Genomic DNA, 56,554 nt, shown 5'->3' on the forward strand with positions numbered 1-56,554 from the left:
CCAATGGGCAAGGTTTGTCCGGGGCGTATCGTCGCCCAGCAACAAAACATGGCGGACGCCGCCCGCGCGCAGTTCATCCGCAAAGGCGTCATCGGCGAAAAGCTCATGCGCGCGGGATGCGATGACGACCTTGGGCGCGATCTGGGCGGCGTATGAGGTCATCTCCAACCGGCGATGGCTGAACAGCGCGTTGACCGGCGCGACCCCGATGCGCAGCAGCGCGAAGAAGCTGATGAAGAACTCGGCCACGTTCGGCAACTGCACCAGCGCGGTATCGCCATGGCCCAGCCCCTGCGCGGCCAGACGCGCAGCCAGATGGCGCGACAGGCGGTCCAGATCGGCATAGCTGAAGCGACGGTCTGCGCAGACGATGGCCGTGGCGTCGGGCTGCACCGCCAATTGCGCATCCAGAAGATGCGTCATGGGCTGGTCGATCCAATAGCCAGCCTCGCGATAGCGGCGGGCCTGATCCTGTGGCCACGGGGTGAATTCGATCATCTGCCTGTCCTTCGCTGGTGGCGGGGTTCAGCCCACACCACGACGCCCGCTTGACGGGGCATAATAGTCGAGTATTTTTATCCAGCTTTCTCTCTCGAAGCAAGCGGGGTGGCGACAAATGCCGCCACCCCAGCCAGCTTTCCCTTGCACAAACGGATGACCCCCATCGTTGGGCGGCAGGATTTCATGACGAAATATCAACGCGCTGAATATAAGCTGACCCTTGCGCAACTGGATTTCTGGGAAGAATTCCGCCTGCATCCCGGCGAGGCCGTCTCGACCGTGGCCCATGCGGTCGAGCTGCGCGGCGCGGTCGATGCCGATGCGCTGGCCCGTGCGATCACGCAGGTCGTGGCGGAAACCGATGTGCTGTCACTGCGTTTTACCGAAGGTGACGAAGGGCCGCGTCAGCAGCTTGACCCGACGCGGCGGCCCGAATTGCGGCATCTGGATTTCAGCGTCAGGCCCGATCCGATGGCCGATGCAATGGCCATGATGCAGGCCGATGTGGAAGCGCCGCTGGATCTGGTGAACCAGCCCCTGTCGCAGCAATGGCTGATCCGTTTGGGGGCCGACCGCTTTGTCTGGTATAACCGCGGCCATCATATCGTTCTGGACGGCTACGCGATGGGCCTGATGGAGACGCGCTGCGCCCAGCTTTACGCCGCCCATCGCGACGGGCTGCCCACGGGCGAGCCGCTGACCAGCTTTTTCGCCTATCTGACCGAGGAAGGCGACTACCGCGCCAGTCCGCGCCACGCCAAGGATGGCCAGCACTGGACCGATATTCTGTCCGCCCCGCCCGCGCCCAAGGTGCTGCAAAAGGGTTCAGAGGATTATCCGGCCAGTCCGATGTGCCACGAAGAATCGCTGGTCGATTTGCGCCCATCGCTGCTGGCGCGGGCATCCGAACTGGGCATCGGCTGGCCCGATCTGCTGACTGCCTTGTGTTCGGCATGGGCCGCGCTGGAACTGCGCGACCATTCCGCCGCAAGGGTGCAGGACAGCGCAGGCCGTGTCACCATGCCGATCTGGTTGCCTTACATGAGCCGGATGGGCAGCGTCGCCATCCGCATCCCGGCGCTGGTCGTCAACATCCTGCCATTCGACGCAAGCGTGGCCGCGACCGAAAGCGTCGCGCAGACCGTGACGCAACTTGCGGGCCGCCTGCGCAAGCTGCGCCGTCATGGCCGCTACCGCATCGAACAGATCGGCTTCGACTATGGGCTGGGCGCGTCGCAGCGGTTCTTTTTCTCGCCGCTGATCAACGTCCTGCCGTTCGAGCCTGCGCGTTTCGACGGCACCGAAACCCAGCGGCATGTGCTGTCAAATGGTCCGGGCGACGGCTTCAACATCACCATCCGCGGCGACGGCGAGGCGAATGGGCTGGACCTGTGCCTTGAGGCGGACCCGGTGCTGACACCCCCCGCCGATTTCACGCGCCACGCGGTCACCCTGCCCGCATTCCTGCGCGCCGCTTTGGCCCTGGATGCGGGCGAACGCCCCATCGGCGCGCTGCTGACCCAGCCCGAAACCGTCTAGCCGCGGGGCAGGAATTCGCGGGTGATGCAGCCCTCGGCATCGCGGCCCCACCGGTCGATCGGTCGCTGCGGCGGCAATTCGAAATCCGCGCAGATGCGATAGCTGCGCGGCGAGATCGCCTGATAGCGATATGGCGCCTGCGTATAGGGGCCGGCGGCACGCTGGTCCCACGCGCATTGATCGGTCGGCTCAGGCGTCTGGGGCAAGGCGTTTCGCGACTGCGCGATGCAGTCGATCCATGACGACATGCTTATCAGATCCTGTTCGCGCTGCATGTCGCGCTTTTGCTTGCGGGCATGACCCGGTCCGCCGGTCAGGACCAGCCCCAGCACCACCGCCAAGGCAGCGACGATCCCGATGGCGATGGTCGTCCAGCCCTTAGCCATCCATCTCGTCCCGGTAATAGCCCAGCACCAGCGCGGCGATCACCGCAACCAGCGCCGCCTTGCAGATGAACCGCAGCGTCAGATCGCCGTTCAGCAGTGCATAGATCACCCAGATCGCGTCGCCCAGAAAGACCAGCGCCGCCACCATCAGCGTCAGCGAAGCGAACCACTTGCGCACCAAGGACCGCCTGCGCCCCGCGTCGTCCCGGCTTAGCCGCGCCACCTGCCGACTTAGCAGCACAAAGACCGGCGTGAAGGCGATCAGCGCCGCGATGGACCAGCGTTCGGAACTGCCGGGCGCGACCGGATATTCGCCGGGATCGGGGATCAGGTAATCAATCAGCCCCATGCCCAACTGGCACAGATGCCACGCAACGACGCCCAGCGACACGAATAGCAGCCCGTATAGCAGCGCCTCTTGCGCCGAGGCATAGGGGCGCGGGCGCGGCACGGGCGGCTGGCCCGGCAGCCAGCCCGACATGGCATCCTCGATCTCGGGCGCAGACCAGCCCGCCTGCCCCAAGGCCGCGCGGATCGTCTGAGCATCGCCGCCCTGCGCCAAGGACAGGCGCACGAATTCGGAAAGCCGGTCGGCTGGTTTCATCGGCATCGCCCCCTTTGTCCGATGGTTTCTTGCTTTGCCGGTCCGGGTCAAGGCCGGGGTCCGACCCTGCCGCAGCGGCACCCGAAGATTTTTTTGCAGGATCGCTATTTTCCTCTTGCACCCACCCGCACCGTTCCGTAAATCACCGCTCACCGAAGGCGACGCGCCATCGGGACGGAGTGCGGGCGTAGCTCAGGGGTAGAGCATAACCTTGCCAAGGTTAGGGTCGGGCGTTCGAATCGCCTCGCCCGCTCCAAAATCTTCTCTCGGGAAGAAAACGACAAGGCGGCCTTAGGGCCGCCTTCGTTTTTTCTGCCATTCGAATATGATAATCCCGACCCCTCGGGGGTTGACCCGCGCGGCTTTCGGGCGAATATCTCTCGTATGGTAGCGGCCCGACCGTTCCCGGCCGCTGAGGCGAAGGGGGTCTGTCAATGACATCCATCGAACATGCGATCCAGAACCGACTTGACCATCTGGCCGTGCCTTTGCGCATCCGCCTGCCCTCGGGTGGCGTGATCGGACCACCCAGCGCCGAGGTCGAGGTGGCCTTTCACGACATGGCCGCGCTTGCCCCCATGGCATCGGGCAATCTGGGTGCTCTGGGGGCCAAGATCGTCACCGGAGAGGTCAGCATCGACGGCAGTATGCGCGCGCTGATGCATGTGGTGGCGGCGCTGGTTCCCGATGACGGGCAAGCGCATAAGCCCAAACCATGGCAGCGCGTCTGGTGGAGCCTTGCGTCCATCCTGCGCCACAACCGCGAACGCGATGCGGCCCAGATCCGCTTTCACTATGACGTTTCGGACGAATTCTACCAGATATGGCTGGACCCGCAGCGCGTCTATTCCTGCGCCTATTTCCGCAAGGCCGATATGGATCTGGCACAGGCGCAGACCGCCAAGCTGGACCATATCTGCCGCAAGCTGGACCTGCGCAGGGGCGAGCGTTTTCTGGACATCGGCGCGGGCTGGGGCGGGCTTTTGTTCCATGCCGCCGAAAATTACGGCGTCGATGCGACCGGCATCACCCTGTCGCAGAACCAGTTCGATCACGTCTCGCAGCTGATCACGCAAAAGGGGCTGGGCGACCGGGTCCGCATCCACCTGTGCGACTATCGCGACCTCAAGCCAGAGCGGCCTTTTGACAAGCTTGCCTCGGTCGGGATGTTCGAACACGTGGGCCGCGCGAATATGCAGCTGTATTTCCGCAATGTGCATGACCTGCTGCGCCCCGGCGGGATGGCCATGAACCATGGCATCACTGTCTCTGGGCTGGACGATGCCATGATCGGCGGCGGGCTTGGCGATTTCATCGAGAAGTTCATCTTTCCGGGCGGAGAGCTTCTGCATGTCAGCCTGGCAATCCGCCAGCTGTCGCAAGCCGGGCTTGAGATGGTGGATACCGAAAACCTGCGCCCGCATTACGCCCGCACGCTGTGGTGCTGGTCCGACAATCTGGAGGCCCGTCTGCCCGAGGCCGAGGCCGTGCTGCGCAAGACCATGACCCCCGACCGCGCCGCCGAGGTGCTGCGCGCCTTTCGCCTGTATCTGGCGGGCTGCGCGCTGGCATTCGAGGAGGGCTGGACTTCGCTTTACCAGATCCTGATGACGCGCCCGGACGGGCAGGCCACGCGTCACGACCTTCCGGGCGCTGGGTCGGATTACCCTTTCCGCCGCGACTATATCTATTCGCCGCGCCGGGACTAAGCAGGCCGGGCGCAGCATTCCCCGTCTTGCACCCCGCCGCCGAAGCAGCTAAACCCCCGGTCAGTCCTACGACAACGGCGGGTTGGCGGAGAGGTTACGCAGCGGATTGCAAATCCGTGAAGACCGGTTCGATTCCGGTACCCGCCTCCATCGCTTTCAGTGGATGCTGCGAATTCTGCGGGTTGCATTCGACGCGTGCGGCCAAGTTCGCGTTTGGACCTCTGCCAATATCGTATCCGTGTTTTCCAGACCTCAAGCCGTTCGGGCATATCGCGTCGGATATATTCGCGGCGTGTTCCGCTTTGTCATGCCACACCTGCACCAGTTACGCAGCGCGCCCGTCAAAGGCGCCGACAACGCAGCTTGCCAAAGCGATACAGGCAAATGCTGAGGGGACGACTGGTCAATCAGACACTTGTAAAACAGCGCCTTAGCTGGATCACGTCCTGTCCCCGAAAAACCAGAATGGCGCGAAGCTTTCGCCCGCGCCAATCCCGCCACAATCATGCATGCTGCCTTAGTAGCAGCCGACCCGCGCGACACGATCATCGGTGCCGATTTCGACGTTCAACCGCGCGGGACGGAAATCCATCGTCACCGCGTCATTGGGGCCGATAATACGCGCATCTTCGGGCAGGTTCGCCTTGGCCACCGCATCCTTGGACTGGCCGACCAGCCCTTGAAAACGCGATGCGCCGCAGGCATCCTCGGTTGGGGGCTGCGACGGTGAAACCGGCGCGGGTGCCTGCTCCTCGCACGCGGCAAGGACAAGCAGGGCCAATGGCGCGGCCAGCGCTCGCATCCGCATCAGCCGCAATCGATATTGTAGATGTTGCCAGCCGCATCCAGACGGAACACGATGCGCAGCGGATCATATTCCTGCGGCTCGATCCCGCGATATTCGACCACACGATAGTCGCGGGTCAGGCCCAGACCGGAAATCACGCTGCCGGGCTGACCCAGTGCCGAGACGTAATCCTTGGCGTGGCAGGCATCGGGTTCGCGCGACTGCAGGCCACTGATCCCCGCGACCGGCGTGACCGGAACGGGATCGACCGCAAGAACCGGCTCCGGCGCGGGTGCCGGAGCGGGCGCGCAGGCGACCAGCGGAGCAAGGGCGGCAAGGACGAGTAGAGGTCGGATCATCGCAAAGTCATCCAGCGTCAGAGAGCAAATATGCCGACACCATATGGCCCGGCGAAAGAAAATAGAAGCAGCGCAGGTTTTTCACGACGGATTCGTGACCTGCCTGCCTCAGATGCCGCATGCGGCAAGGTCGTCGGCTATTCCGCTGCAGTCGCGAATGCAGTTTCACCACCGCCGTAATAGGCCAGAAACATGCGCACGGCACCGTTGTTGACCCGGCGCAGCGTTTCCTTGTCGATCGCCTTGGTTCCCAGAAAAAGGGCGCGGTCGTGGACGGTGGCGCTGGACAGCTCGATCAGCTGATCGGCGGCAAGTTCAAAATCGGGGATGCGCAACTCGCCCCGCGCCACGCAATGCTGCAGATATTTGATCAGCTGCTGGCGCAAAAGCGTGGGGCCGGCTTCGTAATATTCCTGTGCAAGCGAAGGGAAACGTTCGGATTCGCCCACGCTGACACGAAATATCCGCAATCCGAAATCGGACACGATATGCGCCGAGATGATCTGCACGATAAAGGGCAGGATCTGATCGACCGGCAGATCGACCTCGATCAGCGCGCTGGCATCGGCGGCTTGCCGCGCCAATTCGCTGCGGAACACCTCCATGAACATGATCCGCTTGTCGGGAAAGTAGCTGTAAAGCGTGGCTTTGGACACGCCTGCTTCGCGCGCGATGTCGTCGACACTCGCGCCTTCGAACCCGTCTCTCAGGAAGATCGTCCGCGCACCCTCAAGCACCTGCTGGAACTTGCGGCCCCGCGTAACGGGAAGGGCTTTCGCCATTCGTTCGATTCTCCTCATTAACATTCAAACGGTTCAGGCGCTTGACCCAGACTGGGCACTCTGAAACAGGCCGATCCGCGACCGGGCCGGATCCGTATTATTCGGATTGCGGCATGTTGCATAGCCTTTGCCAGCCGGTGTATCTCTACCGTCCCAAAGCTGCGCTTTGCCAGTCGCACCTGCCAATCCCTATCCATTCGAACTTCCATGCCGTCGGATCGTGCCCCGCCTGCTCCGCCTCCGGGGTATGAGGACCCGGAATAGTTGTTGTTTACAATAATCAGAATCATTTTGTCTCGTATCGGGTCAAGCGATGATTGCCAAAACATTCCTTCGCCTTCTGATCTGCACCTGGCCCGTGCTGTGCTGTCCCAGCATAAACGGTGAAAAATTGGCGTAAGTGACGGGTGCAGTAAGTCTGAGCGGCAAGGCCATTGTCTTTCATCAGCCCTGAAACAGTCCGGGTCAGCCTGATCTGCCAGACCAAGGCCGGGTCGCTTTACGGCAATTTGTTCACGTTTTTTTGACAGTTACGGGAAAGCGTTGTTTTACGACGGTCCTTTCCCTGACCCCTGACCGTCCCCGGCCAGCACCCGCGCGCTAAGTCGGATTTCCTCCAATACGCGGACACGACCGTATTCGCGGATGGCTGCGGCGCGGGCGCTCTCAAAGCCTGGCATCATGCGCGCCAGATCGGCTTCCGCCCGGACAAGCTGGCGGGCATGATCGCCAGCAAGCGCATTGGCCAGACGTGCCTCGGACACCGAAAACGGCGCGCTGCTTGCGTAAAGCTGCTGCATCTTGGCCTCGATGACCGCGATTCGCGACTGGGCCGCCGTGACATGCGCCCGGTAGACCGAAAGTTTGCGCATTTCGATATCCGACCTTAACTGCGCCAGACGCTGAAGACGCGCCAGTTCATCAGCCTTTTTCCTCATTTTTGGTTCTTTCGGGTCGTCGGCAAACCGGACCAGCCACCACGCGCCTTTTTACGCATGGCTTCGGCAAATCGGATGGCCGCTGCCACCGGGGCAAAATGTTCGGCGCGAATTTCGGCCCCAACCTCGACGGTGGCATGGAGCGCGCGCGCGCAGGGCGGATCCGACCAGATCGGCACGCGATGTTCGCCAGCCCTTTCGCGGATACGACGGGCGACATCATCGACCCCTTTCGCCAGACAGACGGGTGCGCGGCCGCTGCCACGTTTCCATTCCAGCGCGACGGCATAATGGGTCGGGTTGACGATCACGACATCGGCCTTTTCGACATCGGCCAGCATCGAGTTCATCACGATGTCCAGCCCCTTTTGCCGCCGGGCGGATTTCAGGTGCGGATCGCCTTCGCTTTCCTTGTGTTCGTCCAGCATTTCCTTGCGCGACATGCGCTGGCGGCGCAAATATTCCAGCCGCTTCCATAGTATGTCGATGGCTGCAAAGGCAAAGCCGATCCCCAGCGCCAGCCAGACGACGCGCTGCATCATCAGCCCAAGCCCCGCGACCCATTGCAGGTCGGCCATCGCCCCCGATGTCATCATCCAACCCAGCAATGAGGCATAAAGCAGCCAGCCCCCCGCCCCCACCAGACAAACCTTGAGCAGCGAGATCGCATAGGTCGCCAGCCCCGCGCCGCCAAATTTCTGCGCGGCGTTCTTCAACGGATTGATCCGGTTCAGATCCGGCATGAGTTTCTTGGGGGTAAAGACAATGCCGCGCTGCACGATCAATCCAGCAAAGATCGGCACGGTCATGATCGCGACAAAGACCAGCGTCGCAAGGCTGGCAAATCCTGACAGCCCCCACGCAATGTCCATGACCGATCGGCCCCGCCCATCCGGCCAGGGCTCTGCACCCATCGCGCGCGCGGCCATCGCAACCCAGTCCGGCAGCGCCCAAGCCGCTGCCAAGGGCAGTGCCATCCACAGGCCCAGATACATCATGGCCGATGACAGCTCGACCGAGCGTGGAATATCGCCCTGTTCACGGGCGCGGCGCAGCTTTTGCTCGCTGGCCTCGAACTGCTTGTCTTCTTCCTGCTCGCTCATGGCAGGTCCGCCGCCATGACGTTCAGCACGGCATCTGCCCAGACGGACAGTATCGAAGGTGTCAGCAAGACCAGCGCCAGCAATGCCAGCAGGATCGCGCCGGGGGCCGCGATGAACATCACGGGCAGCGCGGGCATGACCTTGCTGATCATCCCCGATAGGGCCTGAAACAGAAAACCGCCCAGAATAAACGGGGCGGCCAGCAGCATCGCCAGCACGAAACTGCGCCGGATCAGCCCCAGCACGGTGGGCATCAATTCTGCAATGACCGGCCAGCCGCCGACCGGACGCAGTGCAAGGCTTTCGCGCAGCAGGTCACAGACCAGCAGCGGATAACCCATGGCCATCAGCAGCGCGAGCCCCGCCAGATGCAACAGGTTGCCAATGGGATGTGGCGAAAACTCGTTCGCGACCCCCATGATTTGCGACAATGATGCCGTCGCCGCAATGGCCGAGGCCGCGATTTCCAGCGCAAAGGCGAACAGACGCACCAGCCCCCCCAGCGCCAGCCCCGTGACGATTTCGGCTGCGCATAGCATCGACAGGTCGGGCAGGCTTTCCGCCCCAGCGGGCGGTGCGGCGAATTCGGCCAGAAGCGGTGTCAGCGACATCGCCAGCGCCACCCGCAATCTGACCGGCAAGCCGCGCATCGAGAATGCGGGCAAAGCCAGCAGACAGGCCTGAACCCGGCAGTAGGTCAACAGCAAGACAGTCAGCAGCGACGCCATATCGGGATCGGTCAGTGCCGTCATGCCGAGACGGTGGCACAGACCCGCACCTTGGCCATCGGATCGATTTCATCCAGCCCAAGAACAGGCACTGACACACTTGCCGAGGCCAGCATCATGCGGATCAGGCGGCGGCGATGGTCTGGCACGGCCAGCACCGGCTCGGTCAGGGGTGGCAGGCTGGCCAGGGCGCGGCGCACTTCCTCGGCTAGCTTTTGCTGTAGTTGCGGCACGGGCGCTGTGCCGGTTCGGCCTGCCTCGGCTTCGGCGCGGGCAATCTCGGCCTCCCATTGCGGGTGCAGTTGCAGGATGTCCAGATGACCGTCCGCGGTCGAGAATTGTTCGGTGATCTGGCCCCGCAATCTGCGCCGGACCTGTTCATAGACCGCCTCGGGGGTGGCTGCGCTGCGCGCGTCGTGCACGGCGTCAGTGATCAGCACCAGATTGCGGATCGACAGCCGCTCCTCCAGCATTCCGCGCAGGACAGCCAGCAGCATTTCGGGCGCAACCTTGTCGGGCACCATGCCATCGAAGAAACGTTGGTTCAGTTGCGCGCGATGTTCGTCCGAGACGTTGCCAAGCTCGCGGATCATGCGCTGCATCGACGACAGGCTCAGCAGCGCGGGCAGATTCGACTTCACCACCTCCATCAGATGGGTCGAGAGAACCTCCATCGGAATGACGACAGTGGCCCCGGCGATCGCGGCATCGTCCTGACGTTCGGGGGCGATCCACTTGGCAGGACTGTCATAGACCGGTTCGCGCACCGGATCGCCGGGCAGGTCTTGCAGCACCTCCTCGGGACCAAGTGCCAGAACGGCAGTGCGTATCAGTCTGCCGCGTCCACGCACCACGCCTTGCAGGCGGATCATGTATTCGCCGTCCGCGAAACAGGAACCATCGGTAATCCGCACATCGGGCAGGATCAGGCCATAGGTCCGCGCGACATGCAGCCGCAGGTTGGTGATGCGTTGGCCAAGGCCGCGTCCCTGATCCAATGCACTTGCAATCAGGTCCGCACCGATTTCGACGCTGATTTCTTCGGTATCCAGCACATCACCGATCCGGGCCTGAGCGGGGGCGGCAGGCGGCGCTGTGGGTTTCTGCTCGGGCAGGGTGCGGGAGGTTTCGCGGCGGCGAATGATCCACGCAGCAGCGCCCAGCCCGGCGGCCAGCGTCAGAAAGACCGGCAGCGGCATTCCGGGGATCATCGCGACCAGCAGCATCCCCCCGGCCACCACGGCAGGCACCTGCCAGTTGGTCATCAGCTGCTTCGACAACAGATCGGCGGTGGTGTCGGTAGCCCCGCCCCGCGAGAGCAACAGCGCCGCCGCCATCGAGGTGATCAGCGCAGGGATCTGCGTGACCAACCCGTCACCGATGGTCAGTTTGGAATAAGTCGAAAGAGCTTCGCTGATCGGCATCCCATGGACCAGCACCCCGCTGGCAAGACCGACGAAAAGGTTGATCAGCGTAATGACCAGACCCGCAATCGCATCGCCTTTGACGAATTTCGAGGCGCCGTCCAGCGATCCGTAAAAACTGATCTCGCGCTGTTCCTGCACGCGGCGGCGCTTCGCCTCATCATGGTCGATCGCGCCGGAGTTCAGGTCGCCGTCAATGGCAAGCTGTTTGCCGGGCAGCGAATCCAGCGCAAAACGCGCCGAAACCTCGGCCATCCGGCCCGAGCCTTTGGTGATGACCATGAAGTTCACGATGGTGATGACGGCAAACACCGTCAGTCCCACCAAAAGCGAACCGCCCGCGACGAATTCCGCAAACCCGTTGATGACATGGCCCGCCGCATCGGGGCCGTTCTGTCCATGCGTCAGGATCAGCCGCGTTGACGACACGTTCAGCGACAGCCGGATCAGCAGCGACACCAGCAGCAGGACCGGGAATGCCTGAAAGTCGGTGGGCTTGTCCACCAGCGCCGCCATGACCAGGATCAGCGTCGCGGTCGCGATGGAAAACGCGATGCCGACGTCCAGCACCGATGCGGGCAAGGGCAGCACCATCGACAGGACGATGATGACCAGCCCCGTCGTGATGACCATCGGACGGATCGGCAAGCCTTTGGTGGGGAGGGTTTCGGCGACGCTCATTCCAGGCTCTCCGTCGCCGGAGCCAGCAGGTCATCGACCGCCCAGCCGGCCCCGGACAGCATTCCCGACCGACGCAGGAACACGATGACGCGCATCCGCTCGGACGGCGCAAGCAGGCGCAATCGCGCATCCAGATCAGCGGGCAATGGCTGGCCCTCCAGCAACCATTCGGTCGCCTCCGCAATCATCGGCGCGGCACCTTGCGACGCCGCCTCAGGCGTTACCACGTCAGGCGAAGTGCCCGTCAGCAGCGCCATGATCGTCAGCGCCGGGGTCACGCCGCCCTCTTGAGATCACGCAGCGCGTTTTCCAGATCGCCAAAGCTGGGGCGGACATGCTCGGGGGCAGATTGACGCCCCACCTCGACGCACAGGTTCGTGGCATGCTGGTGCAGGCCAGCGACCAGAACCGATTTGATGACATCGTAAAAGGATTGGTCCTGTTTTGTGACCGCCTGCAAACGCTGGGCAAAGGGCGCGACGATGGCATAGGCCAGAAAGACGCCCAGAAAGGTGCCGACCAATGCGCCGCCGATCATCTTGCCCAAAACCTCGGGCGGTTGGTCGATCGAGCTCATGGTCTTGATGACCCCAAGGACTGCCGCGACGATCCCCAGTGCAGGCAATGCGTCAGCCATGTTTTGCAGCGCGTGCGAGCCGTGCATCGCCTCTTCGTTCATCAGGCCGATGCGCTGGGACAGCATTTCTTCGACCTGATAAGGGTCGTCATAGTTCAGGCTGGCCGAACGCAATGTGTCGCAGATCAGCTCGACCGCCTGCGCATCTGCCAAAATTCGGGGATAGGCCTGAAAGATCGGCGAATTGGCCGGATCTTCGATATGCCCTTCAAGCTCGACGGGGTTGGCGCGGGCGATACGCAACAATTGAAACAGCAGGCACAATACGTCCTGCAGATCGGATTCGTGCCATTTCGGCCCCTTGATCGACCGTCCGATGCCGCCCAAAGCCTGCTTTACGACGCCCATTTCGTTCGACAGCAGAAAGGCTCCGACAGCCGCGCCGCCGATCATCATCATCTCATAGGGCAACGAATGCAGGATGACCCCCAGCTTGCCCCCGGCCAGCAGATAGCCGCCAAAGACCATGGCAAAGGTCACGACAATTCCGACGATACCGATCATGGCTTTCCCTTAATTCTTCGCCCGAATGGCGCCCATGTATGATGTCAGAAGCGCCGCCTGCCCCGGCTCGACCGAGGCCATGATCCGCGCTCCGGTTTCGGGCTGCACCCGTGCCAGAATCTGTGCGGCGAAATCCGGTGGCAGGTTTGTCAGCACCATGGCCGCCTGTTCCGGCTTCATCTGATCATAGACCGCAATGATGCGGGCGATGTCGTCGGTCTGCGCACGACTGCTGCCGTTCTGCTGATCCTTGATCTGCTGACGGACCTTTCGCAACTCGACCAGTTTTTCGGTAAGCTGCTGCTCGGCCACGGCAATCTCGGCCTTGCGACGGTCGATGTCCTGCATGTAACGTTCGATCCGCAGCCCGCGCTGATGCAGCGTATCGGCGAGCGTTACGGCTTCGGGAACATCGGTGCAGCCAGACAGCAATGCCGAAGGTTCGGCATTGGCGCGCAGTCTTTCGCGGCCATCAATCAGCATGACGCCCTGCGCAGCCGCAGCCAGAACCAGCACCCCGCCCAGCACGGAAAGCACATGCTTACGCATCGGCCATCTCCTGTGGGGCGCGGCGGCGGCGGCGCTGCAGCTTGGCGGGACGGGCGGCGGTGCTTTGGGCGAATTTCTGTTGCAGCAACCAAAAGGCGCGTTCTTCCTTGGCGCGTTCGATTTCGCCCGCAAGCCCGGTGGTGGCCTGCGTCGCCTCGGCCTTGGCCGATTGGATCGAGCGTTCCAGACGGTTGATTTCACTGGTCATCACCGCGATCGCACCGCCAAGCCCGGTTTCCAGGTCATTGAGCTTGCGCAACCGCCGCGCCAGCACAAAGCAGAACAGCGCAAGCCCGACCGAGAACGTCAGAAGCCCGGCCTGAAGGATCTGGGAAAGCGTCATTGGATGCGGAACTCCGTGATAAGGATGTCGCTGAATGCGTCCTTGCCCAGCACATAGACGGCCCGCGTCGCCAATTCGTCGCGCAGGATGTCAAGGATGCCGCGCTTTTCGAATGCACTAGGCTCGATCCCGGCAAGGAAGCTGTTGAAGGCATCGGAAAGGCGCGGCAGCAGATGTTCGATCGCAGGCCGGTTTGCAGCATCGGTTTCAATCTTCAGCGTCATCACCAACGTGCGCGGCGCATGGCCCGACAGGCTTAGCACGATCTGCGGCACGGCCACGAATTGCGTCTGCGGCAGCGGGGCCGCCTCGGGCGCATGGTCGCCTGCCTTAAGCAGCGCCATGGGCGACCAGAACCCCAGATAGGTCGAGGCAAATCCGCCCCCCAGCATCAGAACGGCAAGGATGATCGGCAGAAGCTTTTTCCTGCCCTTGGCGGGCTGCGCGTCGGCCGGGACGGCGGCGTCGGTCATGGTGATTCTCCATCGGTCTGCCGATTGGGTATCACCTTGGAGCTAACCAATTCTTAATCGCCGCCATGCCATGACACACGTGAAAGTTGATCACGGCCGATTCGAAGGGGGCGGTTTTGCTAAAGTTGCAGGAATACTGGCGCGAACGCAGCGCAAAGCAACGCGCGGTCCTGGTTGCGGCATTCGCCATCGCCTTTGGCAGCGTCATCGGCCTGTCATGGCTGGCCAGCAGGCCGAACATGGCGATGCTGTATTCCGGTCTGGACCCGCAACAATCCGGCGCGATCATGGCTGCGGTCGAAAAATCCGGCGTTCCTTATGAAATTCGCGGCGATGCGATCTGGGTCGAAGACGCCCGCCGCGACGCCTTGCGGATGACGCTGGCGGGCGAGGGGCTGCCTTCGGCCAGCGGCACGGGATATGAGATTTTGGACGGCATGTCCGGGTTCGGGACCACATCTCAGATGTTCGATGCCGCCTATTGGCGCGCCAAGGAAGGCGAGCTTGCCCGCACGATCCTTGCCCTGCCGAATGTGACGACGGCCCGCGTCCATCTGGCTGTGCCCAATGCCCGCGGCTACCGGCGGGAAGCGCAATCCAGCGCCTCGGTCACGTTGACGACGGACGGCACACCCATCAGCCGCAGTCAGGCCAAAGCGTTGAAGTTTCTGGTGTCGTCAGGCGTTCCGGGCATGTCGCCCGATCATGTCAGCGTGATCGACAGCGAACGCGGCGTCGTCGCCTCGAACGACGATCTGGCCGGCGAGGATCGCGAGGCCGAGATGAAGCGGAATGTCGAGCGCATCCTTGAGGCGCATGTCGGCACCGGCAATGCGATCGTCGAGCTGAACCTTGATCTGGTCACCGAATCCGAATTGCTGACCGAGCAGCGTTTTGACCCTGAACAACGCGCCCTGATCTCGCAGGAAAGCGAGGAGTCGTCGGACCAAAGCAACAACAGCCAACCGGGTGCCGTCACTGCCGCCTCGAACCTGCCCGAAGGGCAGCAGGATCAGGGCGACCAAAGCAGTTCGACCCGCGCCGAGACGCGGCAGCGATCGAATTTCGAGGTCAGCCGCCTGACGCGCGAGGTGAACCGCCAGCCCGGCGCAACCCGGCGCATGACCGTGGCCGTTCTGGTGAACGGCGTGCAGCGCGCGGACGCCAATGGCGGGCAGACGCTGGTGCCGCGCGACGAGGCCGAGCTGCAATCCATCCGCGAGCTGGTTTCATCGGCGGTCGGCTTCGATGAAACGCGGGGCGATGCGATCACGGTCAAATCGCTGCCCTTCGCCTCGCTAAGCGAGGCCGGGACCAGTGCAAGCGCAGGCGGCTTGCTGGAACGGCTTGACCTGAACGGTCTGATCAAGCTGGCGCTGATCTGCCTGTTCATTCTGGCGCTGGTGTTTTTCCTGCTGCGCCCGGTGCTGAAAGCCCGCAATGCCGAAAGCCGCGCCGCGCTGGATGACAGCCGCCCGTTGCCGCCACCACCCGAGGCCGAGGCGATGCCGCCCCTGTCGCCCGCCGTCGCCGAGATCGACTTTTCGCCCTCGGCAGGCAGCAACGAAGACCCTGTGGCCCGGCTTAAGGAGCTGATGAAATCACGCAAGGATGAAAGCCTGAAGCTTCTGTCCGGTTGATCGAAAAGCGTGAGGACGCGGCATGAAATCGGCTGTCTTGCGGCTGGAATCCTTTGCATCCGTGACGGTCGCGCCCATGCCCGCCCCGACCGTCGAGGACGTCGATGCGGCGTATCAGGCAGGATATGCCGACGGTCTTGCGGCCGGAAGACAGGCCGCTCTGGACGACTTGACGCAGCAACTTGCCCAGATTGGCGGGGCGCTCCGTGACAACGACATCGAAAACAGCCGCATCCGCAACGAGACTTTGGCGACGGTCCAGCCGGTTCTGGCAGCCATCGTCCAGACACTCGGTCAATCCAGCATCCGCGAACGCCTGCTTGCGGCACTGGGGCAGGAACTGGAAATGCTGGCGCGTCATGGCGATACGGCCGTGCTGAAAATCCGCTGCCCGCCCGATCTGGATCAGGATGTGGCGCAATGCATCGCGCGGGCGGGTTTTGCGAACATTGCGCTGGAACCCTGCGACATGACCGGGGCCGAGATCGTGACACAAGGCGGTCGCATTCACTTCAGCCCGGAAAAGCCCGCGCAGGACATGATCGAACTGCTTTCAGAAATCAGCATGAGGGAATGACATGGACGATCTAGCCAGCCTGATCGCGACCGACCAGATCCTGGTCGAAGTGACTATCCGCCTTGGTGCCACCCAGCTTTCGGTGGCCGAACTGTCAAGGCTGCGCCCGGACGACATCCTGACTCTGGATCAGGAAATATCGGACGGCGTGGACATTTGCGTCGGCGACAAGGTGATTGCACGCGGTGAGCTGACCGCCGCAACCGAGGGAGAAAGTCGGCTTGGGGTGCGCATCCTTGGTCCGGCAGAACAGCCGTGATGCGCATATTCCTGACCTTGGCGCTGTTTGTGCTGCCCCATGTCGCATTTGCGCAGGACGCATTGGGCACGACCATGGATAGCCTGTCGAATGGTGTCGGGCGCAATGCCATCACCTTGCTGGCAGTGATGACCCTGCTGTCGCTGGCACCGGGCATTGCGATCATGGTGACCTGCTTTCCCTTTATCGTGACGGTGCTCTCTATCCTGCGTCAGTCGATCGGCCTGCAGCAATCGCCTCCGAATATGCTGATCGTCAGCCTGGCGATGTTTCTGACCTGGTTCGTCATGGAGCCCGTCCTGACCGAGGCGTGGAACATCGCGGGCGCCCCATTGCAGAGCGGGGCGATCACCGTCGATCAGGCATTTGCCCGCGGGATCCAGCCGTTTCGCGGCTTCATGGAAACGCGCACCGATCCCGAAATGCTGGCGAGGCTGGCCGAAATCGCACCTGAACCGGATGCCGTGCCGGATCGTCTATCGGTGCTGATACCGGCTTTCATGCTTAGCGAAGTCCAGCGCGCATTCGAGATCGGCTTTCTTGTCGCCCTGCCCTTTCTGATCATCGATCTGGTGGTTTCGGCGGTGCTGATGTCGATGGGCATGATGATGGTGCCGCCCGCCGTGGTGGCCTTGCCATTCAAGCTGGCGTTTTTCGTGGTCGTTGACGGCTGGGGGCTGATAGCATCCGCGCTTGTTCGCAGCTATCAATGACTTGCGGAACATTGGCTGCTGACACCGGGCTTTGGTCAGATGACCCCGGCAATCGCCGTCAAAGCCGCGCAAAAGGCGAAGTCTCGTAGCGTAAGTTTCGACAATTCTGCCCACGTTGTTAAGAAACCGGGCATAATGCCGGTTAGATCATGGGGCTCGCAAATGCTGCGCCTGCTGCTGACACCTGTTTTGCTGCTTTGCCTGGTCAACCCCGGACGGGCAGAGAGCGATCTTGTCGTCGAGTTTGTCACCGTCGAACAGGGGCCCTTGGTGTTTGACGCGGCCCTGACCGGGACAGTGGCCGCCACCGATACGGTCGATATAGGATTTCGTCAGGGCGGTCGCATCGATCAGGTCTTCGTGGACGAAGGTGACTCGGTCACGGCCGGTCAGGCTTTGGCGCGGATCGACGCCTTGCAGCAGGAACAGGCGTTGCACGTGGCAGAAGCGGCCGTCGCGGCGGCCCAGGCGACCGAGGCGCAGACACGGCAGGCCCGCAACCGTGCTAGCGCCATGCTGGATCGTGGCGTGGGCACCCGTGCGGAACTGGACGCGACGAATCAGGCCCTGTCATCGGCGCAACGCGGACTTGCTCAGGCCAGGACAGGGCAGGATCAGGCCGCCCGCGCGCTGGAGGACACCGTCATCCGCGCACCCACCGATGCTATCGTCACGACCAGACGGGTCGAGCCCGGTCAGATCGTGGGTGCCGCGCAGGCGGTGATCTCGCTTGCTTCCTCGACGGGTCGCGAGGTCGTGTTTCAGACCCCCGACACGACATTGCTACGCCGCGCGATCGGTGCGCCCGTCAGCTTGCAGGGCATAGACTTTCCAGACCTGCGCATGACAGCCCATGTGACCGAAATCGCGCCGCTGGTCGATCCTGCCACCGGCTCGGTGCTGGCCCGCGCGCGGATTGACGATCCGCCTGAGAATTTCGATCTTCTGGGTATGGCCGTGCGCGGATCGGTGCATTTTCCGGCGGGACAGGGCATATCGGTGCCATGGACCGCGCTGACAGCCGTTGGACATGAACATGCCGTCTGGATCGTGGACAACGACCGGCGCGCGCGCCTGACCCCCGTGCATATTGAGCGATTTGCCGATGGCTCGGTCATCGTCGGGTCCGGGCTGGATGCCGGGCAGATCGTCGTCGGCGCGGGGTCACAGTTGCTGTATCCCGGACGCAAGGTCGTCGATCAGCATTCGGATGCGGGGGCGCAATGATCCTGCGAACGCTTCTTGCCGTGTTATTTGCCGCCGCTGCGTTCCCCGCTGCGGCATGGCCCTGGTCGCCCGCACCAGAGAAGGCTGCGGACCGCCCCCGCCCCATCGCCAGCATCATCGTCAGCGACACCATGCCCAACGACCACTCGATCCCCGGCGTGATCCGCGCCAGGACCGAGGTTTCGCTGGCGTTTCAGACGCTGGGTCGGTTAAGTCAGCGTCTGGTCGATATAGGGGCGGTCGTGCGAAAGGATCAGCTGCTGGCTGCACTTGATCCCAAGGATCTGCAGGATGACGTCCGCGCCGCGCAGGCGACCGCCGATGCCGCCAGCGTTGAGCTGCGCACCGCGCAGGCGACTGCGGAACGCACACGCGCATTGGCGCGGCGCAATGTCGCCACGACCGCGCAGCTTGAACAAGCCGAACAGACGCTGGTCGCCGCGACCGCCGCCGCGCAGCAATCGCAATCCGAACTGGTGCGCGCCCGCGATGCCGAGCTTTTTGCAGAAATGCGCGCGCCCTTCGATGGCGTCATCAGCGACGTGACGACCAATCCCGGCGCCGTCGTCAATGCCGGGGACACGATCATGCAGCTTGCAGCCCAGAATGATCTTGAGGCGGTGATCGATCTGCACCCCGCCATGCTGGCACGGATGAAGGACGGCGATCAGTTTGAAATCTGGTCCGAAAGCGATCCCGGCAACCTCTCGGCCGCCCGCATCTCGCTGATCGAGCCTGTGGCTGATGCCGCGACCCGGACGCGCCGTGTCCATCTGGCGCTGGATAGGCCCGAAGGTTTCCGGCTGGGTGCATTGGTGCGCGCCCGCCCGTCGATGCAGGGAATGAAGCGCGTGACCGTGCCCGCAAGCGCCATTCTGACGCAAGATGGCGCGCCGTATGTCTGGGTGGTCAGCACCGCGGGCAATGGCCGCACGGTCGCGCTGCGCCCGGTCCAGATGGCGGGTGCCGAGATCGGCGGCACCATCGGCATCCTGTCCGGCATAGATCCGGGGGATGAGGTGGTGGTGCGCGGTGTCAACTCGCTCAGCGACGGGCAAGCCGTCGGGGCAAGCGTCAGACCATGAAGCAGGGCCGTTTCAATCTGTCCGACTGGGCGCTGCATCACCGTTCGCTGGTGTGGTTCCTGCTGATCCTGTCGATGCTGGCCGGCACCTACAGCTATTTGCGACTGGGGCGCGAGGAAGACCCGAACTTTACCATCAAGGTCATGGTGATCACCGCATCACTGCCCGGTGCGGATATTGACGACACGCTGGATCAGGTCACCACGCGGATCGAAACCAAGCTTGAAGAGCTGGATGAGCTGAAATTTACCCGCTCGGTCACGATGCCCGGCCATTCCATCGTCTATGTCGAACTTGATCCGACCATTCGCGGTCCCGAGGTGCCTGCGGTCTGGCAGCGGGTGCGCAACATGATGTCGGACATCCGCCCCAATTTCCCGCAGGAATTCGAGGGGTTCCAGTTCAACGACGATTTCGGGGACGTGTTCGGCAATATCTATGCCTTTACCGCTGACGGATTTACCCAACGCGAATTGCGTGACCGGGTCGAGGACATCCGCAAACAGGTGCAGGCGATCCCATTGGCCGGAAAGACCACGCTTTTGGGGGTGCGGACCGAGGAGATATATCTGGAATTTTCCTCGGCGCGGCTGGCGGCGCTGGGTCTGAACCATAATGAGGTGGTGCAGACGCTGGCCACGCAGAACGCCATTTCTCCTTCGGGGATCGTGCAGGCGGGGCCGGAACAGGTGCTGGTGCGCGTGGGTGGCCAGTTCGAAGATGCCGCCAGCATCGCCGCCGTGAACCTGCGCGTGGGGGATCGGTTCTTCAATATCGGTGACGTTGCGACCGTCCGGCGCGGCTATCAGGATCCACCAAGCGAGTTGTTCCGCCATAACGGCAGGGATGCCATCGGCCTGCAGATCGGCATGCGCGACGGCGGCAATATTCTGGAATTCGGCAAGCAGGTCGATGCGCTGATGACCCAGATCGCGCGCGATATTCCGGTGGGCATCGAGATGGCGAAATTCGCCGATCAACCGCATGTCGTGGACGAAGCCGTCGGCCATTTCGTCAAGGCGCTGGCCGAGGCGGTGGGGATCGTGCTGCTGGTCAGTTTTGTCAGCCTTGGGCTGCGCGCCGGGTTCGTCGTGACGCTGACCATTCCGCTGGTGCTGGCAATCACATTCGTCATTCTGGACCTTTACGGCATCACCTTGCAGCGCATCTCTCTGGGGGCGCTGATCATCGCGCTGGGGCTTTTGGTCGATGACGCGATGATCGCGATCGAAACCATGATCTCGCGGCTGGAAGTCGGCGAAACGCTGGAAAACGCCGCCAGTTATGCGTGGACCTCGATCGCGTTTCCGATGCTGACCGGCACGCTGGTCACGGTGGCAGGCTTCATTCCCATCGGGCTGAACAATTCGGCGGCGGGGGAATTCACCTTTTCGCTTTTCGTGGTCATCGCGGTGTCGCTGATCGTCAGCTGGATCGTCGCGGTGCTGTTTGCGCCGCTGTTGGGGGCCACGCTGCTGCCGCGCCGCATGGCACATCATGCGCAACGGGACGGTTTCCTGCGGCGGGTGTTTCACCGGCTGTTGCTGATCGCCATGCGGTTCAAATGGGCGACCATCGTGCTGACCGTGGCGATCTTCGGCCTGTCGGTTTTCGGGATGCGGTTCGTGGAACAGCAGTTTTTCCCCAGTTCGGACCGGACCGAGATCATCGTGGACGTGACCGAACGCGCCAATGCCTCGATCGCCAAGACCGATGCCGATATTGCCCGGCTTGAGGCGTTTCTGGACCAGCAGGACGAGGCGCTGTTTCACACCGCCTATGTCGGGCGCGGTGCGCCGCGTTTCGTCCTGTCGATGGATGTCCCGACGCCCGGCCCCTATATGGGGCAGGTTCTGATCCAGACCCCGGATCTTGCGGCGCGCGACCGGCTCAAGGCCAAGATCGACGCATTCGCAAATCGTCAGATGGTCGGCACGGACATCTATATCAAGAACCTTGAGATCGGCCCCCCGGTCGGAAAACCCGTGCAATACCGCGTCAGTTCGCCTGACATTGCCGAGGCGCGCGACAAGGCGCGCGATCTTGCCTCGCTGCTGTCGACCGAGCCGCGCCTGCGCAATATCTCGTTGGACTGGGGCGAACCTGCGCGCGTGGTGCGGCTGCGGGTCAATCAGGACATGGCCCGGCAGGTGGGCATCAGCAGCGAAGACATTGCGGGCGCGCTGTCAGGGACATTTTCTGGGCGGATGATCACGCAGCTTCGCGATGGGATCTTCCTGATCAACGTGCTGGCGCGCGGGTCGGACGCGGATCGGCAATCGCTGGAATCGATCCAGAACCTGCAATTGGCGACGGCGACGGGCACGCCCATTCCGCTCGCCTCGTTGGCGCAGCTGGAATATGGGACCGAACAGCCGCTGATCGTGCAGCGCGACGGTCTGCCCACGGTCACGGTCAAGGCCGACATCGCCACCGCCGACCAGCCCGCCACGCTGATTGCCGCCCTTGCCGAAAAGGTCGCAGCATTCGAGGAAGACTTGCCCGCGCAGGTCCGCGTGGTCGTTGGCGGCACGGTCGAAACTTCGGGCGAAAGTCAGCAGCCGATTGCCGCCGTCGTGCCGATCATGCTGCTGATCATGGCGCTGCTGGTGATGATCCAGATGCAAAGTTTCCGCCTGTCGCTGATCGTCTTTGCCGCAGCGCCGCTGGGCCTGATCGGCGTGGTCGCGGCGCTTTTGCCATTCGGCGTGCCCATGGGGTTCGTCGCGATCCTGGGGGTTCTGGCGTTGATCGGCATCCTGATCCGCAACTCGATCATTCTGGTGCATGAAATTCAGGTGCTGATCGGCATGGGTCACAGCAAATGGGACGCCGTGTTCGAGGCGTCGGACAGCCGCGCCCGCCCGATCCTGCTGACGGCGGCGGCGGCAAGTCTGGCGCTGATCCCTATTTCGCATCAGGTGTTCTGGGGTCCGATGGCCTTCGCGATGATGGGCGGGATCATCGCGGGAACGCTGGTCACGCTGATCTTTGTCCCCGCGCTTTACTGCGCCGTCTTTGCAGTCAGGGCCCCCGAGGGCGACGGAATGCCGTCACCCGATGATCGGGCGCGGGCAGCGGCGCATCAATAGCGCCAGGCGGATCAATCCGCAGCGATTTCCGCCAGAAACGCCGCGCCGAAGCGGTCCAGACGCGGCGCATCCAGATAGCGCGACAGATCGCGCGGGCGGTCCTGCGCAATCCGCTTCAGGACCGAGGTGGTGACGGAAAGCGGCTTTTCGGTGCCGTCCTGCCCCCGGCTCAGGCGGGTCTGCGCATCGGTCAGCCGGTCGAACAGATCGCCCGCCGCACGTCCGGCCAGCGCCTTGCGCGCCGGGTGCATGGGCGCAACCTCTCCGGCAATGACGCGTAGGAATTCCTCGCCATAGCTTTCCAGCTTCTTCGCGCCGACGCCGTTCACGCGGGCCATGTCGTCCAGCGTTTGCGGGCGCGATTGCGCCATCTCGATCAGGGTGCGGTCGGGAAAGATAACATAGGCGGGCACGCGCGCCGCCTCGGCCAGAGCGCGGCGCTTGGCTTTCAGGGCGGAGAGCAGCGGCGCGTCCTCCTCATCGACCTGGGTGCGCACGACCACGGCGGGACGCGCTTTCGAGATCAGATCGCGGCGCAGTGTCACGCGCTCCTCTCCGCGCAGGACGGCATGGGCGGCGGCGGTGATGGCCAGCCCGCCATGGCGCTCGGGATCGGGGCGCAGCAGATCGCGGCCCAGCATCTGGCGGATGATCGCCTGCCACTGCCCCTTGGGAATGTCGCGTCCCACGCCAAAGGTCGGCAATTGGTCATGGCCGCGCTGGCGGATGCGGTCGGTCGAATTGCCGGTCAGCACGTCGATGATATGGCCCGCGCCATAGCTTTGCCCGGTCCGCAAAACGGCGGACAGCACCTTTTGCGCGGCCTCGGTCCCGTCGAACGTCTCAGGCGGGTTGTCGCAAATATCGCAATTGCCGCAAGGCGCGGCGGTTTCCCCGAAATAGCCCAGCAGCGCGACCCGGCGACAGGTCGCCGCCTCGGCCAGCCCCAGCAGGGCGTTCAGCCGCGCGTGATCGGCGGATTTGCGTTCGGGCGGGGCCAACCCTTCGTCGATCTGGCCGCGGCGCAGGCGCACGTCGTCCGAGCCGTAAAGCGTCAGCGTTTCCGCCGGTGCGCCGTCGCGACCGCCACGGCCGATTTCCTGATAATAGGCCTCGATCGACTTGGGCAGGTCGGCATGGGCGACCCAGCGGATGTCGGGCTTGTCGATGCCCATGCCAAAGGCAACAGTCGCCGTCACGATCAGCCCATCTTCGCGCTGAAAGCGGGTTTCGACGGCGCGGCGGGCCTCGGCCTCCATCCCGCCGTGATACGCGACCGAGGGCAGGCCGGAATCGTTCAGCGCCCCGGCCAGCGTTTCGGTTTTTGCCCGCGTGCCGCAATAGACGATGCCCGATTGTCCGCGCCGCGCCTGCGCAAAGTTCAGGATCTGCGCACGCGGCCCGTCCTTGGGCTGAAAGGCCAGATGGATGTTCGGACGGTCAAAGCCGCGCAGGAACACCCGCGGCTGGTCGCCACCGAACAGCCGTGCCACGATTTCGTCGCGCGTTTCGGCATCGGCGGTGGCGGTAAAGGCGGCCAGCGGCACCCCAAGCGCGGCGCGCAATTCGCCCACGCGCAGGTAGTCGGGGCGGAAGTCGTGTCCCCATTGGCTGACGCAATGCGCCTCATCCACGGCAATCGCCTGCACACCGGCGCGGCGAAGCATCGGGATGGTCGCGCCCGAGGCCAGCCGTTCGGGCGCCATATACAGCAGCCGCAATTCGCGGGCGGACAGGGCGCGCCAGACTTCGGCGTTCTCATCCTCGGTATTGCCGCTGGTCAGGGCGGCTGCGGCCACGCCCGCCTCGGTCAGCGCACGCACCTGATCGCGCATCAGGGCGATCAGCGGCGAGATGACCACCGTCAGCCCGTCACGCATCAGCGCAGGCAGCTGATAGCACAGCGACTTGCCGCCGCCGGTCGGCATGATCGCCAGCACGTTCTGGCCCTCGGCCACGGCGGTGACGATTTCCTCCTGACCGGGGCGAAACCCGTCGAAGCCAAAGACCTGCCGCAGCAGGGGCGCGGCAGACATAGCCTAGAACCCGTAGAAGAAGCCCGCGTTATTGGCCAACGCGCGCTGCGCGATGATGATGATGATAAAGACCACCAAGGGGGCCAGATCCAGCGCGCCGGTATTGGGCAGGATGGCGCGGACCTGGGCATAGATCGGCTCAAGCAGGCGGCTCAGGCCGTTCCAGATTTGCCAGACCAGCGGCTGGCGCAGGTTCAGAACCTGAAAGTTGATCAGCCAGGACATGATGATATGGGCGATCATCACGAACCACACCACATTCAAGATCAACATCAGTGCTTCAAAAAGCGTGCCCATCACATCCCTCATCCAGCGTTGCGAAAGACAGGTAAGCGAGGGCGTGCCTTTGCGCAACCCGCCGCAGCGTCCCGATTGACGGGCTGTGACCCGTTGGCTAGCCCCAAGCCCGAAAAGGAGGCGCGCCATGTATCCCATCCTGCGCTTTGCCAAGGAAATGCTGATCTGGCGCCGCGCGCCGCCCTTGGGTCCGCTTGACCCGCATGTCTCGACCCATCGGTGCTGGCCGTGGGATCTTGATCCGTGGATCGAGCTGAACAATGGTCGCACCCTGACGCTTTACGATCTGGGCCGCATTCCGATGGCGGCGCGGACGGGAGTGATCGGGATTTTGCGCAAGAATGGCTGGGGCATTACCGTCGCGGGGAATTCGGTGCGCTATCGCCGCCGCATCCGGGGCTTTGACCGCTTTACCATGGTATCGCGCACCATCGGCTGGGATGCGCGGTTCCTGTATATGGAACAAAGCATGTGGCGGCGCGGCGAATGCTGCAATCATATGCTGCTGCGGGCGGCAATCACTTCGGAACAGGGGATCGTCGCGCCCGCGCAGGTGATGCAGGCGGCGGGCCTGTCGCCGGAAAGCCCGGACCTGCCCGACTGGGTGCAGGCGTGGATCGCGGCGGACGGACTGCGGCCATGGCCCCCGGCCTTGCCCGCTTTGGCCTCGACCGATCCGAAAGACGACTTGCCAGCCTGACCGCGCTTTGGCCTTATGCGCGCGAAGGTTGCGCAAAGGGAAACCGGCATGGAACGCAAACGTATCTGGGGCTGGTGGTTCTTTGACTGGGCCAGTCAGCCCTATGCGACGCTGCTGACCACCTTCATCTTTCCGGTCTATTTCGCCGAGGTCGCGGGACGCCATTTCGCGGCCCAGGGCTTGGACCCGCAGGCCGCCAGCGCCGCCACGCAAAGCCTGTGGGGCTACGGGCTGTCGATCACCGGTTTCATCATCGCGATCATGGCCCCGGTCCTTGGCGCGATTGCCGATACCAGCGGGCGGCGCATGGTGTGGATCTGGCTGTTTTCGTGTTTTTACATGCTGGGTGCCTGGGGGCTTTGGTATCTGGTCCCTGACCAGCCCAACCTGCATCTGGCCGTCATCTGCTTCGGCATCGGCCTGATCGGGATGGAGTTCACCACGATCTTTACCAATGCCCTGCTGCCCGGCCTTGCCCCGCGCGAGGAAGTCGGCCGCGTCTCGGGTTCGGGGTTTGCCTTTGGCTATGTCGGCGGCGTGCTGTCGCTGTTCGTCATGCTGCTTTTGCTGGCCGAAAGTGCGCAGACAGGGCTGACGCTGCTGGGCATCCCGCCGATCCTCGGGCTGGACGCCGCAGCACGAGAGGGGACGCGCGCCGTAGGCCCCTTCACCGCGATCTGGTATCTGGTCTTCATGATCCCGTTCTTTCTGTGGGTGCGCGAAACACCGGGGCCGCGCCGCCCGGTTCGCCTTGGCGCGGCGCTGCGCGACCTGTGGCACCTGATCCGCAGCCTGAAAAACCGCCATTCGCTGGCCGCTTTCCTGCTGTCGTCGATGTTTTCCCGCGATGCGCTGAACGGGCTTTACGCCTTTGGCGGGCTTTACGCGGCGGCAGTGCTGCAATGGCCGGTGATCCTGACGGGCATCTTTGGCATCGTGGCGGCGATTTCCTCGGCGGTGATCTGCTGGATCGGGGGGCGCGCGGACAAGCGTTGGGGACCAAAGCCCGTCACGATCGTCGCGACCTTCGCGCTGATCCTTGTCTGCGTGCTGGTGATCGGCATGACGCGCGAGAATTTCATGGGAATGCCCCTGGCCCCCGGTTCGCGCCTGCCCGACATCGTGTTCTTCATCTGCGGCGCGATCATCGGCGGCGCGGGCGGCGTCGTGCAATCGTCGGGCCGCACGCTGGTCGTGCTGCACACCACCGCCGACCGCGCGACCGAGGTATTCGGCCTTTACGCCTTGTCAGGCAAGGCTACGACCTTTTTGGCGCCATTTCTGATCGCGGTTGCGACCGATATCAGCGGAAGCCTGCGCCTTGGCATCTCTCCGTTGATCGTGATGTTCCTTATCTCGCTGGTTTTGCTAATGTGGGTCAAAAGAACAGGAGAACCCGAGCAGTGATCCGCAAAATCCTGACCGCAGCCGTGCTGGCGGTGGCGACGGCGTTACCCGTTGCCGCCGATCCATTGGCGAAAGACGTGTTCGGTTCCGTGCCCGGCCCAACGGGTGGCGCGCCCGCCGCCATCGGATTTTATTCCAAGGGCTGCATTTCGGGCGCGGTGCAATTGCCGGAATCCGGGCCTTCGTGGCAGGCGATGCGCCTGTCGCGCAACCGCAACTGGGGCCACCCGGAACTGGTGGGCTTCCTGATCGGTCTGTCGCGCGTCGCCCAGCAGGTCGGCTGGCCGGGGCTTTACATCGGCGATATGGGCCAGCCGCGCGGCGGGCCGATGACCTCGGGCCATGCCAGCCACCAGCTTGGGCTGGATGCCGACATCTGGATGCTGCCGCCGCGCAGCCTGTCACTGACACGCGCACAACGCGAAAGCCTGTCGTCGCAATCGGTGGTCAACCGCGCCGGAACCGCCCCCTCGGCTTTGTGGAGCGGGGCACATATGGCGATCATCCGCGCCGCCGCGATGGACCCGCGGGTCGAGCGTATCTTTGTGGATCCGGTCGCCAAGGTGTCGATGTGCCAGACCGAGACCGGCAATCGCGCCTATCTGCGCAAGATCCGCCCAATCAACAACCACGACTATCATTTCCACGTTCGGATGGCCTGCCCGCCCGGCTCGGTCTGTCAAAAGCAGGACCCGCCCCCGCCCGGCGACGGCTGCGCCGAGGCCGCCGAATGGATCAAGAACCGGATCGATCCCAGCCGCGTCAAACCGGTGCCGCCCGATCCGAACTATCGCCACCCCCGCAGCTATCGACTAAGTGAGATGCCCCAACAATGCCAACTTGTCGGCACCGCCCGCTAAAGGGCGGCGCGCAGGTCGGCAGAACCTGGCCTTGCCGCCCGCTTGCGGGGTTGGGCATTGCCGGTCTGGCTGTCGTCGTGACGCTTTCCCAATCCTGCGCCGCCCAGCCCGAGGCGGCGGCGCGTAACGAACCGCCGCAGGTCGAATATGTCGGCACGCATATCTGGCACATGCCGCACGAGGATTTCGGCGGCTTCTCCGCGATCGAGATCGAGGATGACGGCACGCGCTTTACCGCTTTGTCCGACCGCGCCACCATGCGCTGGGGCCGGATCGAACGCGGCGATGACGGGCGCATCGCCAAGATGGTCCCCGAAGGGCATACACGGCTAAAGGACAGTCGCGGTCGCGCGCTGAAACCAGGTTGGGTCGGCGACAGCGAAGGCATTGCCATCGGCAAGGACGGTAAGATCTGGGTCAGCTTCGAAGGGCTGACCCGCGTGGCCCGCTATGACACGCACACAAGCAATGCCACCCCCCTGCCCCGCCCGCAGGAATTCAAGAAGATGCAGCGCAACTCCTCGCTTGAGGCGTTGGCGATTACGGATGACGGCACGCTGCTGACCCTGCCGGAACGCTCGGGTGCGCTTGGTACGCCGTTCCCGGTCTGGCGTTTCCGTGATGGCAAATGGGACCAGCCGTTTTCCATCCCACGCAGCGGCGACTGGCTGGCGGTCGGGGCCGATATGGGACCGGATGGCCGCTTTTACCTGCTGGAGCGGGACTTTCTTGGCCTTTTGGGCTTTCGCACCCGCGTCCGCCGCTTCGATCTTGGGCCCGACGGCTTTTCCAACGAACAGATTTTGCTAAGCAGCTATCCCCTGCAATACGACAATCTGGAAGGCATCTCCGTCTGGGAGGACGAACAGGGCATTCGCCTGACCATGATTTCGGACGACAATTTCAGCCGGTTGCAGCGCACCGAGCTGGTCGAATACCGCGTGACCGAGGATAAGCCGTGACCCTTGCGCAGATGACCGAAGCGCTGGATCGCGGCATCGACAGCGCATTGGCCGAACAGCGCATCGTCGGCTGCATGGTGATGCTGGCGCAAGGCGGACAAACGGTCTTTGCCCGCGCCGCAGGCATGGCCGACCGCGAGGCGGGACGCGACATGACGCCCGACACATGGCTGCGCTATGCCTCGGTTACGAAGCCGTTGACGACCTTGGCCGCGCTGCGCCTGATGGCGTCGGGCAGGCTGGATGCCCAAGATGCGGTGACGCGCTGGCTGCCGGAATTTACACCCGCACTGCCGGATGGGACGCGGCCCCAGATCACCGTGGATCACCTGATGTCTCATATGGCGGGGCTGGATTACACCTTTGCCCAAGGTCCGGGCGACCCCTATCCGCAGGCCGCCGTCTCGGACGGGATCAGCGACAGCGGCATCACGCTGGCCGAGAATGTGCGCCGCATCGCCTCGGTCCCGCTGGATCGTGTGCCGGGGACGGCATGGCGCTATTCCATCGCGACGGATGTGCTGGGCGCGGTGATCGAGGCCGCAGCAGACATGCCGCTGCCAGATGCGATGGCCGCGCTGGTGACGCAACCGCTGCAGATCGATGCCGCGTTTCAGGCCGACCCGTCGCGACTGGCCGCGAATTACGCCGATGCGCAGCCCGCGCCCCAGCGGATGCAGGGTCTGACCCGCGTGCCGATCCCCGGCGTGCCGAACCGCTGGTTTTCCTTTCAGCCAGAGCGCGCCCTTGATCCCGCAGCCTATCCTTCGGGCGGCGGTGGCATGGCGGGCACAGTTCCCGGCGCGCTGGCGGCGCTTGAGGCGTTGCGCAGCGGCAACTTTATTCCCGACGACCTGCGCAGGCAGGCATTTGCGAACCGTATCGCCGAACCCCATCCGATGCGAGGACCCGGCTGGGGGCATAGCTGGGCGGGCGCCATCGTCACCGATCCGGGGCTGGCAGGCGTCGGTCTTGGCGCGGATTGCATCAGCTGGGGCGGCATCTATGGCCATAGCTGGATCATCGATCCCAGCCGTGACCTGATCCTGCTTTCCATGACCAATACCAGCACCCAAGGCATGAACGGCGCATTCGCGGTCGAGATGGCGTCTGCCCTGATGAATCGTTGACAAGACGCACCTGACGGGCGTATGCGGCGCGCTGCCCTTGCCGGGCCGAGTTCTCCGCTACCTTGTCAAAACGGAATCCGACATGCGTATTCTTCCGGGCGTCATCGCCATGGCCATCGTGGTGGTGGCCTCGAACATTCTTGTGCAGCATCTGCTGGGCGACTGGCTGACCTGGGGGGCGCTGACCTATCCGGTGGCCTTTCTTGTCACCGACATCATGAACCGCGTCTATGGACCCCAGGCCGCGCGCAAGGTGGTTTTTGCCGGTTTTGTCACCGGGGTGCTGTGTTCGGTCATCGCCGCCGGAATGGACAAGACGACGCTGCGCATCGCGATCGCATCTGGTGCAGCGTTCCTTTCGGCGCAGCTGATGGACATTTCTGTGTTCAACCAGTTGCGAAAATACAACTGGTGGCTACCACCCCTAGCGGCCACCGTGGTCGGATCGGTGCTGGATACTGCCGTATTTTTCACCATCGCGTTCTGGTCGGGGCTGACGCCGGTGTTTCCGTCGGACGATGTTTCTTGGGCAAATGAACTGGTTCCGCTGCTGGGCCACGGCCCCGTTCAACCGTTGTGGGTTTCATTGGCAGTTGCCGATTGGCTGGTCAAACTGGCGCAGGCATTCGTCGCTTTGATCCCCTTCAGGATCATCGTCGGAAATTTGATCCAAAGGCGCGCGCAAATTCATTGACTGTTCATCCTCCTGTGTCACGCTGAACTCATACGGCAACACATTGAAAGGAGGTGGTCCAGTGTCGAGAGTGATATTGGAGAGAGGTGTCGGGACAGTCAGGGGGGCCGTGGCCTGAGGGCAGCCCCAAGGGTCGTAAACCCTGGCTGGGACGGTGGGCACCAACCCTAACCGGACCATCTCCGTGGATCTCGCGGGCCGTTTCCCAAGGAAGCGGCCCGTTCCTATTTCGGCGGGAACGCCCTTGCGAATGTCACGCTGGCTTGTCGGCAGCGCCGGATAAGTGTCACAATATATGGCTAGGGGTTTCACAAAAGTCCCAAGCCCATGACCGAGCAAGCCATTCGCACCCAGCCCGCCTTTTCGATCGTGGTCCCGGCCCGGAACGAGGCGCCGAATATCGGCCCCCTGATCACCGGGATCGAGACTGCCTGCACCCCGCTTGGCGCGTTTGAGCTGATCGTGATCGACGACGGCTCGCAGGACGATACCGCCGCGCGGGTGCTGGATCTGGCCGAAACCCGGCCCTGGCTGCGGCTGCTGCGCCATCCGCAATCGGGCGGGCAATCGGCAGCGGTCCATAGCGGCGTGACCGCAGCCCGCGCCCCGATCATCGCCACGCTGGACGGCGACGGCCAGAACCCGCCCGCCGACCTGCCGAAGCTGCTGGTGCTGCTGGTCAATGGCAACGATCCGCGCCTTGGCCTTGTGGCGGGCCAGCGGGTCGCGCGGCGCGACACGCTGTCCAAGCGCGTGGCATCCCGACTGGCGAACAGTCTGCGCAAAAGCCTGCTCAAAGACGGCACGCGGGACACGGGCTGCGGGCTCAAGGCGTTTCGCCGCGATGCCTTTCTGGCGCTGCCCTTTTTCAACCACATGCACCGCTATCTGCCCGCGCTGTTTTCGCGCGACGGCTGGCGGGTGGCGCTGGTCGATGTGGGCCATATGCCGCGTTTGGCCGGGCATTCGAACTATACCAACCTGCAACGCGGGCTGGTCGGCATCCGCGACCTGATCGGCGTCGCCTGGCTGATCGCCCGGCGCAAAACGGTCCAGCCGCTCCCCGAGGAGACCCTGCATGATTGAACGCATTCTGGCTGCCTTCAACGTCCACACCACGAACGAACTGATCTGGGTGTTTATCGGGCTTGCCGCGCAGCTTGCCTTTACCGCCCGCTTTCTGGTGCAGTGGATCGCGTCGGAACGGGCCAAGAAGTCGGTCATCCCGGTCGCGTTCTGGTATTTTTCCCTGATCGGCGGGCTGATCCTGCTGGCCTATGCCATCCATCGCCGCGACCCGGTTTTCATCCTGGGACAAAGCCTTGGCACGATCATCTATCTTCGCAATCTGTGGCTGATCCATGCAGAAAAGCGCGCATTGGCCCGCTGATCCGGTCCGCGCCGCGATCTGGGCGATTCTGGCGCTGACCGCGTGGCGATTGGCGCTGATGCCGTTTTCGCGCCTCGAACTGTTCGTGGATGAAGCGCAATACTGGCTGTGGGGGCGGGAACTTGCCTTTGGCGCATATTCCAAGCCGCCGCTGGTTGGCTGGCTGATCCGCGCCGCAAATGAGATTGCGGGCTCGGACGCGCCATGGGTCGCGCGGCTGCCTTGGCCGATCTGTCATGCCATCGCCGCGCTGGCGGTGCTGGCGCTGGGACGCAGGCTGGCCCCGCCGGACGTTGCGGCGCTGGCGGGTGTGACCTATGCGACATTGCCCGCGATCTCGCTGGGCAGTCTGCTGATTTCCACCGACAGCCCGATGCTGATGTTTCTGGCCCTGTCGCTGTTGCTGTGGCACCGGCAGGCGGCAGGCGCGGGGCGGCTGAATGCCTTGGCGCTGGGGGCCGCAATCGGGCTGGCGATGATGTCGAAATACGCGATGCTGTTCGCGTTGGCCGGTCTGGCCGTCACCGCGATCTGGCCTGCATGGAGACTGCGGCTGACCGACCTGCTGATCGTGGCACTGACGGCCCTGCTGGTCCTGGCCCCGAACCTGATCTGGAACATGCAGCACGACATGGCCACCATGCGGCACACCGCCGAAAACGCCGATTTCCACGGCCTTGCGCTGCATCCCGATCTGGCCCTGCGCTTTCTGGCCGAGCAGTTCGTCGTCGCGGGTCCGGTGGTTTTTGCCGCGATCGTGCTGGGTCTGCGCCGGGGGCCGCTCGCCGTCCTGACAGCCGCGCCTTTGCTGATCTGCACGCTTCAGGCATTGAACGCGGGCGCGAATGCGAATTGGGCGGTGGGTGCTTATGTTTCCGGCGCGATACTGGCGGCGCTGGTCCTGTCGCGCCGCTGGGCGATTGCCAGCCTTGCGATCAACGGCACTTTGGCACTGGCTTTGCCGCTGGTCGCCATCGCTGCCGATCATCTGCGCCGCGCCGATGGCAGCCCGATGCTGGACCGCTACGTCGGGGTCGAGGCACCGATGACCGCCGCCCTGAACCGCATCACGGAAAACCGGCAGGCGCCCGCGCTGGTCATCTCGGACGACCGGGCCGTGCTGGCGCAACTGTTCTATCTGACCCGCCGCGACCATTGGGAAGGCGTGACCGTGCGCGCGCTACCCGCCAAGGATCGCGCACCGAACAGCCATTACGAATTGCTTTATCCGCTGACGACCCAGCCCGGTCCCGGTTGGCTTGTCACCGACACCGCCCCCGCCTGCGCAGCCCAGACTGCGGTGTTGGACGGCAAGATGCGGCTGTATCGTCTTGATCAGGTCTGCCTGGATCAGATGCGCTCGATCGCCAGTGCAATCCCCTGACCGCCGCCGATGCACATGGTCACCAGCGCCTTGCGGCCCTGGATGCGCTGCAATTCGGACATGGCTTTCAGCGTGATGATCGCACCCGTCGCGCCGACCGGATGACCCAGCGCAATCGCGCCGCCATTCGGATTGACCCGCGCGGGATCAAGGCCAAGCTCGTTGCTGACCGCAAGGGCTTGGGCGGCGAAGGCCTCGTTCGATTCGATGACATCGAAATCGGCGATGCTCAGGCCCGTCCGGGTCAGCAGGGCGCGGACGGCGGGGACGGGGCCGATGCCCATGACTTCGGGGCGAACCCCCGCGACGGCATGGCCAAGGATGCGAAAGGCGGGCGTCAGCCCCGCCGCCTGTGCCGCATCCGCCCGCGCAAGCACAAGTGCCGCCGCGCCGTCGTTGATGCCCGACGCATTGCCCGCAGTGACCGTGCCGTCTTTCTGAAAGACCGGGCGCAGGGCAGCCAGTTTTTCAAGGCTGGTTTCCTTGGGATGTTCGTCGGTGTCGAAAGCCACAATGCCTTTGCGGGTCTTGACCTCAACCGGGACGATCTGATCGGCGAAATGGCCCGCCGCAATGGCACGGGCGGCGCGCGACTGGCTTTCCAGCGCGAATGCGTCCTGCGCCTCGCGGGTGATGCCATGTTCGCGGGCGACGTTTTCGGCGGTGACGCCCATATGGCCGGTGCCCATCGGACAGGTCAGGGCGCCGGTCATCATGTCCAGCATCTGGACATCGCCCATCTTGGCACCGAAACGCGCGGCGGGCACGGCATAGGGGGCGCGGCTCATCGACTCGGCCCCGCCTGCTACGGCGAAATCGGCATCGCCCAACATCAGTGCCTGCGCGGCCGACACGATCGCCTGCACGCCCGATCCGCAAAGGCGGTTGACGTTCATCGCGGGCGTGGTGTCGGGAACGCCCGCATCCAGCATGGCGACGCGGGACAGATACATATCGCGCGGTTCGGTATTCAGCACATGGCCAAAGACCACGGTGCCCACCTGTGCGGGTTCGATCCCGGCGCGTTCGATCGCCGCGCGGGTGACGGTGGCGGCAAGCTGGATCGGCGGCGTGGCGGCAAGGCTGCCGCCGAAGGTGCCGATGGCCGTGCGCGCGCCCGACAGAATGACGATTTCCTGCGACATGACTGTATCTCCCCCATTTTCCCTTGGATCAGGCTAAAGCCGCAACGTCGCGTGCGATAGCCCCAAGGGCGCTTGCCTACGCGGCGTTACTTGGCACAATGCGCGGCATGGAAAACGATCCCCGACTTAGCCTTCGTCTGCATTTCGCCCATGGCCTGACCTTTGGCCGCGGCAAGGCGGACCTGTTGCAATATATCGACGAAGGCGGCTCGATCTCGGCTGCGGGGCGGCGCATGAAAATGAGCTATCGCCGCGCATGGGCCCTGGTCGAGGAGATGAACGCCCATTTCGCCCAGCCGCTTGTCGACAGCTCGCGCGGGGGGGCCAAGGGCGGCGGCGCGGTATTAACCGAAATGGGACGCAAGGTTCTGGCCGACTATCGCGCGTTGGAGGATTTGCTGCGCAGCGCACCGCAACTTTCCAGCCTGCGCGATGCGTTGTCGGATATGCCTGCCCAGAAATAACGCTTGCGACAGCGGTTTTTCGCTGGTTATCTCCGTTGGAACACAACGAATGGATTTTGCCATGCGCCTGCCCGTTATCGCCGCCGCGCTGATCGCGCTTGCCCCTGCCGCTCATGCAGACGAAATCACTGTCTTTGCCGCCGCCAGCCTGAAGACCGCGCTGGATGAGATCGCGGCCGAATGGCAAAAATCGCATGACGATACGCTGGTCATTTCCTATGCAGGAAGCTCGCAACTGGCCAAGCAGATCCAGGAAGGCGCGCCTGCCGACATCTTCATCTCGGCCTCAAGCGACTGGATGGATGCGTTGCAGGAATCGGACGACATAGACACCGCGACGCGTAAGGATCTGCTGGGCAATACGCTGGTTCTGGTCGGCACCGGCGAACCCGCCGCAGCCGAGGTGACGCAGCTTCCGACCCTGCTGGGCGAAGGCAAACTGGCGATGGCGCTGGTGGATTCGGTGCCCGCGGGCGTTTATGGCAAGCAATCGCTGGAAAAACTGGGCATGTGGGCGCAGGTCGAACCGCATGTCGCGCAGGCTGACAACGTGCGCGCCGCGCTGCAACTGGTTGCAACGGGCGAAGCGCCGCTGGGCATCGTCTATGGCTCGGACGCGATCGCGGAAAAGGGCGTGGGCGTGGTCGCGACCTTCCCGGCGGACAGCCATGACGCGATCACCTATCCCGGTGCGGTGACGAAATCGGCGGATACGCCGCAGGCCGCCGCCTTCCTGACCAGCCTGACGCAGGAACCGGCCAAGTCGATCTTTGAATCGCAGGGCTTCACCGTCAACCAATGACGCACTGGCTTGGCCCGCAGGAATGGCAGGCGGTTCTGCTGTCGCTGAAGGTTTCGGTGATCGCGACGCTGGCCAGCCTGCCTTTCGCCATTGCCGTGGCCTGGGTGCTGGCGCGCAAGCGCTTTCCGGGCCACGGGCTGTTCAGCGGGTTGGTGCATCTGCCGCTGATCCTGCCGCCCGTGGTGACGGGCTATCTGCTGCTGATCACCTTTGGGACCAAGGGGCCGGTGGGCAGTCTGCTGCAACCCTTGGGCATCGTTTTCGCATTCCGCTGGACCGGGGCTGCGCTGGCCGCAGCCATCATGTCCTTTCCCCTGACCGTCCGCGCGATCCGGCTGGGTTTCGAGGCGGTGGACCCCAAGCTTGAGGATGCCGCGGCCACCCTTGGCGCACCGCGCATCTGGATCTTTTTCACCGTCACCCTGCCGCTGATCTTTCCGGCCATTCTGGCGGGCACGACGCTGGGCTTTGCCAAGGCGATGGGGGAATTCGGCGCGACCATCACCTTCGTCTCGAACATTCCCGGCCAGACGCAGACCCTGCCCTCGGCCATCTATGCGCTGCTGCAGGTGCCCGGCGGCGAGGGCGCGGCAATGCGGCTGGTGATGATCTCGGTCGTGATCGCCATGACTGCCGTGCTGATCTCGGAATGGCTGGCAAGACGCGCAAGGACGGCCGCATGAGTCTGTCGGTCGCCTATCGCCACGCCTTTCCGGGGCTGGCTTTGGATGTCGCGTTTGACGCGCCGGGCGGTGTCACTGCGCTTTTCGGTCCCTCGGGCTGCGGGAAAAGCACGACGATCAGCGCGATTTCCGGGTTGATGCGCCCGGATGCGGGCCGGATCGTGCTGAATGACCGCGTGCTGTTCGACGGTCGCACGAACCTGTCGCCGCAGGACCGGCGCATCGGCTGCGTGTTTCAGGACGCGCGGCTGTTTCCGCATATGACGGTCGCGGCAAACCTGCGCTATCCTTCGCGCTGGCGCAGGGGCGCGGCGCGCGAAATGGACCGTGTGGTCGAGCTTTTGGGCCTTGGTCCCTTGCTGAAACGGCGTCCGGGCACGCTGTCGGGGGGCGAACGTCAGCGCACGGCCATCGGGCGTGCCTTGCTGTCGGACCCTGCACTGCTGGTGATGGACGAACCCTTGGCTGCGCTGGATGACAGCCGCAAGGCCGAGATCATGCCATGGCTGGAACGCCTGCGCGACGAAGTGCGCCTGCCGATCCTTTATGTCAGCCACTCCGTCCCCGAGGTGCTGCGGCTGGCCACGACCGTGGTGCTGATGGAAAAGGGCCGCGTCACCCATGCCGGGCCGCTGACCGATATTTTGTCCGACCCCGATCTGGCCCCCCGCCTTGGCACGCGCGAGGCCGGCGCATTGATCCGCGCCCGGATCGAGGGGCGCGAGCCGGACGGCATGACCCGCGTGATGACCGCAGGCGGCCCCATGCTTCTGCAGGGCATCGAAGGCAGCGTGGGAACCGTGCTGCGGCTGCGGGTGCTGGCGCATGAAATCATCCTGTCGCGCGATGCCCCGACCGGGCTTTCGGCGCTGAACATCCTGCCCACCACCGTCACACGGGTCGATGGCGGGCTTGTCCAGCTTGCCCTTGGGGATGAGCGGATGCTTGCGCAAGTCACTCCCCGGTCTATCGAAGTGCTTGATCTAAAACCGGGAACTGCCTGCTACGCCATCGTCAAATCGGTGTCGGTCCTGCCCAGCTAGACATTGTTGAAGCCTTTGTCATTTGCGCCCCTGCCGAAATTTCCGCTATGATTGCCCTTAAAAAGATGAAGGGCCATCGCAGGCCCCGCTATCATGAGGGCAGTATGAACAGGTTTCTGAAGCTCGCCATTGTCGGGCTTGTCGCCTCTTGTGGCGGCGGGGGGAATTACAAGGCACCGCGCAATCTGGAAAACGCCTGTATGCTGGCGGCGGAACGGCCTGCCTATATGCGCGCGATGCAACAGACGGAACGGCGCTGGGGCATTCCGATCCATGTGCAGATGGCGACGATCCATCAGGAATCGAAATTCATCGGCGATGCACGCACGCCGCACCGCTATGCGCTGGGGATCATCCCGGTCGGGCGGCAAAGCTCGGCCTTCGGCTATAGTCAGGCGCTGGACGGGACGTGGGACGAATATCGCAAAAAGACCGGCAATCGCGGGGCGCGGCGCGACAATATCCGCGACGCCACGGATTTCATGGGCTGGTATATGAACGACTCGACCCGCATCCTTGGCATCTCGAAACTGGACGCGGCATCGCAATATCTGGCCTATCACGAAGGCCGCAGCGGGTTTAACCGCGGGTCGCACCGCGCGAAACCGTGGCTGATGACGGTGGCCAGCAAGGTCAATGCGCGGTCCGAGCTTTACCGGATGCAATTGGCGACCTGCGGGCGATAAGCCCGCAGCGTCGCGCGGCAACTGCCCGCCTTATTGACGGCGGGCGACTTCGTTCGCGATGGCGAATTTCGACGGCGGGATCGACACGCCGGTCCGCATCTCGCCCAGAATAACGGTCGTGCGCTGACCGCCCTCATCCGTCACGACCCATTGGCGCAGCTGCGTCGGGTTGGCGGTGAAGACCATCTGGATATTGCCGTATTCCGGGTGCTGCGGATCCTGCGCGGTCACGACGGTGGTGTTCTTACGCTCGGCATAGCCGGTGACCATCTTGGCCTGACCCAGATTGACGTTCGGCGCAAGGATCAGCGACAGCGGGGTTTTCGACAGCGGATATTGCTGCGGCCCGCCGCGCGTCTTGCCATCGAACACCGCGACCTGACCGGACGATGCCAGCACCAGCGTCTTGTCGCCCTTGTATTCGAAACGCACGCGGTTCGGGCGGTGGATGAAGACCTGCCCGGTCGAAATGCTGCCATCGCCGTTCACCTGCGTGAAATCCGCCTGCGCGGTTTTCAGACCGTTGAGATAGCGCGAAATCTCGTTCAGGGGGATTTTCTCGGCCATGGCCGGAAAAGCCATGGCGAGGGCGAGGACGGGCGCAAGGGCGAGTGATCTAAGGTTCATGTCCGAAATCATACCGTTTCCGCAAAGGGTTGCACATCACGTTCGCTTGGATGCGCCGGGGCCAACGCTGACAGCGGCGTGAGCGTTCCTTACAACCGCTGCCCCGTCAGCAGGCGCGGCATCGGGTCCAGCCGTAGCCCCGCCGCCTGCCGCATGAAACCGCGCCGCAAGGGCGGGATGGCATCGACGACGCCCATGCCCAGTTCCCGCGCCGCGCGCAGCAGGGGATTGGCATTGGAAAACAGCGCATTCACCCCGTCCATGCCATAGGCCAGCCAGGTGGCATCGGGCCTGCGCCATTCCTGATAGCGGGCCAGAACGGCAGCCTCGCCTATATCTTCGCCCCTGCGCCGGGCGGTCACGATCACCTCGGCCAAGGCGGCGACATCGCGCAGGCCAAGGTTCAGCCCCTGCCCCGCGATGGGATGGACGCCATGCGCCGCATCGCCCACCAGCGCGATGCGCGGCGCGATGTAGCTTTCGGCCAAGGTCAGGTTCAGCGGATAGGAAAAGCGCGGTCCGGCCAGGCTGATCCTGCCCAGAAAATCACCGAAGCGCGGGCGCAGCACGTCAAGAAAGGCGGCATCGTCCAGCGCAAGGATGGCGCGGGCGGCGCTGGCATCCTCGGACCAGACGATCGAACTGCGATTGCCCGGCAGCGGCAGGATCGCCAGCGGCCCCGATGGCATGAAATACTGATGCGCGACGCCCTGATGCGGCAATTCGTGATCGACCGCTGCCACCAGCGCGATCTGGCCGTAATCGTGCCCGAGCCGGTTGATACCCGCCCGTGCCGCCACGCCCGATCCGCGCCCATCCGCGCCCACCAGCAGCGCCGATGTCAGGCTGGCGCCGTCCGACAGGATCGTCCTGACGCCCGACGGACCGATGTCCTGCCCGGTGACCGATACGCCTGACAGATGGGTGACCTTGCCCTGCATCGCGGCCAGCAGCGCGCGATACAGAAACCGGTCCTCCAGCAGATAGCCAAGGCGGCCTTCCTCGATCTCGGCGCTGTCGAAATTCAGGCCAAACGGGCCGGGGCCGTCGCCCGGTGCGCCCTGGGACGCCTGCACCTTCAGGATCGGCTGCGCATTCGCCGCCAGACCGCCCCAGATGCCAAGCGCAGAAAACAGCCGCTGCGATGCCAGCGCCAGCGCATAGGCCCGCCCGTCAAAGGCATCGCCCGCCCGTGCATCCGCAGGCCGCGCATCCACCACGGCAACGCGCAGGCCCGCATCCGCCAGAGCCAAGGCCAGCGCGGGGCCGTTCAGCCCGCCGCCTGCCACCACAATGTCGAAATCCGTCATCATGGCCCGCACTATGCCGGGACCGGGCGCAATGTCCATGCGCCATTGCAGCACCGCGCCCGCACCGCTAGCCTGCGGGACACGAATTCTGGCACCCGGAGAGGCGATATGGACTGGCTCAAGGCAACGGCTGCGGAACAGGGCCGGGCGATTCTTGCAGGGCTGCTTAGCCCGGTCGAACAGACCGAAGGCTATCTGGATGCCGCCGCCCGCCATCCCTATGCCGACCGCATCTTTGCCCGCCTGACACCCACCCGCGCGCGGGCCGAGGCGATTGCCGCCCATGACCGCGCCAAGGCCGGGCTGCGCCGCAGCCTGCTGGACGGGGTGGCGATCAGCTGGAAAGACAATATCGACAGCGCAGGCATCGCGACCGAGGCGGGCTCGCGCCTGCTGGCGGGCCGCACGCCGCGCCACGACGCCGCCATTCTGACGCAGGCAACGCTGCAGGGCATGGTCTGCCTTGGCAAGACGCACCTGACCGAGCTGGCCTTTTCCGGGCTGGGGCTGAACCCCAACACCGCGACCCCGCCCAACAGCATCGACCCCGCGCTGGCGCCGGGCGGCTCCAGTTCCGGGGCTGCGGTTTCGGTCGCAATGGGGCTGGCCGCAGCGGCGATCGGGTCCGATACCGGCGGATCATTGCGTGTGCCCGCGGCGTGGAACGGGCTGGTGGGCTTCAAGCCGACGACTGGCACGGTCAGCGATCAGGGCATCGTGCCGCTATGCACCAGCTTTGACGTGGCCGGACCCATCGCCCGCACCGTCGAGGATTGCGCCGAAATCCTTGCCGTCCTGCTGGGCGACACCGCCGCCGATCTGGGCACGCCCGACCCACGCCGACTGCAGCTGCTGGTGCTGGACGGCGTGCCCTTTGACGGCGCACGCGAAGGTCCGGTCGCCGCGTTCGAAGATGCAGTGGCGCGGCTGGCCAAGGCGGGCGCACGCATCAGCCATGCTGCCCCCCCTTGCGTGGCCGAGGCGATGGCACTGTCGCCCGTGCTGTTCGCGCCCGAAGCCTACGGTCTTTGGCGCGACCAGATCGAGGATGCGCCCGAACTGATGTATCCGCCGATCCTTGAACGCTTTCGCGGCGGCCGCGATGTGCTGGCCGCAGATTTCGTTGCGGGCTGGCAGTTGCTGAAACGGCTGCGCGCGGATTGGTCGCGGCTGGTCGCGGGCTATGATGCGGTGATCCTGCCCACGGCGCCGATCCTGCCGCCCGATGTGAACCGCCTGCTGACCGAACCGGATTTTTTCGCCTCGGAAAACCTGCTGACGCTGCGCAATACGCGCATCGCGAACCTGCTGGGCCTGCCTGCGCTGAACCTGCCGACCGGGCATCCGGCCTGTGGCATTTCGCTGATGGGCAGCGCAGGTCAGGACAAGGCGCTGCTGGTCGCGGCGGCATCTGCCGAACACGCGCTGCGCTGACCGCAAAACCCCGGCAAATGCCCGCGAAACTCTGGACGCATGGGGGGTTTGCCGGTATCTTTGCCCCATAAACGGGGCGACATGACCCCGAATGAGAGGCAGTTATGGCAATACCCGAGCGGTTCTCGAACCTGCCGGAATATGCGTTCCCGCGCCTGCGGACGCTGCTTGCAGGCATTCAGCCCGCAGGCGATCCGGTCGTGATGACCATTGGTGAACCGCGGCATGGCGTCCCGGATTTCACCGGCCCGATCATGGCCGCAAGCGTGGATCAGTTCGGGAAATATCCCCCGAACGAAGGCACGCCGGAACTGCTGGACGCAATCTCGGGGTGGATCGCACGCAGGCATGGGCTTGCGGTCGAGCCGGCCCGCATCACCGCACTTAACGGCACGCGCGAAGGGCTTTTCAACGCAGCCCTTGCGCTGTGCCCCGAAACCAAGGCGGGCGGGCGTCCGGCGATCCTGATTCCGAACCCGTTCTATCAGGTCTATGCCGTGGCCGCCGCCGCCGTGGGTGCCGAGGCCGTCTTTGTGAATGCAGGCCCGGAAACCGGGTTTCTGCCGCAATTCGCCCAGCTTGATCCGGCGCTGCTGGACCGCGTGGCCATCGCCTATCTGTGTTCGCCCGCAAACCCCCAAGGCTCGGTCGCGTCCGAGGATTACCTTGAGGAACTGATCGCGCTCGCCGAACGCCACGATTTCCTGATCTTTTCGGACGAATGCTATTCCGAGATCTGGCGCGACACGCCGCCGCCCGGTGCTTTGGCCGTGGCGACCCGTATGGGGCTGGCCGACCGGGTGGTGATGTTCAACTCGCTCTCGAAACGGTCGAACCTGCCCGGTCTGCGTTCGGGCTTTGCCGCCGGGGGCCGTGAACAGATCGCGCAATTGCGCCAGTTGCGCAGCTATTCCGGTGCGCCGCTGCCGCTGCCCGTCCAGCGCGTCAGCGCCCATGCCTGGGCGGACGAGGCGCATGTGGACGAAAACCGTGCGCTGTATCATGCGAAATATGCTGTGGCCGACCGTGTGCTGGGCAATATGCCGGGATACCAGTCGCCTGCGGGCGGGTTCTTTTTGTGGCTGCGCGTCCCCGACGCCATTGGCACGGGCGAAGATGCGGCCAAGAAGCTGTGGGCCGAGGCAGGGATTCAAGTCCTGCCCGGCGCTTACCTGTCGCGCGACACCGATCAGGGCAATCCGGGCGAGAGATATATCCGCGTCGCGCTGGTCGATCCGGCCGGCCCGACCGAGGCGGCGCTGAACCGCCTGAAGAACTGTTTGTATCAAGGGGATTAATCTGATGGCGAGCTGGCAGGCAAAACACCGCGATCCGCTGTTCGACCAGTCCACCCAAGCGGCGCTGGAGCGACGCGGCAAGGAATTGCTGGGTGCGGGGCTGATCGTTCTGGGGGTTCTGATCGCGATGATGCTGGTCAGCTATACGCCCGACGATCCCAGCTTCATGTCGGCGACCGACCAGCCTGCGCAGAACTATCTGGGCAGGCCGGGGGCCTATGTCGCATCGGCGCTGTTCATGATCACCGGGCATGGCACCTGGGTTCTGGTCGTGGGCGGGATTGCCTGGGGCCTGCGCTTCATGCTGCACCGGGGCGAAGAACGCATCATGCGCGGCATCTTTTTGCCCATCGCGATGGTGCTGGTTTCGCTTTACGCCACATCGCTGACGCCGCCTGCGGGTTGGACGCAAAGCTTTGGCCTTGGCGGGCATCTGGGCGACATGCTGATGGGCGCGATGCTGTCGATCATGCCGATCAAGGCATCGATCGCGATCAAGGTGCTGGCGTTGGTCACTGCAGCGGGCGCGCTGGTATTCATGGCCTTTGTGCTGGGCTTCGACAAAAAGGAACTGACCGCCATTCGCCTGTTCCTGCAAAACGGGCTTAAGACGGCGCGCTGGCTGGCGCTGAACGTGGCAGACAAAGGCGCGCGGCTGTCGTCTGGCGCAGCGCGTGGGGTCAGGGCGCGGGCGGATGCGCGACGCGAACGTGTGGCGCAGGCGGGCTCGGCCACCATTCCCGAAGCGTCGGCCCCCAAGCGGCGGATCGTTCCGGCCCTGCCCGACGATTACCCCCCCTCGGAACTGGTCGAGCATGAGACGCATTACCCGGACGACGACCAAGCGCCCAGCGACAGCCGGATTTCGGCGCGCATCAACGACGCAATCCAGCATCGCAGCGAGAAAGCCTCGGTCCTGTCGGCCGTCACCGCGCGCCTGACGGGGGACCGCGCGGCCCCCCGGATCGAGCCGCCGGTGTCGCTGGACGACGATGAGGACGAGGATGACACCGATCTGGCGCAGCCGCAGCCCTTTGGCAGCCAAGCCGCGCGCGTGGTGATGCCGCCGCAAAAGCCCGCCCCCACCTCGCGTCAGGCGCGAGCCGAGGCCGAACCTTCGATGCGGTTCGAGACGGCGCACAGCAATTACGAACACCCGCCGCTGTCGCTGCTGGCCCCTGCCACGCAGGAACGCCAGCAGCTTTCCCCCGAGGCGCTGACCGAAAACGCCCGGATGCTGGAGGCGGTGCTGGACGATTACGGCGTCAAGGGCCAGATCACCGAGGTCCGCCCCGGTCCAGTCGTCACGCTTTACGAACTGGAACCCGCGCCGGGTCTGAAGGCCAGCCGCGTGATCGGCCTGTCCGACGACATTGCGCGGTCGATGTCGGCCCTGTCGGCGCGGGTTTCGACCGTGCCGGGCCGCACGGTCATCGGGATCGAACTGCCCAATGCGCGGCGCGAAAAGGTGGTCTTGCGCGAAATTCTTGCCTCGAAAGCCTATGGCGACGGCACGCAACCCCTGCCATTGGCGCTTGGCAAGGACATTGGCGGCGGTCCGGTCGTGGCGAACCTTGCCAAGATGCCCCACCTGCTGATCGCCGGGACCACCGGCTCGGGCAAGTCGGTCGCGATCAACACCATGATCCTGTCGCTGCTTTACAAGCTGACCCCCGAGGAATGCCGGCTGATCATGATCGACCCCAAGATGCTGGAGCTGTCGGTCTATGACGGTATCCCGCACCTGCTGTCCCCCGTCGTCACCGACCCCAAAAAGGCGGTCGTCGCCCTGAAATGGGTCGTGGGCGAGATGGAGGAACGCTATCGCAAGATGTCCAAGATGGGCGTGCGCAACATCGAAGGCTATAACGGCCGCGTCCGCGAGGCGCTGTCCAAGGACGAGATGTTCAAGCGCACCGTGCAGACGGGCTTTGACGAAGACACCGGCGAGCCGATCTTCGAGACCGAGGAATTCCAGCCCGAGACCTTCCCCTATATCGTCGTCATCGTCGATGAGATGGCCGACCTGATGATGGTGGCTGGCAAAGAGATCGAGGCCTGCATCCAGCGCCTTGCGCAGATGGCACGGGCCTCGGGGATCCACCTGATCATGGCGACGCAGCGGCCTTCGGTCGATGTGATCACCGGCACGATCAAGGCGAACTTCCCCACCCGGATCAGCTTTCAGGTCACCTCGAAAATCGACAGCCGCACCATCCTGGGCGAACAGGGCGCGGAACAGCTGCTGGGTCAGGGCGACATGCTGTATATGGCGGGCGGATCCAAGATCACCCGCGTCCACGGCCCCTTCGTTTCCGACGAAGAGGTCGAAGAGATCGTGAACCACCTGAAATCCTTCGGCCCGCCGTCCTATATGTCGGGCGTGGTCGAGGGGCCGGACGACGAGCGTGCGGATAGCATTGATCAGGTCTTGGGGCTTTCGACGGGCGAAGGCGGCGATGCCGAGCTTTACGATATGGCGGTGGCGATCGTTGCCAAGGACCGCAAATGTTCGACCAGCTATATCCAGCGGAAACTGGCGATCGGCTACAACAAGGCCGCACGACTGGTCGAGCAGATGGAAGATCAGGGCGTGGTCAGTGCCGCGAACCATGTCGGCAAGCGCGAGGTGCTGGTCCCCGAGGTGTAAGACCTGGGCGCAGGCGCGAAAAAGGCCGGGGCATCGAGCCCCGGCCTTTTTCGTTGTCGCATGGCGGCCGAGTCAGGCGAAAATCATGTCATCGGCCAAGGCGTCCAGCGTGGTATTGCGCACCACCAGCCGGTCGCCGCCGCCAAAGTCGAAAGTCACATTCGCACCCGTCTGCACGGCATGGGCACGAGCCTGCGCGAAATTGGTCACGCCGTCGAAATCCAGCAGGCGGATCGTGTCGATATTGTCCTGAAAGTCCATAATGGTGTCGAAATCGAAAGCTTCGCGGAACAGGAATACATCCGCGCCGCCGCCACCGACCAATTGGTCCGCCCCTTCGCGACCGGCCAGAAAGTTGCGCCCGGCATTGCCGATCATCACGTTGCTGCCCGCATTCCCAAAAGCCGAGAATGCCGCGCCGCTCAGCGTCACATGCTCGACCCCGCCATAGATCGCAACGCGACCCAGATCGATATTGATCGTCGAGATGATGCGGTCGATCCCGTCCCCAGCACCGCCGACGATCCGGTCGCCGGTATTGCCGACATGGTAGATGTCATTGCCCGCGCCACCAGTCATCGTATCCGCGCCGGCGCCGCCATCCAGCCTGTCATTGCCCGCGCCACCGTCGAGCGCATCATCGCCAGCGCCCGAGTTGATGAAGTTCGCCAAGGCGTTGCCGGTCAGCCGGTCATGCCCCCCGCCGGTGACGATGTTTTCGATGCCGTTCAGCTGATCCGCGCCGTGACCCGTCGATTGCGGGCCGGTCAGTGACAGGTTCACCCAAACCGACCAGTTGCCATCGAACAACACGGTGTCGATCCCGTTGCCGCCGATCAGCGTATCGTGGCCGATGCCGCCATTCAGCGTGTCGGCGCCATTTCCACCCTCAATCACGTCATCGCCAGCAGCACCTGCCAGGATGTCGTTACCGTCCAGTCCCCAGATGTGATTTGCATCGCGATTGCCTGTGATGCGATTGGCCATGGCATTGCCGGTGCCATCAAGCGCCCCAAAGCCTATGAGGTGCAAATCCTCGATGTTGGCTGTCAGTTGCCAGCTTTGAGAGCTTAGGACAAGGTCACGCCCGCCACCGGGCAGTTCGACGATCGCACCGGCATCCACACCGACATAGGTATCATCGCCGAGCCCTCCGACAAGCAGGTTTATGCCGGGCCCGCCATCCAAGATGTCGTCACCCGCGCCGCCCACCAGTGTATCCAGTCCGGTACCGCCATATAGCGAATCGTTTCCCGCTTCGCCGATCAGGCGGTCATCACCTGCGCCGCCGTCGATCGTGTCGTTCCCCCATCCGCCGTTCAGCGTGTCATTGCCAAAGCCGCCATAGATTTCATCATGGGCGCCGCGGCGGCCCGTCCACAGATCGTCGTCGTTGAACCCCATGACCAGAAAATCCCCCGACCCGAGAACAACCCGGTCGCCGACCTGAAGACCAGCGGGGCTTCCCGACGAAGGGAATGCGCCCAGCTCGAACACCTGACCGATGACGCTGTCCCGCCCGATGGAAATCGCCCCGGTATACCCGCCAAAGAAATGGTATGCGCCAGCGAAATCCGACCACGATCCCGTGGATTGATCGTATCGATAAACCTCGTAATAGTCCGGAGAGCCGAGGCCGCTGACGGTCCATTGCAGACCCCAGACCTGCCCCGCCGCATCAGCACCATCAAGTTGCACATAAGTCCGGGCATCTAGTATCGGGGGCATTGCAAAATCTCCTAAGCGAATATCCGCCTAGTAGCCGCTGCAATCGATCCTGCAAGCAATCCCACCGCAAGCCCGACAAGCATCGGGACTGCGTTGCAATCAGGGCACGGCCTTACTGCCCCGCCGCGCCCGAACCCTGTTCCACCGTCACCACCACCGACAGGCCCGGCTCAAGATACTCGGCCATCTCCTGTCCCGGATCGATCGAGATGCGGATGGGCAGGCGTTGGGCGATCTTGGTAAAGTTACCCGTGGCATTCGACGACGACAGCAGGCTGAATTCAGACGCGGTGGCGGGCGAATAGGCCTCGACCCGGCCGGTATATTCGCGGTGCTGCATGGCATCGACAGAGAATGTCGCACGGTCACCGACCCGAATGCCATGCAGCTGGGTTTCCTTGAAATTCGCGATCACCCAGACATCCGGGGACACGTGGCTGACCAGCGCGGTGCCTGCGGTAACGTATTGGCCAACGCGCACGCCCACCTGACCCAACCGCCCGTCCGAAGGGGCGCGGATCACCGTGTTCGACAGGTCGATCTGCGCCAGTTCCACCGCCGCCTTGGCCGAGGCAATGTCGGCACGTTTCGCGGCCAGCCCGACCTCGGCCCCATTGACGGATTCGCGCGCGACAGCGATGGCGCTTTCGGCCTGCACGACGCCGGCTTCGGCCTGACGCAAGGACAGTTCGCTTTCATCGGTGGTGCTTTGGGCGGTCACGCCCCGCGAACGCAGCGCGCTGGCACGGTTCCAGTTCGACTCGGCCGTGGCGCGGGCGGCTTGGGTCGCGCGCAGCTCTGCCTCGGCCGACTGGACCTGCGCCTGGGCAGAATGGACGCTTTGTTCCTGAATTTTCAACGCGGCTTCGGCGCTGGCCTGCGCCGCCTGCGCCTGGGCCAGTTTCTGGCGATATTGGCGGTCGTCGATTTCCGCAATGACCTGCCCCGCTGTCACCGTGTCGAAATCATGCACATCGACCTTGGCGACATAGCCCGAAAGCTGCGGCGCAAGCGTGGTCAGGCGCCCCCGGACATAGGCGTTTTCCGTGGTCGGATGCGTCGTCTGGAACGGCGGCAGATGCCAGGCGTAAAGCACGATCAACAGACCGGCGAGACCGGCAAGGACGGCGATGATGGTCGGGATGATGTGACTTTTGCTCATGGCTGCGGCTCGGGCGAGGAGGGGAGGGATGTGCGGTTCAGGAAACGTGCGGCCAGCCAGTCGCGCCACAGATGCAGCAACAATGCGCACAGGGCGGTGACGGCCACGACGAAAGTGGCGAAATAGGCGTCGTTATAGGCCATGACATAGGCCTGATTGGAAACGTCCTGCGCGATCAGCGAAACCGCCTGCGCCTGACGCTGGACCGGATCGATGATCTGGGATGCCAGCGCCGTGGCGCGCAGGGCGATTTCATGCGTCACCACCGGATCGGCGGCGGTCAGATCCTCGCGCAGGACCTGCAGATGAAGCGCCTGACGATGGTTGATGATGGTCGAGAAAATCCCCGACCCCGCCGCACCGCCAAGGCTTTGCGTGGCCAGAAAGATCACGATGAAGCTTAGCAGATAGTTCGGCCCCCGTGCCAATGCGGCCATCAGCCCGCGCATCATCGCAGGCGCCATGAAGATCGACCCGGCAAATGCGATCATCGCCTGGCTCAGGTAAAGTTGCTCGGGGCGTGTATCCAGCGTGGAATGGCTGTCCATCCAGGCGCCCGCCGCAATCAGGATCAGAGCGACGATGTGGAATTGCGGCACCCGCTCGGGCTTCATGAACGGGATCAGGGCCAGACCGCCAAGGATCGTCGCGACCGAGATGATCGCGAAAAGCGGGACAAGCTGGCCCTGCGTGATGCCCAGCACCTGAAACATGCGCGGCGCACCGCTGCTTTGTTCCGACAGCACCAGCCGGAACAGCAGCAGCGTGATCGTCAGGTGCAGCATGGCGGGGCTGACCAGCCAGCGGATGTCCAGAAGCGGCGTCTTGCGGTGCAGCTCGATCACGACGGCACAGGTCAGGGTGATGACCGACAGGGCCAGCACCCAGCCTAGCCAGGCCACCTCGGTCCACCAATAGATCGAGCCCATGACGAAGCCCACTGTCAGCCCGCCAAAGCCGATGGCGATCAAGCCCCAGCTGACCAGATCAAGCGGCGCGATGGCCTTGACGCGCGGCGGCGATTTCAGCGGGAACAGATAGACCAGCGCCAGCGACACCGCGGCCATGCCCAGCGTCATCACATGCAGCCCGAACCAGCCCTGATCCCCCATCAGCGTGGGCGAGATGACCCGCGCCAGCAGCGGCCCGACCGAGATGGTGGACAGCACCAAAGGCAGGCCAAGCCGCATCTTCCACGCAGGCGGCAGCGGCTCCAGCATATAAAGGAACGACAGCGTGGACAGCGGGGCCGACGCCATACCCGCGAAAAACTGCACAAGGATGGCCGAGCGCAGGTCAAGGATCGCAAAGGACAGGATCGCCACGAGCAGATAAAGCACGATGGCGACTTCAGCAAAGCGGCGCAGGCCGTATTGCGCGCGGATTTTCATCAATAGCAGCGTCAGCGACGCGCGGGGGATCAGGTAAGCTGCCAGCAGCCAGCTGGCCTGCGTCTGCGTGGCGCCCAGATCCCCGGCGATCTGCGGGATATTGGTCGAAACGAAGCCCTGCGCGATGCCTTGCGTCAGCCCGATGATCAACGAGGCCGAGACATAGGCGATGCTGCGCGGAAGCGACATCGGCTCGAACGGGGGTTGGCTTGGTGCCTGGGGTGGTGGCGCAGGTTCGGGCGGCTGGTCCGCCGCTTGCGCCGCTGGGGCCGCGTCGCTCATGCCTGACGCATCCTTTCGGCGTTCAGCGTCATCTGCTCCAGCACGCGGCGGGTGGCGGCCAGATCGTCGGGCGCGACGCCTTCGATAAGGGCCTGCTCGACCTCGCCACGGAAACGCAGCAGCGGCTCGATCCGGGTGGTGTCGGTCAGGAATACGGCATGTTTGCGCGCATCGCTTTGCAGCGGGCGGCGTTCTGCCAGACCTTGGCCCTCCAGGGCATCCAGCAGGCGTTTCAGCGTCGGCGTCTCGATCTCCAGCGCCTGGGCCAGTTCGGACTGGCTGGCACCGGGATTGCGACCGATGGTTGTCAAAAGCCGCGCGCGGGCGAAAGTCAGATCGACCTGCTTCACGCGCAGATCGAAAGCGGCACGGATCGCCCGCGTCAGCGACAGGATTTCATCGAACAAAGTCACGGGACGGTCCGCCATGGTTACGTTAGCTTGCTAATGGATTTCGTTAGCTAGCTAATGTGACCCATGGCGAAGGTCAAGCCCCTTGGGTCAGGGTTGCAAGGGGATACGGGCGATCACCTTGATTTCGAAATCGAAGCCCGCAAGCCATGTCACCCCCACTGCCGTCCAGTTCGGCAGGGGTTCCTGCGCAAAGAAGCGGCTTTTCACCTCAAGAACCGCTGGCAACTGGGTTTGCGGGTCGGTGTGAAAACTGGTCACGTCGATGATGTCATCGAAATCGCAGCCCGCTGCGGCCAGCACCGCGCGCAGGTTTTCAAAGGCCAGTTCGACCTGACCGGCAAATTCTGGCTCGGGCGAGCCATCCTTGCGGCTGCCCACCTGCCCCGACACGAACAGCAAATCGCCCGAGCGGATGGCGGCGGAATAGCCGTGCTGCCGGTAAAGCGCATGGCGGTCGGCGGGGAATACGGCTTCGCGTTTGGTCATCTTGATACTTTCGTTTGGTGGATCGCGACGGGGTGTGGGGCTGTTCAGCCGCTGCTTTCCGTTTTATATACATCGCGTATGTGAAGCATCGCAGATACGGCCCGTATGTCAACCCACATACGATTCGTATGCGAAAGGAATTGCCATGACCCCCAGAAAGCGTGTCGAAACGATGGAGGAAAACCGCGCCCGGCTGATCACTGCCGCGCGCAGGGCCTTTGCGGAAAAGGGTTATGCCAATGCCTCGATGGACGATCTGACGGCGGCGGCGGGGCTGACGCGCGGCGCGCTGTATCACAGTTTCGGGGACAAGCGCGGCTTGCTGGCGGCGGTGGTCAACCAGATCGACGAAGAAATGGCCGCGCGCGCGCAGGCCATTGGCGACAGAATCGACGATGAATGGGAAGCGCTGATGGCAGTCGGCGCGGCCTATATCGAACTGGCGCTTGAGCCGGAAATCCAGCGCATCGTGCTGCTGGATGGCCCCGCCTTTCTGGGCGATCCGCTGCAATGGCCCAGCCAGAACAGTTGCCTGCAATCGACACAAACATCGGTGCGGCGGATGGTGGCGCAGGGCGTCATGGCGCCCGTAGATCCCGAGGCGGCGGCGCGGCTGATGAATGGCGCGGCTCTGAACGCGGCGCTTTGGGTCGCGGCCAGCGATGATCCGCAGGCGGTGCTGCAAAGGGCGATTGATGCGTTTCGCCTGCTGTCGCGCGGGCTGCTGGCGCGGCCGGGCTGACGCCCGACCGATCCGTCAGTAATCGCGTTCGTAGAACAGGCCCAGCGTGCTTTCGCCGTCGCTGGCGACCGAGCCGCGCGCGGTCAGGCTTTTGGACACGTCAAGGTTCAGGTTCAGCTTGGTCTTGCCCTCATCCCCGACCTCAACATCGGTGTAAAGGTTCTCGGACAGGTATTTGCCCGCCCGGACCGAGACATTGCCCTGATCGTCGGTCGTCAGGTCCAGATCGTCCAACCCGGTCGAGGCGCGCAGCCGCCCGATGATCCCGTCGCCGCCGCGCCCGGCCAGCGTGGCGATGGCGCTGGCAAGCTGGGCCGCCTGAAGCGCGCTGATATTGTCCAGCCCGCGCCCGAACAGCAGTTGCGACAGCACTTCTTCCTCGGGCATGTCGGGGCTGGATTCGAACGTGATGTCGGGATCCTGCGCCTCGCCGTCGATGATGATGCGGGTGGTCACGCCATCCTGTTCGGTCTGTGCGACCAGACGGATCACGGGAATCAGGCTGCCCTGCAGTTCGACCAGCCCCTCGGTCAGATCGAAACGCTTGCCCAGCAGATCGACACGGCCCCGGATCAGTTCCAGCTGCCCGATCGGGATCGGGGTATGCGCATCACCCGTCAGGCGGATTTCGCCGCCCAGTTCGGCATCGACGCCGCGACCGCGGATGAAGACCTGATCGGGGGCCGAAATCAGCAGATCGAAGCGCGCGGGCACGGCGGGGGGCGTCGCGGGCGGCGCGGTCATGCCGGCCTGACGCGATGCGTCGCTGGGGAATTCCAGCAGGCCGGCCTTGGCGCGGGTCTGGCGCTGGGGCGGGCGTTCAGAGCGGTGGATGATGTTCGGGATCGCCCGCGCTCCGCCAAGCCCGGTCGAGGGGATGCGGATCTCGGTCGTGCCCACATCGATGCGGCCCGCGACCAGAGGTGCGCCGCCACCGCTGCTGGTGATGCGGATGGTGCCGCTGGCCCGCGTCTCATACAGGTTCGGGTCTCGCAGCCCGACATTGTTCAGCCGCGCGGTCAGGTCCATCGGACGGCTGCCGGTCAGCGTGACGGGTCCGTCCACCGTGATCGTGCCGCCGCTTTCGACCGCGCCATCCACATCGACCATCAACCGCCCCGAGGCAATGTCGGCTGCCGCGTTCAGCGAACTGATCGCAAGGCCAAAGCGCGGCTCGGCAAGACGGCCATTGGTCAACGCGACGCGCCCCGACACCGCATCCAGACCCGGCGGGCCGTTCACGCGGATGTTGAAGCTTAGCGGGCCTTCGATGCTGCGGGTGCGCAGGAACGGATTGGCCGCAGCCGCGTTCCCCGTGCCTTCGACCCGAATATCCATGGTCGAGAAATCCGCCGCAGCCGTGCCGGTGATGCGCGCCTGCGTCTGACCCGGCGCCGTGGCGTTCAGGTTCAGGTCATAGGCATTGCCGGTATTGCGGATGCGGCCCTGCACCTCGGCCGGGCCGGGGAAACCGGCGACAAGGATGCCAATATCGGTCAGCCGCGCATCAAGGTTCACCCCCTCGGCCGGAGAGCCGTCGCCGGTGATGCGGAATTGCGGGTTCCCCGCCTCAAGCTTGCTGACGGAGAAGCTGCCATTGGCGCGTTGCTGCGCGGCCAGGTCGAAATTCGTCTGGCCCGCCAGAATGCGGTCGGCTTGCGGAGTGCCCACGGCCAGCCCGCGCGCATTGCCCGTGGCGGTGATCGCGCGTCCGCCGCCCTGCTGGTCGGTCACATGGCCCTGTGCCGTGACCGCGCCGCGAAAGCCCCGGCCCAGAAAGCGTAGATCGTCCGCGCGAAGGTTCGCGCGCAGATCCGTCGTGCCCTGTCCCACCCGACCTTCGGCGGCAAGGTTCAGGCGTGGGTTTTCGACGCGGGCGGTTTCGATCTGGAAGGTGCCGTCCCGTTCGGTCCCGCGAATGGCAAGCTGGGTCGCGCCGGTCAACGCACCGTCAAGCTGCGCCTGACCAAAGGAAAGGTTGCTGCCCGTCCCCGTCACGTCCAGACGCCGCGCGCCTGTGCCGTCATCCTTGAAGCTGCCCTGCGCATTCAGGGCACCGCGCCAGCCCCGACCAAAGCTCGCCAGCGACTTGATGTCCACACGGCCCGTCATATCCGTGCCGCTGCCGCCGACCTTGCCCTGCGCTTCGGCCAGCAATTGCTGGTTATTCAGGTTGAAGCTGTTGATGGTGAATTCGCCGCCGCGTTCTTCGGCATCCAGATCCAGGTTCGTCACGCCCGTCAGCGCGCCGTCCACGTCCTGCTGACCAAGGCGCAGGTCCGTGCCGCGTCCGGTGACCTTGATCTTGCGCGCGCCATCGGCCCGCGTCGCGGTGGCCTGCGCGGTCAGACCGCCCGAGAAGCCGCGCCCCAGAACCGCCAGATCGGGCATGGCTACGTTCAACTGGCCATCAAGCTCGGTCGGGGAAAAGCTGCCGGTGCCGTCGGCTTGCAGTTGCGGGTTCGACAGGTCGAACTTTTGCAGATCATAGGTTCCGTTCGTCTCAAGCAGCTCGACCAGCAGCTTGGTCTCACCCTTAAAGGCGCCGTCGATTTCGGGCATTCCCACGACCAGATCGCGGGCATCGCCGTTCAGCACCACCTTGCGCGCGCCAGATGCGCCGGTCAGATGCGCGTCGGTATTGATCGCCCCGGCATAGCGCGGGTCAGCGACCGACAGGTCGGGCATGCTGATCTTGGCGGTCACGTCGCTGGCCCAACTGCTGACAAAGCCCTGCGCCTCGGTGGTCAGGTTCTGGGCGTTGACGGTCAGGCGACGCAGCTGGATGCCGGTGGTATCGCGCTTGGCACTCAGGTCGATGCGCGATGCGCCGGCCAGCATACGGTCGGCATTGGCCTGACCCACGCGGATGTCGTTGCCTTGGATCTGCGTATCCACGTCAAAGGATTTGCCCAGCAGCGCATAGCGGCCCTTGATCGTGGCTTCGGCGCTGCCGCCCAGTTCGCGTCCGGCAAGCTGCGAGAAGCGCGACAGGTTTTCATGCTGCGCCGTCACGTTGCCCGAAAGCGTGATGCCGCTTTGCAGGCCCGAGACGGTGGTTTCACCCTTCAGCCCGAATTCGTCGCCGTTGATGTTCATGCCCCAGAAGCTCAGCGCATTGCCGGGAGAGAATGCGAAGTTCAGACCGCCGTTCAGCGTGTGACCAAGCGCACTGGCCAGACCGGGATCGGTCGGGGCCAGATCGTCCATGCCGAACGCGACCCAGCCACGCACCTGATCCAGCGCCTGCGCCTCGGTCAGCAGGACGCGGCCACGGCCGTCGATGCGCAGTTCCGACAGGCTTATATCGGGGCGGGTCACGTCGCCCACGCGCCCGACAAGCTGCCAGCCCTGCCCTTGCGCTGCGTCGTAATCCAGCCGCAGGCTGCCCGAACGCACCGTGGTCTGCACACTGCCAAAGGGCACGGCGACGGGCAATTGTGTGGCCCCTGCATCCTGTCCCAGCAGTAGCGTCAGCTTGGCGCTTTCGGGAGCCCCTTGCGCTGTCGTCGCAACCGAACCGGACAGGTCCAGCGCCCCGGTCGAGATCTTGAGTTCGGGGATCAGCAGTCGCCCATCCGCGCCGCGCCAGCCATTCGCGCGAATGACCGATTCCCCTTCGAAAAACTGCTGGTTGTCGGGCGATGTCAGGCTGGCAATGTCACCGCCCAGATCGGCGCGGAACGCCGTGCCCGGTGCGCCTTCGCGCTCCTCGGCCTTGATCGCCACGGTGCCGTTGACACGCGGCTGGCCGTCCGTGTCCAGCTTGATATTCGCGGTGTAATCCGACAGCGGACCATTGCCCGAAATCTCGCCCTTGACCGAAGGGCGGCCGTTCATCTTGACGATATTGGTGAACAGCCCGTTCGCGTCTTCGTCCAGTTGCAGGTTCAGCGCCAGAACGCGGGTCGCATTGGAAAAAGCCGTATCCAGCAGGAATTGCCCGCGTGGACCGTCAACGCGGTTGATGGTCAGCTTGGTCGCGCCCTCGCCCCCGGCAAGGTTCATGCTGCCATCGATCGACAGCACGGCTTCCTGACCGATGATGGGCGCGCCCAGCTCGACCCGGCCCACGGTGATCTTGGCGATGTTCACGCCGACCGGCAGTTGCGGCAGGGAAAATTCCCGCGCCTCGGCCTGCGGAGCCGTGCCTTCGCTGCCGCCCGAAGGCAGGCGCGGCAGGATGATCCGCTCGGCCGTCAGTTCGTTGATGTCAACGCGGCGCGACAGCAGGGCCGTGCGGCTCCATTGCATGGCGCCGTTTTCCAGCGTGATCCAGACGCCGCTGTCATCGGCAATGGTCATGCGGTCGAATGTCGCGCGTGACGACAGTGCCCCACGGAAACCTTCGATATGGACCTGTCGGCCCGCGCCAGACAGCTTTTCTTGCAGGAACCGTGTGATGAACCCCTGATCGTCGTCCACCTCTTGCGAGATTTCCGCGGCGGTTTCGGCTTGCTGATCATCCTGCGCGATGGCGGCAAAGGGGGCCAGCAAGGCCAGCCACAGCAGGATCAGCACACGGGCGGAAAGATCGCGAAGTTTCATCAGAATGCCTGCCCCAGACCGATATAGACCTGAACCCCGCCGCTATCGCCGTCGCCGCCGCCGACCGGCGTGGCAAGATCGAAGCGCAGCGGACCGATGGGGGTCTTGTAACGGATGCCCGCGCCTGCCCCGGCCTGCCAGCCGTTCTGGCCGGAAAACG

At 64.1% G+C, this 56,554-nt stretch carries 54 protein-coding genes and 2 tRNA genes (2 of these 56 only partly in view); 29 read left to right on the top strand and 27 right to left on the bottom strand.

The window, feature by feature from the left end; all coding sequences use genetic code 11:
- Window positions 1-498, bottom strand: partial view of a (2,3-dihydroxybenzoyl)adenylate synthase gene (locus FN835_RS11295; RefSeq protein ID WP_142663332.1) — the 5' end (the start) only. It extends 1,119 nt beyond the left edge of the window; only the first 498 of its 1,617 coding nucleotides appear in the window; the start codon lies at window positions 496-498; its stop codon lies beyond the left edge, outside the window.
- Between the two features lie 186 nt (window positions 499-684).
- On the opposite strand from FN835_RS11295, the gene FN835_RS11300 reads away from it, so the two are divergent.
- The gene (locus FN835_RS11300) at window positions 685-2,040 is read left to right on the top strand and encodes a condensation domain-containing protein (RefSeq protein ID WP_142663333.1); all 1,356 of its coding nucleotides are present in this window, start codon (window positions 685-687) and stop codon (window positions 2,038-2,040) included.
- On the opposite strand, the gene FN835_RS11305 is transcribed toward FN835_RS11300, so the two are convergent.
- Entirely contained in the window at window positions 2,037-2,426 is a 390-nt protein-coding gene (locus FN835_RS11305; RefSeq protein WP_142663334.1) for a hypothetical protein, read from the bottom strand. The genes FN835_RS11300 and FN835_RS11305 overlap by 4 nt on opposite strands.
- Entirely contained in the window at window positions 2,419-3,030 is a 612-nt protein-coding gene (locus FN835_RS11310; protein WP_142663335.1) for a DUF5671 domain-containing protein, read from the bottom strand. Before FN835_RS11310 ends, FN835_RS11305 begins: the two co-directional genes overlap by 8 nt.
- Window positions 3,031-3,211: 181 nt before the next feature.
- Here FN835_RS11310 and FN835_RS11315 point away from each other — a divergent pair.
- The 3 genes from FN835_RS11315 to FN835_RS11325 all read left to right on the top strand — a co-directional run bounded on the left by FN835_RS11315 (window position 3,212) and on the right by FN835_RS11325 (window position 4,889).
- A tRNA-Gly gene (locus tag FN835_RS11315) sits at window positions 3,212-3,286 on the top strand.
- Between the two features lie 178 nt (window positions 3,287-3,464).
- Window positions 3,465-4,739 (top strand): class I SAM-dependent methyltransferase, encoded by a 1,275-nt coding sequence (locus FN835_RS11320; RefSeq protein ID WP_142663336.1) that lies wholly within the window; start codon window positions 3,465-3,467, stop codon window positions 4,737-4,739.
- Window positions 4,740-4,815: 76 nt separating this feature from the next.
- Window positions 4,816-4,889: transfer RNA gene (locus FN835_RS11325), tRNA-Cys, on the top strand.
- A 367-nt stretch (window positions 4,890-5,256) separates the two neighbouring features.
- Here FN835_RS11325 and FN835_RS11330 read toward each other — a convergent pair.
- The 12 genes from FN835_RS11330 to FN835_RS11385 all read right to left on the bottom strand — a co-directional run bounded on the left by FN835_RS11330 (window position 5,257) and on the right by FN835_RS11385 (window position 14,047).
- Entirely contained in the window at window positions 5,257-5,547 is a 291-nt protein-coding gene (locus FN835_RS11330) for an I78 family peptidase inhibitor (protein ID WP_221930415.1), read from the bottom strand.
- Entirely contained in the window at window positions 5,547-5,885 is a 339-nt protein-coding gene (locus tag FN835_RS11335) for a hypothetical protein (protein WP_142663337.1), read from the bottom strand. Before FN835_RS11335 ends, FN835_RS11330 begins: the two co-directional genes overlap by 1 nt.
- Before the next feature lie 137 nt (window positions 5,886-6,022).
- Window positions 6,023-6,667, bottom strand: coding sequence for a TetR/AcrR family transcriptional regulator (locus FN835_RS11340; protein WP_142663338.1), 645 nt, complete (start codon window positions 6,665-6,667; stop codon window positions 6,023-6,025).
- Window positions 6,668-7,215: 548 nt separating this feature from the next.
- Window positions 7,216-7,605, bottom strand: a complete 390-nt coding sequence (locus tag FN835_RS11345; RefSeq protein ID WP_142663339.1) for a hypothetical protein — start codon at window positions 7,603-7,605, stop codon at window positions 7,216-7,218.
- Entirely contained in the window at window positions 7,602-8,708 is a 1,107-nt protein-coding gene (flhB, locus tag FN835_RS11350; RefSeq protein WP_142663340.1) for a flagellar type III secretion system protein FlhB, read from the bottom strand. Before flhB ends, FN835_RS11345 begins: the two co-directional genes overlap by 4 nt.
- The gene (locus tag FN835_RS11355; protein WP_142663341.1) at window positions 8,705-9,460 is read right to left on the bottom strand and encodes a flagellar biosynthetic protein FliR; all 756 of its coding nucleotides are present in this window, start codon (window positions 9,458-9,460) and stop codon (window positions 8,705-8,707) included. The genes flhB and FN835_RS11355 overlap by 4 nt, the downstream gene beginning before the upstream one ends.
- Window positions 9,457-11,541, bottom strand: coding sequence for an FHIPEP family type III secretion protein (locus FN835_RS11360; RefSeq protein ID WP_142663342.1), 2,085 nt, complete (start codon window positions 11,539-11,541; stop codon window positions 9,457-9,459). Before FN835_RS11360 ends, FN835_RS11355 begins: the two co-directional genes overlap by 4 nt.
- A complete protein-coding gene (locus tag FN835_RS11365; protein ID WP_142663343.1) occupies window positions 11,538-11,819 on the bottom strand; it encodes a hypothetical protein in 282 nt (93 codons plus the stop codon). The genes FN835_RS11360 and FN835_RS11365 overlap by 4 nt, the downstream gene beginning before the upstream one ends.
- Window positions 11,816-12,682, bottom strand: coding sequence for a flagellar motor stator protein MotA (gene motA / locus FN835_RS11370; protein ID WP_142663344.1), 867 nt, complete (start codon window positions 12,680-12,682; stop codon window positions 11,816-11,818). Before motA ends, FN835_RS11365 begins: the two co-directional genes overlap by 4 nt.
- 9 nt (window positions 12,683-12,691) lie before the next feature.
- On the bottom strand, window positions 12,692-13,231 hold the full coding sequence (locus FN835_RS11375; protein WP_142663345.1) for a MotE family protein: 540 nt from the start codon (window positions 13,229-13,231) through the stop codon (window positions 12,692-12,694).
- A complete protein-coding gene (locus tag FN835_RS11380) occupies window positions 13,224-13,574 on the bottom strand; it encodes a hypothetical protein (protein ID WP_142663346.1) in 351 nt (116 codons plus the stop codon). The genes FN835_RS11375 and FN835_RS11380 overlap by 8 nt, the downstream gene beginning before the upstream one ends.
- Complete coding sequence (locus tag FN835_RS11385; protein WP_142663347.1) at window positions 13,571-14,047, bottom strand: flagellar basal body-associated FliL family protein; 477 nt, start codon at window positions 14,045-14,047, stop codon at window positions 13,571-13,573. Before FN835_RS11385 ends, FN835_RS11380 begins: the two co-directional genes overlap by 4 nt.
- A gap of 116 nt (window positions 14,048-14,163) precedes the next feature.
- Here FN835_RS11385 and fliF point away from each other — a divergent pair, with 116 nt between their 5' ends.
- The 7 genes from fliF (at window position 14,164) to FN835_RS11420 (ending at window position 22,640) form a co-directional block, all read left to right on the top strand.
- The gene (gene fliF / locus FN835_RS11390; RefSeq protein WP_246098713.1) at window positions 14,164-15,687 is read left to right on the top strand and encodes a flagellar basal-body MS-ring/collar protein FliF; all 1,524 of its coding nucleotides are present in this window, start codon (window positions 14,164-14,166) and stop codon (window positions 15,685-15,687) included.
- Between the two features lie 22 nt (window positions 15,688-15,709).
- The gene (locus FN835_RS11395; protein WP_142663348.1) at window positions 15,710-16,264 is read left to right on the top strand and encodes a FliH/SctL family protein; all 555 of its coding nucleotides are present in this window, start codon (window positions 15,710-15,712) and stop codon (window positions 16,262-16,264) included.
- A 1-nt stretch (window position 16,265) separates the two neighbouring features.
- A complete protein-coding gene (locus FN835_RS11400; RefSeq protein WP_142663349.1) occupies window positions 16,266-16,523 on the top strand; it encodes a FliM/FliN family flagellar motor C-terminal domain-containing protein in 258 nt (85 codons plus the stop codon).
- Window positions 16,523-17,236: a flagellar type III secretion system pore protein FliP gene (fliP, locus tag FN835_RS11405; RefSeq protein WP_142663350.1), complete on the top strand. Its 714-nt coding sequence runs from the start codon at window positions 16,523-16,525 to the stop codon at window positions 17,234-17,236. Before FN835_RS11400 ends, fliP begins: the two co-directional genes overlap by 1 nt.
- A 162-nt stretch (window positions 17,237-17,398) precedes the next feature.
- Window positions 17,399-18,463 carry an efflux RND transporter periplasmic adaptor subunit gene (locus FN835_RS11410; RefSeq protein ID WP_142663351.1) on the top strand — a complete coding sequence of 355 codons (1,065 nt, stop codon included), beginning with the start codon at window positions 17,399-17,401 and terminating at the stop codon, window positions 18,461-18,463.
- On the top strand, window positions 18,460-19,548 hold the full coding sequence (locus FN835_RS11415) for an efflux RND transporter periplasmic adaptor subunit (protein ID WP_142663352.1): 1,089 nt from the start codon (window positions 18,460-18,462) through the stop codon (window positions 19,546-19,548). Before FN835_RS11410 ends, FN835_RS11415 begins: the two co-directional genes overlap by 4 nt.
- A complete protein-coding gene (locus FN835_RS11420; RefSeq protein WP_142663353.1) occupies window positions 19,545-22,640 on the top strand; it encodes an efflux RND transporter permease subunit in 3,096 nt (1,031 codons plus the stop codon). The genes FN835_RS11415 and FN835_RS11420 overlap by 4 nt, the downstream gene beginning before the upstream one ends.
- Window positions 22,641-22,651: 11 nt before the next feature.
- Here FN835_RS11420 and recQ read toward each other — a convergent pair whose 3' ends face one another.
- Window positions 22,652-24,676: a DNA helicase RecQ gene (recQ, locus tag FN835_RS11425; protein ID WP_142663354.1), complete on the bottom strand. Its 2,025-nt coding sequence runs from the start codon at window positions 24,674-24,676 to the stop codon at window positions 22,652-22,654.
- 3 nt (window positions 24,677-24,679) lie between these two features.
- Window positions 24,680-24,973 carry a YggT family protein gene (locus FN835_RS11430; protein ID WP_142663355.1) on the bottom strand — a complete coding sequence of 98 codons (294 nt, stop codon included), beginning with the start codon at window positions 24,971-24,973 and terminating at the stop codon, window positions 24,680-24,682.
- Window positions 24,974-25,100: 127 nt separating this feature from the next.
- Between FN835_RS11430 and FN835_RS11435 the strand changes: the two genes are divergently transcribed.
- From FN835_RS11435 to FN835_RS11475, 9 genes are all read left to right on the top strand, one after another.
- Window positions 25,101-25,673 carry an acyl-CoA thioesterase gene (locus FN835_RS11435; RefSeq protein ID WP_142663356.1) on the top strand — a complete coding sequence of 191 codons (573 nt, stop codon included), beginning with the start codon at window positions 25,101-25,103 and terminating at the stop codon, window positions 25,671-25,673.
- 48 nt (window positions 25,674-25,721) lie between these two features.
- Complete coding sequence (locus tag FN835_RS11440) at window positions 25,722-27,080, top strand: MFS transporter (protein WP_142663357.1); 1,359 nt, start codon at window positions 25,722-25,724, stop codon at window positions 27,078-27,080.
- On the top strand, window positions 27,077-27,940 hold the full coding sequence (gene mepA, locus FN835_RS11445) for a penicillin-insensitive murein endopeptidase (RefSeq protein ID WP_142663358.1): 864 nt from the start codon (window positions 27,077-27,079) through the stop codon (window positions 27,938-27,940). The genes FN835_RS11440 and mepA overlap by 4 nt, the downstream gene beginning before the upstream one ends.
- Window positions 27,941-28,017: 77 nt before the next feature.
- On the top strand, window positions 28,018-28,902 hold the full coding sequence (locus tag FN835_RS11450; protein ID WP_246098714.1) for an esterase-like activity of phytase family protein: 885 nt from the start codon (window positions 28,018-28,020) through the stop codon (window positions 28,900-28,902).
- Window positions 28,899-30,032 (top strand): serine hydrolase domain-containing protein, encoded by a 1,134-nt coding sequence (locus FN835_RS11455; protein WP_142663360.1) that lies wholly within the window; start codon window positions 28,899-28,901, stop codon window positions 30,030-30,032. Before FN835_RS11450 ends, FN835_RS11455 begins: the two co-directional genes overlap by 4 nt.
- A gap of 82 nt (window positions 30,033-30,114) precedes the next feature.
- Window positions 30,115-30,726, top strand: coding sequence for a queuosine precursor transporter (locus tag FN835_RS11460; RefSeq protein ID WP_142663361.1), 612 nt, complete (start codon window positions 30,115-30,117; stop codon window positions 30,724-30,726).
- 327 nt (window positions 30,727-31,053) lie between these two features.
- Window positions 31,054-31,812: a glycosyltransferase family 2 protein gene (locus tag FN835_RS11465; protein WP_142663362.1), complete on the top strand. Its 759-nt coding sequence runs from the start codon at window positions 31,054-31,056 to the stop codon at window positions 31,810-31,812.
- On the top strand, window positions 31,805-32,116 hold the full coding sequence (locus FN835_RS11470; RefSeq protein WP_142663363.1) for a lipid-A-disaccharide synthase N-terminal domain-containing protein: 312 nt from the start codon (window positions 31,805-31,807) through the stop codon (window positions 32,114-32,116). Before FN835_RS11465 ends, FN835_RS11470 begins: the two co-directional genes overlap by 8 nt.
- Window positions 32,088-33,500 (top strand): ArnT family glycosyltransferase, encoded by a 1,413-nt coding sequence (locus FN835_RS11475; RefSeq protein WP_142663364.1) that lies wholly within the window; start codon window positions 32,088-32,090, stop codon window positions 33,498-33,500. Before FN835_RS11470 ends, FN835_RS11475 begins: the two co-directional genes overlap by 29 nt.
- On the opposite strand, the gene FN835_RS11480 is transcribed toward FN835_RS11475, so the two are convergent.
- Entirely contained in the window at window positions 33,467-34,645 is a 1,179-nt protein-coding gene (locus FN835_RS11480; protein WP_142663365.1) for an acetyl-CoA C-acyltransferase family protein, read from the bottom strand. The two genes, FN835_RS11475 and FN835_RS11480, sit on opposite strands and share 34 nt — an antisense overlap.
- Before the next feature lie 107 nt (window positions 34,646-34,752).
- On the opposite strand from FN835_RS11480, the gene FN835_RS11485 reads away from it, so the two are divergent.
- From FN835_RS11485 to FN835_RS11505, 5 genes are all read left to right on the top strand, one after another.
- Window positions 34,753-35,109 (top strand): winged helix-turn-helix domain-containing protein, encoded by a 357-nt coding sequence (locus FN835_RS11485; protein WP_142663366.1) that lies wholly within the window; start codon window positions 34,753-34,755, stop codon window positions 35,107-35,109.
- 61 nt (window positions 35,110-35,170) lie between these two features.
- Window positions 35,171-35,911, top strand: coding sequence for a molybdate ABC transporter substrate-binding protein (gene modA / locus FN835_RS11490; RefSeq protein ID WP_246098715.1), 741 nt, complete (start codon window positions 35,171-35,173; stop codon window positions 35,909-35,911).
- Window positions 35,908-36,594, top strand: a complete 687-nt coding sequence (gene modB / locus FN835_RS11495) for a molybdate ABC transporter permease subunit (protein ID WP_142663368.1) — start codon at window positions 35,908-35,910, stop codon at window positions 36,592-36,594. The genes modA and modB overlap by 4 nt, the downstream gene beginning before the upstream one ends.
- Window positions 36,591-37,637, top strand: coding sequence for a molybdenum ABC transporter ATP-binding protein (modC, locus tag FN835_RS11500; protein ID WP_142663369.1), 1,047 nt, complete (start codon window positions 36,591-36,593; stop codon window positions 37,635-37,637). Before modB ends, modC begins: the two co-directional genes overlap by 4 nt.
- A 104-nt stretch (window positions 37,638-37,741) precedes the next feature.
- Complete coding sequence (locus FN835_RS11505) at window positions 37,742-38,323, top strand: transglycosylase SLT domain-containing protein (protein WP_142663370.1); 582 nt, start codon at window positions 37,742-37,744, stop codon at window positions 38,321-38,323.
- A 30-nt stretch (window positions 38,324-38,353) separates the two neighbouring features.
- On the opposite strand, the gene FN835_RS11510 is transcribed toward FN835_RS11505, so the two are convergent.
- Window positions 38,354-38,950 (bottom strand): LolA family protein, encoded by a 597-nt coding sequence (locus FN835_RS11510; protein ID WP_142663371.1) that lies wholly within the window; start codon window positions 38,948-38,950, stop codon window positions 38,354-38,356.
- 89 nt (window positions 38,951-39,039) lie between these two features.
- Window positions 39,040-40,263, bottom strand: a complete 1,224-nt coding sequence (locus tag FN835_RS11515; protein WP_246098716.1) for a UbiH/UbiF/VisC/COQ6 family ubiquinone biosynthesis hydroxylase — start codon at window positions 40,261-40,263, stop codon at window positions 39,040-39,042.
- 105 nt (window positions 40,264-40,368) lie between these two features.
- Here FN835_RS11515 and FN835_RS11520 point away from each other — a divergent pair, with 105 nt between their 5' ends.
- The 3 genes from FN835_RS11520 to FN835_RS11530 all read left to right on the top strand — a co-directional run bounded on the left by FN835_RS11520 (window position 40,369) and on the right by FN835_RS11530 (window position 45,642).
- Window positions 40,369-41,694, top strand: coding sequence for an amidase (locus FN835_RS11520; protein ID WP_142663373.1), 1,326 nt, complete (start codon window positions 40,369-40,371; stop codon window positions 41,692-41,694).
- Between the two features lie 104 nt (window positions 41,695-41,798).
- Window positions 41,799-42,992, top strand: a complete 1,194-nt coding sequence (locus tag FN835_RS11525; RefSeq protein WP_142663374.1) for an aminotransferase class I/II-fold pyridoxal phosphate-dependent enzyme — start codon at window positions 41,799-41,801, stop codon at window positions 42,990-42,992.
- 4 nt (window positions 42,993-42,996) lie between these two features.
- Window positions 42,997-45,642: a DNA translocase FtsK gene (locus tag FN835_RS11530; protein WP_142663375.1), complete on the top strand. Its 2,646-nt coding sequence runs from the start codon at window positions 42,997-42,999 to the stop codon at window positions 45,640-45,642.
- A 72-nt stretch (window positions 45,643-45,714) separates the two neighbouring features.
- Here FN835_RS11530 and FN835_RS21765 read toward each other — a convergent pair whose 3' ends face one another.
- From FN835_RS21765 to FN835_RS11555, 5 genes are all read right to left on the bottom strand, one after another.
- Window positions 45,715-47,370 (bottom strand): calcium-binding protein, encoded by a 1,656-nt coding sequence (locus tag FN835_RS21765; RefSeq protein WP_142663376.1) that lies wholly within the window; start codon window positions 47,368-47,370, stop codon window positions 45,715-45,717.
- Window positions 47,371-47,482: 112 nt separating this feature from the next.
- Window positions 47,483-48,532 carry an HlyD family secretion protein gene (locus FN835_RS11540; RefSeq protein ID WP_142663377.1) on the bottom strand — a complete coding sequence of 350 codons (1,050 nt, stop codon included), beginning with the start codon at window positions 48,530-48,532 and terminating at the stop codon, window positions 47,483-47,485.
- Window positions 48,529-50,205, bottom strand: coding sequence for an MFS transporter (locus FN835_RS11545; protein ID WP_142663378.1), 1,677 nt, complete (start codon window positions 50,203-50,205; stop codon window positions 48,529-48,531). Before FN835_RS11545 ends, FN835_RS11540 begins: the two co-directional genes overlap by 4 nt.
- Window positions 50,202-50,633 (bottom strand): MarR family winged helix-turn-helix transcriptional regulator, encoded by a 432-nt coding sequence (locus tag FN835_RS11550; RefSeq protein ID WP_142663379.1) that lies wholly within the window; start codon window positions 50,631-50,633, stop codon window positions 50,202-50,204. The genes FN835_RS11545 and FN835_RS11550 overlap by 4 nt, the downstream gene beginning before the upstream one ends.
- 72 nt (window positions 50,634-50,705) lie before the next feature.
- Complete coding sequence (locus FN835_RS11555; RefSeq protein WP_142663380.1) at window positions 50,706-51,104, bottom strand: RidA family protein; 399 nt, start codon at window positions 51,102-51,104, stop codon at window positions 50,706-50,708.
- 145 nt (window positions 51,105-51,249) lie between these two features.
- Here FN835_RS11555 and FN835_RS11560 point away from each other — a divergent pair, with 145 nt between their 5' ends.
- Window positions 51,250-51,846, top strand: a complete 597-nt coding sequence (locus FN835_RS11560) for a TetR/AcrR family transcriptional regulator (RefSeq protein WP_142663381.1) — start codon at window positions 51,250-51,252, stop codon at window positions 51,844-51,846.
- 15 nt (window positions 51,847-51,861) lie between these two features.
- On the opposite strand, the gene FN835_RS11565 is transcribed toward FN835_RS11560, so the two are convergent.
- Both FN835_RS11565 and FN835_RS11570 read right to left on the bottom strand, forming a co-directional pair.
- Entirely contained in the window at window positions 51,862-56,394 is a 4,533-nt protein-coding gene (locus FN835_RS11565; protein WP_142663382.1) for a translocation/assembly module TamB domain-containing protein, read from the bottom strand.
- On the bottom strand, window positions 56,394-56,554 hold the end of the coding sequence (locus FN835_RS11570; protein ID WP_142663383.1) for an autotransporter assembly complex protein TamA. The gene runs 1,732 nt beyond the window's last position; the window shows 161 of its 1,893 coding nt (coding positions 1,733-1,893); its start codon lies off the right edge, out of view — the gene reads right to left on this strand; it ends in the stop codon at window positions 56,394-56,396. The genes FN835_RS11565 and FN835_RS11570 overlap by 1 nt, the downstream gene beginning before the upstream one ends.

It is taken from the genome of Paracoccus laeviglucosivorans, assembly GCF_900182695.1.
Classification (GTDB): Bacteria; Pseudomonadota; Alphaproteobacteria; order Rhodobacterales; family Rhodobacteraceae; genus Paracoccus; species Paracoccus laeviglucosivorans.

Bases quoted from the DNA above. Each gene is read 5' to 3' on its own strand.
- FN835_RS11300 (WP_142663333.1), top strand. From the start codon at position 685: ATGACGAAATATCAACGCGCTGAATATAAGCTGACCCTTGCGCAACTG.
- FN835_RS11305 (WP_142663334.1), bottom strand. From the start codon at position 2,426: ATGGCTAAGGGCTGGACGACCATCGCCATCGGGATCGTCGCTGCCTTG.
- FN835_RS11310 (WP_142663335.1), bottom strand. From the start codon at position 3,030: ATGAAACCAGCCGACCGGCTTTCCGAATTCGTGCGCCTGTCCTTGGCG.
- FN835_RS11320 (WP_142663336.1), top strand. From the start codon at position 3,465: ATGACATCCATCGAACATGCGATCCAGAACCGACTTGACCATCTGGCC.
- FN835_RS11330 (WP_221930415.1), bottom strand. From the start codon at position 5,547: ATGCGGATGCGAGCGCTGGCCGCGCCATTGGCCCTGCTTGTCCTTGCC.
- FN835_RS11335 (WP_142663337.1), bottom strand. From the start codon at position 5,885: ATGATCCGACCTCTACTCGTCCTTGCCGCCCTTGCTCCGCTGGTCGCC.
- FN835_RS11340 (WP_142663338.1), bottom strand. From the start codon at position 6,667: ATGGCGAAAGCCCTTCCCGTTACGCGGGGCCGCAAGTTCCAGCAGGTG.
- FN835_RS11345 (WP_142663339.1), bottom strand. From the start codon at position 7,605: ATGAGGAAAAAGGCTGATGAACTGGCGCGTCTTCAGCGTCTGGCGCAG.
- flhB (WP_142663340.1), bottom strand. From the start codon at position 8,708: ATGAGCGAGCAGGAAGAAGACAAGCAGTTCGAGGCCAGCGAGCAAAAG.
- FN835_RS11355 (WP_142663341.1), bottom strand. From the start codon at position 9,460: ATGACGGCACTGACCGATCCCGATATGGCGTCGCTGCTGACTGTCTTG.
- FN835_RS11360 (WP_142663342.1), bottom strand. From the start codon at position 11,541: ATGAGCGTCGCCGAAACCCTCCCCACCAAAGGCTTGCCGATCCGTCCG.
- motA (WP_142663344.1), bottom strand. From the start codon at position 12,682: ATGATCGGTATCGTCGGAATTGTCGTGACCTTTGCCATGGTCTTTGGC.
- FN835_RS11375 (WP_142663345.1), bottom strand. From the start codon at position 13,231: ATGCGTAAGCATGTGCTTTCCGTGCTGGGCGGGGTGCTGGTTCTGGCT.
- FN835_RS11380 (WP_142663346.1), bottom strand. From the start codon at position 13,574: ATGACGCTTTCCCAGATCCTTCAGGCCGGGCTTCTGACGTTCTCGGTC.
- FN835_RS11385 (WP_142663347.1), bottom strand. From the start codon at position 14,047: ATGACCGACGCCGCCGTCCCGGCCGACGCGCAGCCCGCCAAGGGCAGG.
- FN835_RS11395 (WP_142663348.1), top strand. From the start codon at position 15,710: ATGAAATCGGCTGTCTTGCGGCTGGAATCCTTTGCATCCGTGACGGTC.
- FN835_RS11400 (WP_142663349.1), top strand. From the start codon at position 16,266: ATGGACGATCTAGCCAGCCTGATCGCGACCGACCAGATCCTGGTCGAA.
- fliP (WP_142663350.1), top strand. From the start codon at position 16,523: ATGCGCATATTCCTGACCTTGGCGCTGTTTGTGCTGCCCCATGTCGCA.
- FN835_RS11410 (WP_142663351.1), top strand. From the start codon at position 17,399: ATGCTGCGCCTGCTGCTGACACCTGTTTTGCTGCTTTGCCTGGTCAAC.
- FN835_RS11415 (WP_142663352.1), top strand. From the start codon at position 18,460: ATGATCCTGCGAACGCTTCTTGCCGTGTTATTTGCCGCCGCTGCGTTC.
- FN835_RS11420 (WP_142663353.1), top strand. From the start codon at position 19,545: ATGAAGCAGGGCCGTTTCAATCTGTCCGACTGGGCGCTGCATCACCGT.
- recQ (WP_142663354.1), bottom strand. From the start codon at position 24,676: ATGTCTGCCGCGCCCCTGCTGCGGCAGGTCTTTGGCTTCGACGGGTTT.
- FN835_RS11430 (WP_142663355.1), bottom strand. From the start codon at position 24,973: ATGGGCACGCTTTTTGAAGCACTGATGTTGATCTTGAATGTGGTGTGG.
- FN835_RS11435 (WP_142663356.1), top strand. From the start codon at position 25,101: ATGTATCCCATCCTGCGCTTTGCCAAGGAAATGCTGATCTGGCGCCGC.
- FN835_RS11440 (WP_142663357.1), top strand. From the start codon at position 25,722: ATGGAACGCAAACGTATCTGGGGCTGGTGGTTCTTTGACTGGGCCAGT.
- FN835_RS11460 (WP_142663361.1), top strand. From the start codon at position 30,115: ATGCGTATTCTTCCGGGCGTCATCGCCATGGCCATCGTGGTGGTGGCC.
- FN835_RS11465 (WP_142663362.1), top strand. From the start codon at position 31,054: ATGACCGAGCAAGCCATTCGCACCCAGCCCGCCTTTTCGATCGTGGTC.
- FN835_RS11470 (WP_142663363.1), top strand. From the start codon at position 31,805: ATGATTGAACGCATTCTGGCTGCCTTCAACGTCCACACCACGAACGAA.
- FN835_RS11475 (WP_142663364.1), top strand. From the start codon at position 32,088: ATGCAGAAAAGCGCGCATTGGCCCGCTGATCCGGTCCGCGCCGCGATC.
- FN835_RS11480 (WP_142663365.1), bottom strand. From the start codon at position 34,645: ATGTCGCAGGAAATCGTCATTCTGTCGGGCGCGCGCACGGCCATCGGC.
- FN835_RS11485 (WP_142663366.1), top strand. From the start codon at position 34,753: ATGGAAAACGATCCCCGACTTAGCCTTCGTCTGCATTTCGCCCATGGC.
- modA (WP_246098715.1), top strand. From the start codon at position 35,171: ATGCGCCTGCCCGTTATCGCCGCCGCGCTGATCGCGCTTGCCCCTGCC.
- modB (WP_142663368.1), top strand. From the start codon at position 35,908: ATGACGCACTGGCTTGGCCCGCAGGAATGGCAGGCGGTTCTGCTGTCG.
- modC (WP_142663369.1), top strand. From the start codon at position 36,591: ATGAGTCTGTCGGTCGCCTATCGCCACGCCTTTCCGGGGCTGGCTTTG.
- FN835_RS11505 (WP_142663370.1), top strand. From the start codon at position 37,742: ATGAACAGGTTTCTGAAGCTCGCCATTGTCGGGCTTGTCGCCTCTTGT.
- FN835_RS11510 (WP_142663371.1), bottom strand. From the start codon at position 38,950: ATGAACCTTAGATCACTCGCCCTTGCGCCCGTCCTCGCCCTCGCCATG.
- FN835_RS11515 (WP_246098716.1), bottom strand. From the start codon at position 40,263: ATGATGACGGATTTCGACATTGTGGTGGCAGGCGGCGGGCTGAACGGC.
- FN835_RS11520 (WP_142663373.1), top strand. From the start codon at position 40,369: ATGGACTGGCTCAAGGCAACGGCTGCGGAACAGGGCCGGGCGATTCTT.
- FN835_RS11525 (WP_142663374.1), top strand. From the start codon at position 41,799: ATGGCAATACCCGAGCGGTTCTCGAACCTGCCGGAATATGCGTTCCCG.
- FN835_RS11530 (WP_142663375.1), top strand. From the start codon at position 42,997: ATGGCGAGCTGGCAGGCAAAACACCGCGATCCGCTGTTCGACCAGTCC.
- FN835_RS21765 (WP_142663376.1), bottom strand. From the start codon at position 47,370: ATGCCCCCGATACTAGATGCCCGGACTTATGTGCAACTTGATGGTGCT.
- FN835_RS11540 (WP_142663377.1), bottom strand. From the start codon at position 48,532: ATGAGCAAAAGTCACATCATCCCGACCATCATCGCCGTCCTTGCCGGT.
- FN835_RS11545 (WP_142663378.1), bottom strand. From the start codon at position 50,205: ATGAGCGACGCGGCCCCAGCGGCGCAAGCGGCGGACCAGCCGCCCGAA.
- FN835_RS11550 (WP_142663379.1), bottom strand. From the start codon at position 50,633: ATGGCGGACCGTCCCGTGACTTTGTTCGATGAAATCCTGTCGCTGACG.
- FN835_RS11555 (WP_142663380.1), bottom strand. From the start codon at position 51,104: ATGACCAAACGCGAAGCCGTATTCCCCGCCGACCGCCATGCGCTTTAC.
- FN835_RS11560 (WP_142663381.1), top strand. From the start codon at position 51,250: ATGACCCCCAGAAAGCGTGTCGAAACGATGGAGGAAAACCGCGCCCGG.
- FN835_RS11565 (WP_142663382.1), bottom strand. From the start codon at position 56,394: ATGAAACTTCGCGATCTTTCCGCCCGTGTGCTGATCCTGCTGTGGCTG.